Annotated in this window: 47 protein-coding genes and 1 pseudogene (1 of these 48 running past the window's edge); 29 read left to right on the top strand and 19 right to left on the bottom strand. The window is 40.1% G+C overall.

All coding sequences use genetic code 11. The annotated features are described in order from the left end of the window. Positions 1 to 362, bottom strand: a pseudogene (locus tag RMY31_RS21210) (DUF416 family protein); it reaches 415 nt to the left of the window's first position. A 412-nt stretch (positions 363 to 774) separates the two neighbouring features. On the opposite strand from RMY31_RS21210, the gene RMY31_RS21205 reads away from it, so the two are divergent. After that, positions 775 to 1101, top strand: coding sequence for a hypothetical protein (locus RMY31_RS21205; RefSeq protein WP_322660233.1), 327 nt, complete (start codon positions 775 to 777; stop codon positions 1099 to 1101). Between the two features lie 72 nt (positions 1102 to 1173). On the opposite strand, the gene dhaK is transcribed toward RMY31_RS21205, so the two are convergent. Next, positions 1174 to 2247, bottom strand: a complete 1074-nt coding sequence (dhaK, locus tag RMY31_RS21200) for a dihydroxyacetone kinase subunit DhaK (protein WP_322660235.1) — start codon at positions 2245 to 2247, stop codon at positions 1174 to 1176. A 102-nt stretch (positions 2248 to 2349) separates the two neighbouring features. Beyond that, positions 2350 to 2571 (bottom strand): hypothetical protein, encoded by a 222-nt coding sequence (locus RMY31_RS21195; RefSeq protein ID WP_322660237.1) that lies wholly within the window; start codon positions 2569 to 2571, stop codon positions 2350 to 2352. A gap of 300 nt (positions 2572 to 2871) precedes the next feature. On the opposite strand from RMY31_RS21195, the gene RMY31_RS21190 reads away from it, so the two are divergent. Next, a complete protein-coding gene (locus RMY31_RS21190; protein WP_322660239.1) occupies positions 2872 to 4053 on the top strand; it encodes a M20 family metallopeptidase in 1182 nt (393 codons plus the stop codon). Between the two features lie 57 nt (positions 4054 to 4110). Here the strand turns inward: RMY31_RS21190 and RMY31_RS21185 are convergent, their stop codons facing one another. Together RMY31_RS21185 and psb34 are read right to left on the bottom strand one after the other, a co-directional pair. Continuing rightward, on the bottom strand, positions 4111 to 4308 hold the full coding sequence (locus RMY31_RS21185) for a hypothetical protein (RefSeq protein WP_322660241.1): 198 nt from the start codon (positions 4306 to 4308) through the stop codon (positions 4111 to 4113). Positions 4309 to 4445: 137 nt separating this feature from the next. Continuing rightward, a complete protein-coding gene (gene psb34, locus RMY31_RS21180; protein ID WP_322660243.1) occupies positions 4446 to 4616 on the bottom strand; it encodes a photosystem II assembly protein Psb34 in 171 nt (56 codons plus the stop codon). A gap of 356 nt (positions 4617 to 4972) precedes the next feature. Here psb34 and RMY31_RS21175 point away from each other — a divergent pair, with 356 nt between their 5' ends. Continuing rightward, positions 4973 to 5101, top strand: a complete 129-nt coding sequence (locus tag RMY31_RS21175; protein ID WP_322660245.1) for a hypothetical protein — start codon at positions 4973 to 4975, stop codon at positions 5099 to 5101. Positions 5102 to 5372: 271 nt separating this feature from the next. Here RMY31_RS21175 and RMY31_RS21170 read toward each other — a convergent pair whose 3' ends face one another. The 3 genes from RMY31_RS21170 to RMY31_RS21160 all read right to left on the bottom strand — a co-directional run bounded on the left by RMY31_RS21170 (position 5373) and on the right by RMY31_RS21160 (position 10019). Next, a complete protein-coding gene (locus RMY31_RS21170; protein WP_322660247.1) occupies positions 5373 to 7046 on the bottom strand; it encodes a sodium:solute symporter family protein in 1674 nt (557 codons plus the stop codon). Between the two features lie 9 nt (positions 7047 to 7055). After that, positions 7056 to 7310: a DUF4212 domain-containing protein gene (locus RMY31_RS21165; protein ID WP_322660323.1), complete on the bottom strand. Its 255-nt coding sequence runs from the start codon at positions 7308 to 7310 to the stop codon at positions 7056 to 7058. Between the two features lie 480 nt (positions 7311 to 7790). Further along, positions 7791 to 10019 (bottom strand): EAL domain-containing protein, encoded by a 2229-nt coding sequence (locus RMY31_RS21160; RefSeq protein ID WP_322660249.1) that lies wholly within the window; start codon positions 10017 to 10019, stop codon positions 7791 to 7793. Between the two features lie 1159 nt (positions 10020 to 11178). Here RMY31_RS21160 and RMY31_RS21155 point away from each other — a divergent pair. Further along, positions 11179 to 12003, top strand: a complete 825-nt coding sequence (locus tag RMY31_RS21155) for an SDR family oxidoreductase (RefSeq protein ID WP_322660251.1) — start codon at positions 11179 to 11181, stop codon at positions 12001 to 12003. A 150-nt stretch (positions 12004 to 12153) separates the two neighbouring features. Here the strand turns inward: RMY31_RS21155 and RMY31_RS21150 are convergent, their stop codons facing one another. Next, a complete protein-coding gene (locus RMY31_RS21150) occupies positions 12154 to 12930 on the bottom strand; it encodes a hypothetical protein (RefSeq protein ID WP_322660253.1) in 777 nt (258 codons plus the stop codon). Between the two features lie 305 nt (positions 12931 to 13235). On the opposite strand from RMY31_RS21150, the gene RMY31_RS21145 reads away from it, so the two are divergent. The 13 genes from RMY31_RS21145 to RMY31_RS21085 all read left to right on the top strand — a co-directional run bounded on the left by RMY31_RS21145 (position 13236) and on the right by RMY31_RS21085 (position 29374). After that, positions 13236 to 13373 (top strand): hypothetical protein, encoded by a 138-nt coding sequence (locus RMY31_RS21145; protein ID WP_409878155.1) that lies wholly within the window; start codon positions 13236 to 13238, stop codon positions 13371 to 13373. Positions 13374 to 13969: 596 nt separating this feature from the next. Then, a complete protein-coding gene (locus tag RMY31_RS21140) occupies positions 13970 to 16210 on the top strand; it encodes a polysaccharide biosynthesis tyrosine autokinase (protein ID WP_322660257.1) in 2241 nt (746 codons plus the stop codon). A 225-nt stretch (positions 16211 to 16435) separates the two neighbouring features. Continuing rightward, entirely contained in the window at positions 16436 to 17389 is a 954-nt protein-coding gene (locus tag RMY31_RS21135) for a glycosyltransferase family 2 protein (protein ID WP_322660259.1), read from the top strand. A gap of 207 nt (positions 17390 to 17596) precedes the next feature. Continuing rightward, positions 17597 to 18919, top strand: a complete 1323-nt coding sequence (locus RMY31_RS21130; RefSeq protein WP_322660261.1) for a flippase — start codon at positions 17597 to 17599, stop codon at positions 18917 to 18919. Positions 18920 to 18982: 63 nt separating this feature from the next. Next, on the top strand, positions 18983 to 19909 hold the full coding sequence (locus RMY31_RS21125; protein WP_322660263.1) for a glycosyltransferase family 2 protein: 927 nt from the start codon (positions 18983 to 18985) through the stop codon (positions 19907 to 19909). Positions 19910 to 19938: 29 nt separating this feature from the next. Continuing rightward, complete coding sequence (locus RMY31_RS21120; RefSeq protein ID WP_322660265.1) at positions 19939 to 21237, top strand: O-antigen ligase; 1299 nt, start codon at positions 19939 to 19941, stop codon at positions 21235 to 21237. Then, positions 21218 to 22489: a glycosyltransferase family 4 protein gene (locus RMY31_RS21115; protein WP_322660266.1), complete on the top strand. Its 1272-nt coding sequence runs from the start codon at positions 21218 to 21220 to the stop codon at positions 22487 to 22489. Before RMY31_RS21120 ends, RMY31_RS21115 begins: the two co-directional genes overlap by 20 nt. Positions 22490 to 22506: 17 nt before the next feature. Continuing rightward, on the top strand, positions 22507 to 23523 hold the full coding sequence (locus RMY31_RS21110; RefSeq protein ID WP_322660268.1) for a hypothetical protein: 1017 nt from the start codon (positions 22507 to 22509) through the stop codon (positions 23521 to 23523). Positions 23524 to 23562: 39 nt separating this feature from the next. Then, a complete protein-coding gene (locus RMY31_RS21105) occupies positions 23563 to 24543 on the top strand; it encodes a glycosyltransferase (protein WP_322660270.1) in 981 nt (326 codons plus the stop codon). Between the two features lie 63 nt (positions 24544 to 24606). Then, entirely contained in the window at positions 24607 to 25500 is an 894-nt protein-coding gene (locus tag RMY31_RS21100) for a glycosyltransferase family 2 protein (protein ID WP_322660272.1), read from the top strand. 10 nt (positions 25501 to 25510) lie between these two features. Further along, entirely contained in the window at positions 25511 to 26737 is a 1227-nt protein-coding gene (locus RMY31_RS21095; RefSeq protein WP_322660274.1) for a glycosyltransferase family 4 protein, read from the top strand. A 41-nt stretch (positions 26738 to 26778) separates the two neighbouring features. Next, the gene (locus tag RMY31_RS21090; RefSeq protein WP_322660277.1) at positions 26779 to 27552 is read left to right on the top strand and encodes a WecB/TagA/CpsF family glycosyltransferase; all 774 of its coding nucleotides are present in this window, start codon (positions 26779 to 26781) and stop codon (positions 27550 to 27552) included. 391 nt (positions 27553 to 27943) lie between these two features. Beyond that, complete coding sequence (locus RMY31_RS21085) at positions 27944 to 29374, top strand: sugar transferase (RefSeq protein ID WP_322660279.1); 1431 nt, start codon at positions 27944 to 27946, stop codon at positions 29372 to 29374. Positions 29375 to 29749: 375 nt separating this feature from the next. Here the strand turns inward: RMY31_RS21085 and RMY31_RS21080 are convergent, their stop codons facing one another. Both RMY31_RS21080 and gloB read right to left on the bottom strand, forming a co-directional pair. Beyond that, positions 29750 to 30898 (bottom strand): endo-1,4-beta-xylanase, encoded by a 1149-nt coding sequence (locus RMY31_RS21080; protein WP_322660282.1) that lies wholly within the window; start codon positions 30896 to 30898, stop codon positions 29750 to 29752. A gap of 16 nt (positions 30899 to 30914) precedes the next feature. After that, the gene (gene gloB, locus RMY31_RS21075; RefSeq protein WP_322660284.1) at positions 30915 to 31688 is read right to left on the bottom strand and encodes a hydroxyacylglutathione hydrolase; all 774 of its coding nucleotides are present in this window, start codon (positions 31686 to 31688) and stop codon (positions 30915 to 30917) included. 569 nt (positions 31689 to 32257) lie between these two features. On the opposite strand from gloB, the gene RMY31_RS21070 reads away from it, so the two are divergent. From RMY31_RS21070 to RMY31_RS21040, 7 genes are all read left to right on the top strand, one after another. Beyond that, on the top strand, positions 32258 to 33100 hold the full coding sequence (locus RMY31_RS21070; protein ID WP_322660286.1) for a putative nucleotide-diphospho-sugar transferase: 843 nt from the start codon (positions 32258 to 32260) through the stop codon (positions 33098 to 33100). Between the two features lie 24 nt (positions 33101 to 33124). Beyond that, positions 33125 to 34291, top strand: a complete 1167-nt coding sequence (locus RMY31_RS21065) for a glycosyltransferase family 4 protein (RefSeq protein ID WP_322660288.1) — start codon at positions 33125 to 33127, stop codon at positions 34289 to 34291. 198 nt (positions 34292 to 34489) lie between these two features. Beyond that, complete coding sequence (locus RMY31_RS21060; RefSeq protein WP_322660290.1) at positions 34490 to 36754, top strand: ABC transporter ATP-binding protein; 2265 nt, start codon at positions 34490 to 34492, stop codon at positions 36752 to 36754. Next, positions 36741 to 37952: a glycosyltransferase gene (locus RMY31_RS21055; protein WP_322660292.1), complete on the top strand. Its 1212-nt coding sequence runs from the start codon at positions 36741 to 36743 to the stop codon at positions 37950 to 37952. Before RMY31_RS21060 ends, RMY31_RS21055 begins: the two co-directional genes overlap by 14 nt. Positions 37953 to 38035: 83 nt before the next feature. Next, positions 38036 to 38995, top strand: a complete 960-nt coding sequence (locus RMY31_RS21050) for a glycosyltransferase family 10 domain-containing protein (protein ID WP_322660294.1) — start codon at positions 38036 to 38038, stop codon at positions 38993 to 38995. A 4-nt stretch (positions 38996 to 38999) separates the two neighbouring features. Next, complete coding sequence (locus RMY31_RS21045) at positions 39000 to 40001, top strand: Npun_R2821/Npun_R2822 family protein (protein WP_322660296.1); 1002 nt, start codon at positions 39000 to 39002, stop codon at positions 39999 to 40001. 7 nt (positions 40002 to 40008) lie between these two features. After that, positions 40009 to 40947, top strand: coding sequence for an Npun_R2821/Npun_R2822 family protein (locus tag RMY31_RS21040; protein WP_322660298.1), 939 nt, complete (start codon positions 40009 to 40011; stop codon positions 40945 to 40947). Positions 40948 to 41069: 122 nt separating this feature from the next. On the opposite strand, the gene RMY31_RS21035 is transcribed toward RMY31_RS21040, so the two are convergent. The 4 genes from RMY31_RS21035 to RMY31_RS21020 form a co-directional block, all read right to left on the bottom strand. Next, positions 41070 to 41951: a hypothetical protein gene (locus RMY31_RS21035; protein ID WP_322660300.1), complete on the bottom strand. Its 882-nt coding sequence runs from the start codon at positions 41949 to 41951 to the stop codon at positions 41070 to 41072. Between the two features lie 183 nt (positions 41952 to 42134). Continuing rightward, the gene (locus tag RMY31_RS21030; RefSeq protein ID WP_322660302.1) at positions 42135 to 42509 is read right to left on the bottom strand and encodes a hypothetical protein; all 375 of its coding nucleotides are present in this window, start codon (positions 42507 to 42509) and stop codon (positions 42135 to 42137) included. 328 nt (positions 42510 to 42837) lie between these two features. Then, a complete protein-coding gene (locus RMY31_RS21025) occupies positions 42838 to 44556 on the bottom strand; it encodes an AarF/ABC1/UbiB kinase family protein (RefSeq protein WP_322660326.1) in 1719 nt (572 codons plus the stop codon). A 228-nt stretch (positions 44557 to 44784) separates the two neighbouring features. Beyond that, positions 44785 to 44955, bottom strand: coding sequence for a hypothetical protein (locus RMY31_RS21020; RefSeq protein ID WP_409878154.1), 171 nt, complete (start codon positions 44953 to 44955; stop codon positions 44785 to 44787). A gap of 59 nt (positions 44956 to 45014) precedes the next feature. Between RMY31_RS21020 and rplI the strand changes: the two genes are divergently transcribed. Both rplI and dnaB read left to right on the top strand, forming a co-directional pair. After that, positions 45015 to 45473: a 50S ribosomal protein L9 gene (rplI, locus tag RMY31_RS21015; RefSeq protein WP_322660306.1), complete on the top strand. Its 459-nt coding sequence runs from the start codon at positions 45015 to 45017 to the stop codon at positions 45471 to 45473. A 126-nt stretch (positions 45474 to 45599) separates the two neighbouring features. Continuing rightward, positions 45600 to 46955, top strand: a complete 1356-nt coding sequence (dnaB, locus tag RMY31_RS21010) for a replicative DNA helicase (RefSeq protein ID WP_322660308.1) — start codon at positions 45600 to 45602, stop codon at positions 46953 to 46955. Between the two features lie 440 nt (positions 46956 to 47395). Here the strand turns inward: dnaB and RMY31_RS21005 are convergent, their stop codons facing one another. Further along, the gene (locus RMY31_RS21005; protein WP_322660310.1) at positions 47396 to 48667 is read right to left on the bottom strand and encodes a glycosyltransferase family 1 protein; all 1272 of its coding nucleotides are present in this window, start codon (positions 48665 to 48667) and stop codon (positions 47396 to 47398) included. Between the two features lie 946 nt (positions 48668 to 49613). Between RMY31_RS21005 and RMY31_RS21000 the strand changes: the two genes are divergently transcribed. Beyond that, positions 49614 to 50483 carry a pentapeptide repeat-containing protein gene (locus tag RMY31_RS21000; RefSeq protein ID WP_322660312.1) on the top strand — a complete coding sequence of 290 codons (870 nt, stop codon included), beginning with the start codon at positions 49614 to 49616 and terminating at the stop codon, positions 50481 to 50483. Positions 50484 to 50596: 113 nt separating this feature from the next. Here the strand turns inward: RMY31_RS21000 and RMY31_RS20995 are convergent, their stop codons facing one another. Further along, positions 50597 to 53923, bottom strand: a complete 3327-nt coding sequence (locus RMY31_RS20995; RefSeq protein ID WP_322660314.1) for a PAS domain S-box protein — start codon at positions 53921 to 53923, stop codon at positions 50597 to 50599. Positions 53924 to 54351: 428 nt separating this feature from the next. Then, positions 54352 to 54582: a hypothetical protein gene (locus RMY31_RS20990; protein WP_322660316.1), complete on the bottom strand. Its 231-nt coding sequence runs from the start codon at positions 54580 to 54582 to the stop codon at positions 54352 to 54354. 285 nt (positions 54583 to 54867) lie between these two features. On the opposite strand from RMY31_RS20990, the gene ilvD reads away from it, so the two are divergent. Then, a complete protein-coding gene (gene ilvD, locus RMY31_RS20985; protein WP_322660318.1) occupies positions 54868 to 56559 on the top strand; it encodes a dihydroxy-acid dehydratase in 1692 nt (563 codons plus the stop codon). 235 nt (positions 56560 to 56794) lie between these two features. On the opposite strand, the gene RMY31_RS20980 is transcribed toward ilvD, so the two are convergent. Further along, positions 56795 to 57163: a hypothetical protein gene (locus tag RMY31_RS20980; protein WP_322660320.1), complete on the bottom strand. Its 369-nt coding sequence runs from the start codon at positions 57161 to 57163 to the stop codon at positions 56795 to 56797. Positions 57164 to 57222: 59 nt separating this feature from the next. On the opposite strand from RMY31_RS20980, the gene RMY31_RS20975 reads away from it, so the two are divergent. Then, complete coding sequence (locus RMY31_RS20975; protein ID WP_409878153.1) at positions 57223 to 57351, top strand: hypothetical protein; 129 nt, start codon at positions 57223 to 57225, stop codon at positions 57349 to 57351. The last annotated feature ends 320 nt before the right edge of the window (positions 57352 to 57671 follow it).

Genomic DNA, 57671 nt, shown 5'->3' with positions numbered 1-57671 from the left:
ATTTGTTGCGGAATTTGTTCAAGACAAAGTTCTATAGTCTCACAGACAATCCACGCGCCTCTCTGTCCTTCAGGAGTTTCTTCATTGTCATAGTCATAGGGATATTCTTCGCAATTAGACAATAACTGACGAAATCTTGCTGCATCGATTTTTTTACCTGCCAAAAATTCCCATATCTCGTCAAGTGCTTCTCTTATGGGATCTTGCTCATTCCAGCCTTGTTCTTTTATTTCTCGCAAGAAAATGCCATAGTTCGGAAACAATCTTTCGCAACAAGCTGCCGCAAAAGCAACTCGATGCATAGGTGAAAGAGCTTCTAATTCTCGCTCCAATATATCGAATTCACCGTACTTTAGATTCATTTTTATAGTGAAGTTATATTGTTAGCAGTTGCTGTGTCAATTATATGCTTGTCTATATTGATGTCTAAGTTTTTCAAAACTGTGGCAAAAACATTTGCAGCGAACAGAAATTGCCATACAGACGTTTGATTATGAATTAGATGAAAGTGGGTGTAGGAGGGTAAGGGTTTAGGGGTGTATGTGAAAGCCAGATTTTCATGCCTTGTGATGAAATTTTTTCATTGGCGCTACCTTCTGCCTACTGCCTCACCTCGGCTTCGCTCGGCGACCACCTGCCCTAATCGCAGTGTCCTTTACGGTAAAGATAGCCATCATGGCTTTATTTACAAACTCATTTTTATATATCATCGATTCAGATGAGGGTGCGATCGTCGATAGCAGATTGAAAGTTTAATAGTGAGAGACTAAAAACGTGAAATATTTCTTTCTTTCTGAAGGATGGACTGTTGGCAGAGTGTGGGCATCTGATGGATTGTGGCAGATAACCGCATGGCGACGGCAACCAGATATTCAACGCCTGAATATTTGTTTAGTGGAAAGCAATGAATTGCTATGGCTTTATCGAGTTGAAGAAGCTATTTTGACCGTGGAAGTAAAACCAACAACATCATCTGTCGCTAGCGATACAATCGGTCAAGTAGTGCTGAAGCGTTTGATGAGTGCTGAACAAGTAATTGAACGCCTAGGTACGGCCGAAACAAGGTGTCATTTGCAAAATTTACAATCGGTGGTTCAGTAGGAGAATAGGGGAATGGGGAGACGCGGGGACGTGGCGAAAAGTAGAGACGCGATTAATCGCGTCTCTACAACATCAAATTCCCCAGCGTAAACTCGCCGTTTTCACGGGTGTGTCCCATAACTGAATCATCTCGTCATCTAGTTTCAGCAAGGTTATCGAACATCCTTGCATTTCTAGAGAAGTGATGTAGGAACCAATCAGGTTTCGCACAATTTGTAGTCCTTGCTGTTCGCAGATTTTGGCTAATTTGCGATAGACAAGATAAAGTTCAGAAACAGGAGTGCCACCCATACCGTTGACGAAAGCTAGCAAGCGATCGCCTTTTTCAAAAGGTGGATCTGTTAGTTCCAAATCTACCCATTCTCCTTGATTTTCATCCCACTCTCTAACTACACGGTGATAGGGTGCATCATCAATGATTGTTCGCCCTAAAATCTCAGTAATCTCATCTACCGATTTGACAGCAATACGTTCCCTACCTGGTTCGCCGTGAATGCCAATACCGATTTCTAGTTCGCGCTCGCTTAATTCAAATGTTGGTGTTCCTTTCGCTGGTACAGTGCAAGAAGTCAAAGCTATTCCCATACTCCGCCCATACAAATTTACCTGACGGCACAAATTTGCTATTTGTAGCAAATCATACCCTCGATCGGCTGCCGCACCACAAATTTTTTCCGCAAGTACTGTTGTTCCCACACCCCGCCTTCCTTGGGTATAAAGGCTATCCTTCACAGCTACATCGTCATCAATCAAAATATTCAGCACTCGGATGCCTTCACTACGGGCTAACTCCGTTGCCATCTCAAAGTTCATTACATCGCCACTGTAATTTTTGACGATATAAAGAATACCAGCACCACCATCTACCTGCTTGGCAGCTGCCAGCATTTGGTCAGGAGTAGGTGAAGTGAAAACCTCTCCCGGACAGGCAGCATCCAGCATTCCTCTACCCACAAAGCCAGCGTGCATCGGTTCGTGACCGCTGCCCCCACCAGAAATAATTGCTACTTTACCCTGTACGGGTGCGTCGGCTCGATAAACAAAAGTCGGGTCATAATTCACTTTAATTAGATCGGTATAAGCTGCTGCCATACCCTCTAGACTTTCCCGTACAAAGTCTTCCGGCTTATTAATCAGCTTTTTCATAATTCGTAATGGCGCTCGTGACGCTCGATGACTCGCTAACGTAATTCGTAATTTGTAAGTCGTAATTAAGACACAAAAATTTTTCCCTTCTGCCTTCCTCACTCAATCATCTTTAAAAATCTCTTCTAGTGTTAGTGCTTTACCAGCTAACTCAGAAGCAAAATCCTTGAGTTTAAAAAGAGTCTCAAATTGGCAACGCTCAAGTTGGCCTTTTTTAGCAGATGACAAGGTTCTTTTATCTAACCCTGTCATGTCTTTAGCTTTTTGAATTGATATGTTCTTTTCTTCTGTCCAATAAGGAGAAAGGTCAACGTATTTCGGCATTTTAGAACTCAATAATTTACTCGTCTTAATCTATCTTTGGCGCGTTGGTGTGTCAAATAAAGTGAAATTTTACAGATTTTCTTTAACTAATATACCATCGATGTATTAACACATCAAAACTTTGAAGGTTGCAATCGTTCGTATAAAAAAGGCGATCGCAATAGTTTTGGTAAGAATCCGCGATCGCCTTCATATAACCGCTTGTCTTGCATCGTTACGTTCTCTTGCTGTAGAGCAAGAGCATTTTCTTTGTTAACACTTTCTTATCATGGAACAAAGCCCGTAAACTGAAAATGAGCAATGCTGACCCGTATTAAGGATTTAGCTACACAACTAGCGCCTCGCTTAATCGAGATTCGTCGCCACATTCACTCTCACCCAGAACTCAGCGGTCAAGAGTATCAAACAGCTGCCTTCGTTGCAGGTGTCTTGTCTTCCAGTGGCCTTCACGTGCAAGAGGGAATTGGTAAAACTGGTGTTATTGGAGAACTGCGAAATACTGGCAAAGATGACCGCTTATTGGCAATTCGCACTGACATGGATGCTTTGCCAATTCAAGAACGCACAGGGTTGGAATTTACCTCCCGTGCTGAAGGGATTATGCACGCCTGCGGACATGATGTCCACACCACAGTTGGATTAGGAACAGCAATGATACTGTCCCAGATAGCAGAGGAGTTAGGTGGTAAGGTGCGGTTTTTATTTCAGCCAGCCGAGGAAATTGCTCAAGGGGCAAATTGGATGGTAAGAGATGGGGCAATAGAAAATGTCTCGGCTGTATTAGGGATTCATGTTTTCCCTTCTATACCGGCAGGGTCTATTGGCGTGCGTTATGGTGCTTTGACAGCAGCGGCCGATGATTTAGAGATTCTCATTATCGGAGAATCTGGGCACGGGGCACGTCCTCATGAGGCGGTTGATGCAATTTGGATTGCCTCGCAAGTCATTACTGCACTACAACAGGCGATTAGTCGCACCCAGAACCCTTTGCGTCCTGTGGTATTGAGCATCGGCAAGATTAGTGGTGGTAGAGCGCCGAATGTGATTGCTGATAAGGTGCAGTTGTTAGGAACTGTGCGATCGCTTCACCCAGAAACCCGTGCCCATCTGCCGAACTGGATTGAAAACATTGTGGCTAATGTTTGCCATGCCTATGGGGCGCATTATCAAGTCAATTATCGGCAAGGTGTCCCCAGCGTGCAAAATGATTATACTCTAACGCAATTATTACAATCATCAGCAGAAGAAGCTTGGAGTAGCGATCGCGTCCAAGTCTTACCCGAACCTTCTCTTGGTGCTGAAGATTTTTCTGTGTATTTGGAACATGTCCCTGGTTCCATGTTTCGCTTAGGTGTAGGCTACAAAGATAGAATTATTAATCACTCATTACATCATCCCGAATTTGAAGTCGATGAATCTGCAATTATCACTGGGGTTGTGACTATGGCATATACAGCTTATAAATATTTCCAGCAACCATAAACCCTTAAAATATCGGGCTTTTTATTGAAACTAATTGAGTAGCAAGGCGCTTGCTACTCAAAAATCAGGACACTCGGAATCTACCACCCGAACGTGGTAGTAATGCCTTAAAACTGTGGTGACTTCATCCCCAATCCACAACGCTACTCGGTCGGGAGTAATACCAAAAGCGATCGCCCAGGTAGCAAACGTGTAACGTTTTAAGTAGGGCTTGAGATAGGGGAGTTTGCCCAGTACTTCCAATTCTCTAACCACACTAGGGTAGAAATATTTGCGATCGCTTTCCTTGCCACATTCCCTACCGTAGCAGCAAAAAACCTCGGTGAAACTAACCGAGGCGAGAGAGAGAAGTACGAATGACGATGAGATACCGATACCGAAGCCAAAAAGTTTTAGCTAACGCTTAAAGCAACCAAAACTAAAGTAGTGACAATTAAACTAGCAAAAACACCCTGTACAACATACTTACGTTGTTGCCAAATAGCAGGGTACTCAGCGTAATACATCTGGGGTTCAGTTGCGTAGTTGTTGAGAACGCCGTCTTCATTAACAGTGGTGTACATAGCTTTTTTTCCTTTATTTGTTAACTTATGTAACTAAATTTAACAATATTGTTACAAATAGTCAATAGCACTTGACAAAGAATAATAGATAGCCATGATAAAAACTACTTATCAAAAATGGGGGAGCAAGTATGTCGCTTACCCAAAAATTTTTCTAAACGTTGGATTTTCTGTATATATTTCAAACTTTGTAATAAAAATTACTTATTTTTACAGTATTTACACTTAAAAAAATATTTTTACTATTTTTCTGAAAAATTAAATATAAACACTTGTCGATAAGTAAAGGAAGAGCCATTATAGACACACACATGACCACCTACTCCAAATGATTCATAAATATTGAGGTAACAAAAATGACTTTAGATTGGAGTGAGCTTTTGCAAGTTGTCCTAATTGCTGCTGTTGCTAGTGCAGTCTTATCTTCTGGAATTTACTGGACACTACCTAGACATAAAAAGCTGGAGTCTAATTCCCTGCCATAGCATTACATTTAAAGAAGGCAAAAGGCAGTCCCTAGTCCCTAGTTCCTTTTCCATGCATGATGGTGAGGCAGCCCGGTCTTGGGGAGCCAGTCCGTTGCGTGAGTTCCCCAATGAGTGACTGCCGAATCCTAAAGGGGTGAAATTTTTTCATTGGGACTACCTTTGTTGTTAATAGAGACGTTTCACTGAAACGCCTCTAGATCAAATCGTTAATGCCTAGCTTTACCAAAACTGCCGAATGCCCCATCCCTCTATAGGAGAGATAAAAATGTCAAGAATGTGCCTGTTGCACTTCTTCAATGTTCGGGCTGCGTAGGTCTTCCACCAGTGCTTGGACTTCTGCGGAAGGAGGTGGGGTTAGGCGAGAAACTACTAGGGTAACTACTAAGTTGATTAACATCCCCAAAGTGCCAATTCCTTCAGGAGAAACACCAAAAAACCAGGGTTGCATACCCGCAAATTTAACGCCGACAATGTAGATGATTGTAAAAGTTAAACCCGTCAACATGCCAGCGATCGCCCCTTGGGCATTGGTGCGCTTGTCGAAAATCCCCAGGAAAATCACGGGGAAGAAGCTAGCAGCAGCTAAACCGAAGGCAAAAGCCACCACCTGACTAACAAATCCCGGCGGATTCACTCCAAAGTATCCGGCTAAAACGAGGGATAGTCCGATCATGACGCGCCCGACAAATACCCGTTTTTGTTCTGAAGCACTTGAATCTACTATGCGGTAGTAGACATCGTGGGCCACAGAACTGGAGATTACCAACAACAAACCCGATGCTGTAGATAAGGCAGCTGCCAACCCGCCAGCTGCTACTAAGCCAATTACCCAAGGAGCAAGTTTAGCTACCTCTGGGGTGGAAAGCACGATGATGTCTGGGTCAATCTTAATTTCATTGGTGTCTTTATTGGGAAGCAACTGTAGACGGCCATCTTTATTTTTGTCATCGAAGGCCAGCAGTCCTGTTTTTTCCCACTTAGTTGCCCAGTCTAACTGCTGTACTTCTGCTACCGTACGATTATGCAGGGAATCAATCAGGTTATAGCGGGCAAACATAGAGAGAGCAGGAGCAGTAGTATAAAGAATGGCAATAAATAACAATGCCCAACCAGCAGAAAAACGGGCTGCACGTACACTCGGTACTGTGTAAAACCTAACGATGATATGAGGCAAGCCAGCAGTGCCTACCATCAGGGCAATAGTGGTGAACAACACATCCAGCATCGGCTTGTTCACAAATGGCTGAGTATACTCTTTAAACCCTAGGTCAACCTGGATTTGATTGAGTTTAGTCGCAACATCACTAAAGGTAAATGCTAGTTGAGGAATGGGGTTGCCCGTAAGTAGCCAAGCGATCGCTACAGCTGGAATTAAGTAAGCAAAAATCAATACACAGTACTGTGCAACTTGCGTCCAAGTGATGCCTTTCATGCCGCCCAACACTGCAAAGAAGCCCACGATCAACATACCAATGATGACACCTGTATTGATGTCTACTTGCAAAAAGCGGCTAAAAACAATGCCGACACCCCGCATTTGCCCAGCAACGTAGGTGAGAGAGATGAAAATAGCAGCAACTACTGCCACCAAGCGAGCGACATTTGAGTTGTAGCGATCGCCCACAAAATCCGGTACTGTATACTTACCAAATTTCCGTAGGTAGGGAGCTAAAAGCAATGCTAATAGCACATACCCACCAGTCCAACCCATTAGATAAATAGAACCGTCGTAGCCCAAAAAAGAAATCAGCCCTGCCATGGAAATAAACGAGGCTGCGGACATCCAGTCAGCAGCGGTAGCAGCACCATTAGCAATTGAGGGTATTCCCTGACCTGCTATGAAGAAATCCTTACTGTCTTTGACTCGCGATCGCCAACCAATGTAAATGTAGAGGAGGAAGGAGATTCCAACCAACAAAATCGTCCAAAGTTCAACTGACACGGTTTTTCCTCACTTCCTGATATTATACTTGCGGTCTAGCTTGTCCATTTGGAAGGCATAAATGAAAATCAATGCCACAAATATGAGGATTGATCCTTGCTGTGCCATCCAAAAACCGAAGGGTACGCCGAAAAAACGTATCGCATTCAACGGTTGAACCAACAAGATACTGAAAACTATGGAAACCAGTGCCCAGACAATTAAAAGATTGCGAATTAAAGCAGTATTAGCACGCCAATAAGAGCGAAGCTGATGTTCATCCATTGTTGTATATCGTAAGTGCATCAAGATAATATCAAGAAGACGTTATTCTCCTGTATAAATTCTTGTATTATTTTCCCCATTACTTAGTAACATTTATGAAACTATAAGCCATAAAAATAACTTATAATAATCCGATTTCATTCCTGAAATTACTTGCGTAGCCAATAAACAGTCAAGAAGGGAGGTAGAGGTGTAACTAGCTTCGCAAAAATCAAAGAGAGTCCTATATATATAATATTTCGTGAATACTGATTGAGGAAACCATGCCAAGGTTTGCATTCTCAAATAAATGCTATCTTATGCCAACTGAAAAACCACAGTTGTATGTAGACCAAATGAGGTTGATTTATTTGTGCTTTGCCTACTCCTCAACTGAAGATCCCTTATTTTCAGGCTTATAAACTATTAAAGTTGAAGCTAATGGCTTTATTTATAAAGTATTGAATTTGAATAATTACTCCGACGAATTCAATATTTATGCTAAACAAGAGATGTAGCATCAGCATCTTTACACTCCATTTGCACAGCACAATTTCTTCCTTGTGCTTTTGCTTGGTAAAGTCCTTGGTCGGCAGCAGCAATTAAGGTTGCGGGAGATGATTGGCTATGAGGAATGATGGTTGCCACACCAAGACTTAGCGTGATGAACTCACAGACCTGAGAATTTGGATGAGGCAGTTGCAATGCCATAACATTGGCCTGGATCTCTGTTGCAACTGCGATCGCCCCTTCAATATCAGTATTCGGCAAAATGACTGCAAACTCTTCTCCACCATACCGAGCAACTAAATCAGCAGGGCGTTTAAGTGCCTGAGAAATTGCCTTGGCAACGTGTCTGAGTGCATCATCTCCTGCCAGATGTCCATGAGTATCGTTGTAAAGCTTAAAGAAATCGACATCACACAAAATCAAAGACAGCGAGGCTTGCTCCCGTGCCAATCGTTGCCATTCTGCATTGAACGTGTCATCAAAGCAGCGGCGATTTGCTACTTGGGTTAGACCATCCGAAGAGGCAAGGCGCTGTAATTCTTGGTTTGCTTGTTGTAATTGGTGGTAAAGTTCTGATTGCTGAATGGCGATCGCAGCTTGACTTGCTAACTGGTTAAACAAGTTAATTTCCGATTGCTGCCACTCTCTAATGTAACTACATTGGTGAGCAATTAATAGCCCCCACAAACGCTCTTGCTGCAAAATAGGCACAACAAGGTTTCCTCGGATTTCCAAACTCCGGAGGAGGTCAACATGACACGGTGATAGTCCCGCAGTTTCAATGTCTGCGATCGCTCTACTATTGCCTTGTTGGTAATAACTGGCACGCGTGGATTGAAAGCACGTGTCCATGACGTGAAATCCCAAAATGGACATGCACCCTTCTGCTAGGGATTCTACAGCAACTAACCCACTCCAGTCTGGCTGGAACTGATAGATAACTACTCGATCTACTTCAAACAGTTGTCGCACCTCATCTGCCGTGGTTTGCAAAATCTCGTTTAACTCCAACGATTGGCGAATGCGCTGTGTCACAGCCGCGACAATTCGCTCTGACTCGGTTTGGTGTTGGACACGCTGCTCAACCTGCTGAGAATGTGCCGATGCTACAGTTAAGGCGATCGGATCGAAGTTAGGGGTTGCAGTCACAGGAACGGCAGTGGGTTTGGCAATTAGATATCCTTGAGCAAACGTTGCGCCTCTTTCTCGCAGCCAGTTCAGTTCCTCTATGCACTCAATTCCTTCAGCGACGGTCTGAATGTTTAACTTTTGAGTAATCTCTAGAAGCTTCTCAGTAATTGAGGCTTTATACAGGTCTTGATGAACATTCCGAATTAACTCCATGTCCAACTTGATAAAGTCTGGACGTAACTGATGCAGCAAGTTCAGGCTGGAATAGCCTGAACCGAGGTCATCAAGGGCAACTAAAAACCCAGTATCCCTGTAATATTGCAGTACGGCTTTGAGGTGGGCTAAATCTTGAGGATTATCTGACTCCACGACTTCAAAAACAACCCGCTCATGCTCAATGCCTGCTCGATCGATTGCCTCTACCGTACTGTGTAGGCAAGAAACGGGGTCATAAAGCGCTGTTGGTGCAAAATTGATGAAAATGTGCCCGCTCACTTGATGGCGACTGACTTCTGTAATCGCGCTGAGGCGAGCAACTCGGTCGAGTTGTGGTAGAAGCCCGGCTTCGGTTGCTAATTCTAGGATCGATCCCGGCAGCACTAAATTGCCTTGTTCATCCAGCCCTCGCAAGAGCAATTCATATCCATAAATCTGGGATGTATCCTTAATTGAGACGATGGGTTGGAAGTGAATAGTGAATCGTTCTGTTGCTAGCATTTCAACCAGCCAGTCTGACTGATTAAATTTAATAAAGCGCTGCAATGAAGCAATGTCACTAAAATCTTGGAGTTGGGGTTGGATAGCACCTCGAATAAAAAGGACTTGCGTCTCTTTTAATTCTCTCGGTGCAAGGATTTGAGCTAAGTTACGGGCAATTTCTTGAGCCTGTCCGGGTCTACAGTTCAAACTCAGACCCGGCCGTTCGTCCATTAGTTCATACTCAATGGCGAACTGCTCTAGGCGGGAGCTAACTTTTGTCAAAGTATGGGAAATGGGGAACCAGAGAAAGAGCCTGCCTGCTTCCCCAGTCCGGCAACGCACAATATTGCGACAAGCACAAGTCTTGGAGGTAGGACACGTTTGGCTCATAGGTAACCGCCTTATTCAATCCTATTTATCTTAGTGTTCCCACCAGTCTTCCTGTAAGAAATGAACTACACTTTAACTAGATAAAGATTTCATGAGTTAGATAACTTAGCTAATTGGGTTACTCACTAGTAATGTGGAGTAAGGGTATCTGAGGAAGCTGGGGAATCAAAGAATTTTAATTTTTTTCAAAAAGTTTCAATCATAATTTAAAATTTAGCAATACCAAAAAATACTACTTTCTATAACTTTACCCAACTATAAATTTGTCATCTATGTCAAGCATAACTAGGCTTGTCTTAAATGTTTTTACACATTTATTCATCTTTGTTTAAGTAAATAACTAGTTTTGTGGCATATTTAGCTCTCATACCAATTCTGTATTAACTGAACCGCATTAGACGCGCAGCGGTCAGCCAGCGCGGTGAGTCAGCCCCCGTCTTGACGATGCAGTGAAGCGCGAGTCTTCTGTCAAAGGGAGCCAATGCGGTGAGACACTCCGTTGCGGAGGTTCCCCGTTGAAGGGTCTGGCGTGGTTTCTCCCATAAGCGACTGGCGTTAGCGAAGTTCCCCTAGTGGACGCACCAGAAGGAGCGTCGTCACACAAAGGGTAGAGCGCCAAAAACACCAATAAATAAGAAATTAAGTAGGTCGGCGTGAATATTTATCATTAAGATAAGGCAGAGGGCAGATGGCAGAAGGGAAGAGAGTTTTAGTTAAGTTTACTTTTCGTAATATAGTTTTGTTTATTTGCACCGTTCTACTTAAGAGAGTTTGGCGCAGCGTTACAAATAAACGGTATCAAGAATCAGATTTAGTGTCTAATAACTTAAGTGTTATAGTTGAAAATTTTCTGATTTACAGAAGGCTACATTTACAATTTTATCGAAAGTACCGAGTTGCGACGATAGTATCATTGGTGCGATCGCACTTACTATTTCAAGTTTAAGTATTACAACTTTTACATTCAAAAATAGCAATATTATTACAACAAAAGAGAATTTAAAATGTTAAAAACGAACTATAAAAACTAAATTTAATATTATCTTTATTACTATTAATTTTTTTGCTTAATAAATTAGAAATAAACTTGTTTTATGGTTGACACAAAATATTTTCATAGCTAGACTTTTGAAGTCCTCCACTGTTAAAAAGTCGTAAAATGAGTAATTTTTCCGGCAAAGTGGCCCTAGTGACGGGTGGTGCTTCTGGCTTGGGGCAAGGTTTGTGTGAGGAGCTTTCGCGACGCGGTGCTAGAGTCGTACTTACTGATATCAATATAGAGGCTGCCCTCAAGCTGGCAAAGCGCTTGCAGCAAGCAGGGGGAAATGTGGAAGCTGCCAGCTTAGATGTAACAAGCCCAGAGCGCGTTGCAGAGGTTATCACTAGTGTTGTAAATCACTACGGGCGGCTCGACTATGTATTCAATAACGCTGGCGTTGGAGTAGGAGGCGAATTTCAGGAACTCGATCCAACTACGTGGCGGCGCACTGTAGATATCAATCTGCTCGGTGTTGTCTATGTAATGTACACAGCCTATCAACAGATGATGCTCCAGCGTAGCGGTCACATCGTGAATATCGCTTCCATGTATGGCTTGATGCCTGGTGTATTGTGTTCGCCTTACGTAGCAACTAAACATGCCTTAACTGGTCTAACTCAGTCGGTGGCATCCGAAGCTAAAAACCATGGAATCAAGCTGACAGTCGTATGTCCAGGTTATATTGATACCAATCTTTTCAAAAGCGGTGCCTATGGTAAAAGTGTCAATGCAGAACAGATTAAGAGTCGCATTCCCCTAAAGTTTATTGATGTGCCGACAGCTGTCAAAAACATACTGCGTGGGGTGGAAGGGGGACAATTAATCGTAGCATTTCCTAGATATGTGCATATATTTTGGTGGATATATCGCCTGAGTCCTCAGTTGTCGTTACTGATTAATAATTTCATTATGCGTAAACAGCGCCAGCGTTACGGCTCTCTGTAGGATGCAATAGCGATTCTCTTGAAATTGATTACTATAAAACCAATAGCCTGCTTAGGCGCAGAAAAGTCTGAGCGGAGGAACCCTCCGCTCAGAACTTTGGAGCTTTGTTTGTGTAGCCGCATTCAGTCTGACAGAATGATTTCTGTTTCTTCAGACCAAATAACTGGTATTTGGCACAATCGGAAAGAAGGCATACTCATACCATGCAGTCCAGATAAAACTGCGAATCCACCGCGATCGCTTTTGTTGGCTCAATTCATATTCAAATGCGCCATCAGATGGATCGATTGAAGATAAGTGAGAATTGCAACCGCAACCATGTTGATAAGTAAAACCGTACTTAGAAGCAATACTTTGCACCTTCATTTGGATAGCAAACACCTTACCAGCATGTAAGATGGCATCCCAGGAACGCTTATGTTCGATGTCACGCTTGTCAAATCTAAGAGCGCGTTCTTCAAACACATGATCTCGATAAATGGGAGCTAAATGCACGTGGTAGAAACTCGCAGGCAATTCATAACCAAACTCACGAAAAAGCTCAATGCCAATGCGAGCTACTTGTACCTCATTGGCGTACTCAGCCCCTTTTGACTCAAACTCATGCAAAACTTCCTCAAAATTCGGATAGTGGTGAATTATCAAGTCATACCCGTAGAATTCTAGGGTTTCCCATGCTAGATGTCCAAATAGCTGGGAAAATGAAGGTTTGAGGTGAGCTAACTCAGAGCATTCGCTAAACAGGTCAACATCACCCTGTTTTAATTTGTACAAGAACAACTGTGCCATCTCAACATAACTTTGTCGATTGCATCCGACATTTGCCGTTCCCGTAGCAATGTCTTGCCATACAGGAGGCAGTTGAGAAACAGGAAGCGCATTTTCCCCTGCAATGACTGTGACATCGGGAACTTCAAGAAGCTGCATATGCAATATCCATTACGACTTTAAACAGCAATTTACCGCAAGCATTACTTATTCCGTTGTATCAACAGAATAAAAAAATGTTTTACAGACTGTCTTTTGACAGATTTCGATTGAGTGTTTATCCTTACTGGAAATATTTATAAACAGTTAGTAATAACTCGTGCTGTCGTGGCTGATACATAAGGAGTTTCGGGGACTTTAGCTGCAAGACTCGAAAATTGCTACTTAGGCGCTATTCAAAAACAGCCAAAAGTCTTGTTATTTCGACTTTAATTAAGTTGCCACTGGTTTTAATTAAGCCCATTATGACAACCTTAGAAATCGGCGATCGCCTGCGTTGCCGAGTCGAATGGTGTAACACATTCCCGACAGAGGCGGAAGGTAAACCTTTGCATCGATCGGGTGAGGACAGCTACTCGCTGATATCCTCCCACTGTCTGTAGGGCCATCTCCCAAATAATCGCTTACTCCTAACTCCTAATTAATAGAGTCCTAACTAATGGCTTCCTCGCAATTATGCTCCAGGTTTACCTTAAACACATATATTTAAGCCAATGGTACTTTCCACCTGTCCTATTCTCCCGCAGTTTTTTGAAAAATAAAACTGTATACCTATATATGAATTTTTGGTAAAGTTACACGCTTAAGTGTTCTTACATACTATGATATGAATCGTTAGGTTGATCGTAATCTAACTATATATAAATACTTGTATAAAACTGAATTAACTAAAAAAATGAAACCCTATTGAATCAGGAAAAAATTTTGATTTACTGGATTTTTACCGTTGGGAGAATATGAAGTGACATAAGTTAAAGTCACAATCGCTCAAAGTATATTATGTTCTGTGCATGGGTTTAAACCGGATAGGATAGTATGAGTTAAAAATGTTCATTAGCGAACTTTAACTTTTGGACAACCTCAATAAAGAGGTATTAGCTGACAGTGAACGCAAATATTACTATCCCGAAGTCGATTATAGTGCTATCGATGGGAAATACTGATAAAAATCTGCTGTCAACAGTCTTTTTATATTTGTATGACGATGGAATCTTTACCAAACGTTGAAGAAGTAAACATTCAGAAATATTTAGAGGTTTTACAACGGCGTTGGCTAACTGTAATCGGAATTTTTAGCATAGCCGTTACCCTTGGATGCTTGTATGCATTTTCACTAAAGCCCTCATATAAGGCAGAAGGAAGTTTGATGATTAAAACCAATCGCACTTCCTCACTCACAGGGTTACCAGAAGACATAGGACGTTTGGAAGCTTTGAATGTGAACGACAATCCCCTGGAAACTCAGGTGAAAATTGTTGGCTCAAATCCAGTACTGGAGAAAACAATTAAAGAACTCAACCTCACAGATAATCATGGAAAACTGTTATCTATTCGAGACTTGGCACAACAGCTAAAGGTAGAAGGAATCAAAGGTACCGATGTTGTGCAGCTTTCTTATCAAAGCAATAATCCTGAACTAGCTGCCAAAATCATCAACCAAGTAATTGACAATTATATCGACCTAAATATCAAGGCGAATCAGAACGAAGCATTTGCAGCCAAACAGGTTCTTGTCGCGGAACTACCTAAAGCCGAGGAAATTGTTAGCAGAGCGGAATCACAACTGCGGCTATTTAAAGAAAAGAATAAAGTTATTGTCCTGGATCAAGAAGCAAGTGCAGCAGTCGATACGATTTCCAAGTTAGACAACCAAATTTATCAAGCTCAAGCTCAACTTGATGATGTCAAAGGTCGCTTAGAACAGTTACGCGCTCAAGCTCAGGTAAATTCACAGCAAGGTGTAATCGCATCTGAATTGAGTCAAGCACCTGGAGTTCAAAAAGTGCTTGCCCAACTCCAAGAAGCTGAGAGTCAACTGGCACTAGAGCGGACTCGTTTTCAATCTGGACACCCTACAATTATTAACTTAGAAGAAAAAGTTACAGCTCTTAGGAGCTTACTAAAAGAGCGGACAGAACAAGTAGCAGGTGAAGCACAAGTAACAGAGGGAAGTTTACAAGTTGGACAACTACGGCAAAGCTTAATTGCAGATATTACTCGTGCAGAGGCACAGGGCGTCGGTCTAGAGAGACAAATTAACACACTCTTGCAACAGCGATATGCCTACGCCAGACGAGCAAATTATTTACCTAAGTTAGAGCAAACTCAGCGAGAACTCGAACGAAGACTGAAAGCAGCTCAAACGACTTACGAAACGCTTTTAAAGAAACGCCAAGAAATTGACATCGCACAAAATCAAAAGATTCCCAATGCGCGTGTTATTTCCTACGCCTTAATACCTGATAAACCAGAAGGTCCTCGCAAACTCCTGTTTATTGTTGGTGGGGGAGCAATTGGTTTTTTCTTAGGTATTATTGCTGCTTTTAGTTTAGACTTGATAGACCGCTCGGTGAAGACGGTCAAAGAAGCTAAAGAAGTCTTGAGATATACTGTTTTGGGAGTCATTCCGACATTAGGCAGAAATGGTAAAGAACATTCTTCCATAGCAGGACTTGATAGACCTATTCCTAAAATTATTGGCAGAGATATTCCTTACTTCCCTCTTGGTGACGCGTACCAAATACTGCAAGTCAACTTGAAGTTCCTCTGTTCTGACAAACCGCTCAAAAGCATTGTAGTTACAAGTTCTGTTCCCAAGGAAGGCAAGTCTGAAGTATCTGCAAATTTAGCTGTAACTATGGCTCAAGCAGGTCGTCGCGTATTGTTGGTAGATACAGATATGCGCCATCCCATACAGCATCATATCTGGGAACTAAAAAATACAGTTGGACTCAGTAATGTCATTATTGGTCAAGTTTCTTTAGATGAAGCGGTGCAAGAAGTGATGCCTAATCTGGAGGTTCTTACTTGCGGAACTTTACCTCCCAATCCAGTGGCAATGCTAGATTCTCAAAGCATGACAAAATTGATTAGTAGCTTTGGTAGAGATTACGACTTCATTATTTTTGATACGCCGCCTCTGTCAGGAATCCCAGATGCTGCTGTTTTAAGTAGCCTCACTGACGGTATCTTATTAGTCGTTCGTCCTGGAGTAGTTGACTTGGATCGTGCCAATTCGGCTAAAGACTTTTTGACTCAATCAGGTCAGAAAGTTTTAGGCATAGTTATAAATGGTGTGAATGTTAAAAGTGAGCCTGACAATTATTTTTACTACACCAAAAGACAACAACTCGAACAAAGTTCAGTATCTGGTGGTTTAAAAAAAATCGCCCCAAAATCATTAATTTCTCGCAAAGATAACGAGCGCGAAAATCATTAATATTAATTTTTGCGATTATTCCCATTTTACATTTTCAACATAATATCAATAGATGAATTATAGGAATAATCGCTCTAAGTATTGGTGTTTGAGTTTGATAAGTGTATTTTCCCAATAAGTGCTATCTGTGTTTACGAAACATGACAAAAAATATTTAGTCATGGTGATTTAGTACGTTCCATTGCCTTTTACTATACTTTTTGTTTCTTAACAAGGCACTTTCATATGAATACAAATAAAATCAAAACGTCTTGTTTAATTAATAATTACAATTATGCTGAATTTCTATCAGAGGCAGTTAATAGCGCCTTAAATCAAACAGTTAAATTTGATGAAATTATTATTGTTGATGATGCATCCACAGATAATTCTGCGGAAGTAATAGCTAAGTTTGCTCAAGAAAACAATGTTAAATATATATTAAAAGAAAAAAATCAAGGACAATTATCATCCTTTAACGAAGCTTTCCTAGCTGCAACTGGGGATATTATCTTTTTTTTAGATGCTGATGATATCTATGAACCTCAATATTTAGAAACAACTCTAAACTTTTACGACAGGCGTAATGAATGTGATTTTATATTCTGTGCATATAAAAAATTTGGCTCAGTAGAAGGAACATTTCAAAATTATGAAGTAGATTTAGATTTAGGTTATTCAGTAATTAGAACTTTATGTACTGGTGAATGGATTGGATCTATAACATCAACATTATCCATTCGTAAAGAAATAATCAAAAAAATTTTACCCATTCCAGATATAGAAGATTGGCGTGTTAGGGCTGATGACTGCCTAGTATGGGGAGCTTCTTTGGTAGGAGCAAAAAAGTTTTATATATCTAAACCTTTAGTAAGGTATAGAATACATCAAACTAATCAATATCATAATAAGAAATTTTTAGATACAGATAAAAATTATGAATATAAGAGATTTTGGAAACGCAATTCCTTATTTAATTACATCATGCAAAAAAATAATCTTAGTTTGCCGTCATTATTAGCTTTTACATGTTTGAACGAAATCAAAACAATACCATGTCTAAACATTCAAGATTTTATCTCTTATTTTAAAATAATTTTTTTATTTGAGCATAATTTTTATTGGAAAATTAAAGGGGTCATTTTGTTATTCAGCTATTTATTAAAAATTTTGATTACTGGGAAGTTCAAAATCTCATAATTATTAGACTTATTGCATAAATGGTAAACAAAGGTGTGATAAGTAGTTAGTGACATGTTAAAACTGACTTTTGCAAGAGGTCTATTAATTATTATGTATGGAAAAACCTAATTAATTTAGTTATTTTTGGAAATTTAGCAAGCTAGCAAAAGTTTACGTGATGAAGATTCATAGAGAAAAAGTATTAAATGCTGAAATTACAAAGCAATGCTGAGTAAATTGAAACTTCAAAACTTATCAAAATTTAAATCTCATTCTGGGCTGCATGCAATTATCGCTAATACAGGTTGGTTGTTTGCTGACCGTATTCTACGTATGGGTGCAAGCTTAGTTATAGGGGTATGGATAGCTCGTTATTTAGGAGTACAGCAGTATGGTCTATTTAACTATGCATTAGCCTTTGTCAGCTTATTTAGTCCAATTTTTACTCTGGGTTTGGACGATGTAGTAGTTCGTCATATTATCCGTAAATCATCAAACAAAGAAGAAATTTTAGGAACGACTTTTTGGTTAAAGTTACTGGGTGGAATTGTCTCTGTATTAGTAGCAATCGGTAGTGTGTTGTTCTTAGGTGAGCGTGAAAGTCTGAAGATATTACTAGTTGCAATTTTAGCAATCACAGGAATTTTTAGGGCTGCTGATACTATCGAGCTATGGTTTCAATCACAAGTACAGTCAAAATACACTGTAATCGCTAAAAACATAGCGTTTATACTAAATAGTTTGATCAAGATAGCACTGATTTTAACAAAAGCACCATTGTTAGCTTTTGCTTGGGTGACATTAGCAGAATTTGTGATGAGTGCTATTGGTTTAATGATTGTTTACCAAGTTAAAGGGTTTTCGTTTTGGTTATGGAGGTGGAGTTCTACTGTTGCCAAAACCCTTTTAAAAGAGAGTTTACCCTTAATTTTTTCAGGGTTCGCTATCCTGATTTTTATGAGAATCGATCAAATAATGTTAGGTCAAATGATAGGAGATAAAGAGGTAGGAATTTATTCTGCTGCTGTCCGTATTTCTGAAATTTGGTATTTTATTCCGGCAGCTATTGTCTCTTCTGTTGCTCCTTCAATTTATGCAGCTAAGGAAAAATCAGAAAGTGTTTACTATCAGCGGATAGGACAATTACTTCGTCTATTGATATGTATATCTCTGGCAATTGCCTTGCCAATGACGTTCTTGTCAAACACAATAATTATAGTGATGTTTGGAAGTGGATATGCAGAAGCTGGGTCAATATTAGCGGTTCATATCTGGACTTCTTTGTTTGTGTTTATGGGTCTTGCAACATCACCTTGGTTTATTGCTGAAGGGTTGAACCATGTTTCTTTAGGTAAGACTTTAAGTGGGGCTATATTCAATATTATTCTCAACTTATTGTTGATTCCTAAATATGCAGGCTTTGGTGCTGCGATCGCAACAATAATATCTCAAGCTATTGCGGCTTTTTTATCCAATGGATTTGATAAAAGAACCCAAAAATTATTTAAGATTCAGGTGCAGTCGCTTCTGCGTTTTTATAAATATTGATATCTAGCAATCGCTTTTACTCTAACCTTTCTATATTGATAAAAGTAGTCCAATCAATTCAATATGCAAACACCAGTAACTTTTATTATTTTTAAACGTCCACAAACAACAGAAAAAGTTTTTCAGGCCATTCGCCAAGCAAAACCAAGAAACCTTTTTGTAATTGCAGATGGCCCTCGGAATGACCACGAAGGTGAGGCAGAGAAGTGTGAAGCAACAAGGGCAATTATTGAAAGAGTAGACTGGGATTGCGAAGTTATCAAGAATTATTCAGATATTAACCTAGGCTGTGCGAAACGAGTATCTAGTGGCTTAAATTGGGTCTTTAGTAATGTCGAAGAGACAATTATTTTAGAAGACGATTGTATTCCTGATATCAGCTTTTTTAGATTTTCTGAGGAATTGCTGAAAAAATATAAAAACGATACTAGAGTATCTACTATTTCTGCTCAAAATGTTCAATCTGGACGTAGACGTACAAATTATAGTTATTATTTTTCTCGTTACAGTCACTGCTGGGGTTGGGCAACTTGGAGACGTGCTTGGCAACATTACGATTTAAGCATCAAACTTTGGAAAGAAGTGCAAGCCGAAAATCTTTTACAAGACATTCTTATAGACCCGAAAGCAGTGAATTATTGGCAAAGAACATTTCAGTCTGTTTATGACAATCCTACAGGCATCACTTGGGATTACCAATGGACATTCGCTTGCTGGATGCAGGGTAGTTTAAGTATTATTCCCAATGTAAATTTAGTTTCTAATGTTGGTGTTGGTGCTGATGCAACTCATTTTACTTCTAATCAAAAATTTTCTTTCATAAATATACCAACACAAACAATGGAATTTCCTTTAAAACATCCACCTTATATTCTACGTAATGTAGAAGCAGATATTGTTACACAAAAAACAGTTTATAAAGCTACTAAACTGGATATTTTCAAGGAGGAATTAAAGAAAAAATTGAATTATACAAAGGTCAAAAAATAGGAAATTAATAAATAAATTAGATATCAATAATGAATATAAAACTACGAGAAAAAATATTAACTATCTTACTATTACTTATTTCTGTAGGGGCATTAACAATACAACCTGCACAAGAAATTTCTCTGTCTCCTATAGGAGGCGATAAGCTAGATACTTTATTCAATGCAATTTCATATTTAATCCTGTTTTTTTTCATACTTTCCTATTGGAAAGGTTTTTTATATGTTATGACTAGAAGTCCATTACAGTTTGTTTTACTAGCATTAGTGATATTTTCTCTTTTGTGGTCAGAAGACCTTAGGTCTGGTCTTACCTATGCAAAAGGCTTAATCAGAATATATTTACTTGCAATATATTTAGCAATGCGTTATTCCCTTAGGGAACAAATGAGGCTAATAGCTTGGGCACTTGGTATAGCCGCATCATTATCTATGTTATTTTCTGCATTAATGCCAGGTTATATTCACCAAGCACCTGAATTAGCAGGTATGTGGAGCGGAATTTATGGTCATAAAAATGAATTAGGATACATGATGGCTTGGAGTGCAGGAGTTTTTTTACACCTTGCTCTTAGTAGCAATCGATATCGCTGGTTGATGTGGACACTATGTGGAATATCTATAAGCTTAATTATCCTCTCACGTTCAACAACATCTTTGACGATCTTATTGACAATGTTATTACTTTTACCTTTCTACAGATTTTTTAAAAAGACTAACTATAAATTACAATTTATTATGATTAATTTAGCTTTAATGTTACTCATAAGTTTTTCAATATTACTTATGAATAATGTTGAAGCTTTAGTAGGTGCTTCTGGTAAAGACCTTACTTTTAATGGACGTTCTGACCTCTGGGAAGCAGTAATTTATAAGGTTTGGGAAAGGCCTTTGCTAGGCTATGGATATTATGGATTTTGGACTAGTCCTGCCGCATCTAATCTGAGAGCTACTTATGAATGGGCTAGTAATGCTCACAATGGCTTTTTAGAACTACTGTTGGAATTAGGATTCTTGGGTTTTTTAATTTTTGCAGCAGGTTTTATCAGGTTTTTTGTTATGGCATTGACGCGAATTGTTTCAGTGGCAAAAAAGCCAGAAGATTATTGGCCAATGCAGATGCTAATCATCATTGTCATTGTAAATTTTTCAGAAGCCAGATTGTTAACTCCCAGTTGGAATTGGTTGATGTATGTCACAACTTACCTATCTTTGACTCTTGATTATCAACGAAATCATCAAACTAAACCTGATGGATTAGCTTTGATGACAATCGCAACTAATTTTAGCAATCAAGAGGTTAATAAAAATGAAAATTTTACATCTTAGTACACATGATATTGGTGGAGGTGCAGCGAGGGCTGCGTATCGCTTGCACACAGGTTTACAGAATACAGGACTACAGTCACAAATGCTAGTCCATGAAAAATATAGTAACGATAAAACAGTAATTGCACCTGAGATTAGACTATTTCAAGGCATCGCCAAAGCAAAGTTGACATTTGAAGCTTTACCGTTAAAGCTTTATCGTCAGAAGAAAAATACTCCATTCTTCATTCAATGGTTGCCAGATAGAGTTATTCATCAAGTTACTCAGATTAATCCAGACATAATCAATTTGCATTGGATTAGCGCAGGTTTCATGCAAATAGAGACCTTCGGTAAGCTGAAGCGTCCTCTAGTTTGGACTCTCCATGATATGTGGGCATTTACTGGAGGGTGTCACGTTACTGGAGAATGCGATCGCTACAAAGTTTCTTGTGGAGCTTGTCCTCAACTCAACAGTGGTAAAGAATGGGATTTATCCCGTTGGGTATGGCAACGCAAAGAACAAGCTTGGAAAAATTTGAATTTAACTTTAGTTTCACCAAGTCACTGGTTAGCGCAGTGCGCTCGTTCTAGTCCTTTATTTGAGAATTTGCAAATCGAGGTGATTCCCCACGGGTTGGATACTCAAAAATATCGACCTATCAATCAACATTTTGCACGCGAAGCACTCAATCTACCTCAAGATAAAAAGCTGATTCTCTTTGGAGCGATAGAAGCAACAAGCGATAGAAATAAAGGGTTTCATCTGTTGCAACCAGCTCTACAAGAATTAAGCCAGTCTGGCTGGAAGGATAACTTAGAGGTGGTGATTTTCGGTGCATCTCAACCCAAAAATCCACCTTTTTTGGGCTTCAAAACACACTATTTAGGGCACTTACACGATGATATATCTCTAGCAACTGTTTACTCAGCAGCTGATTTAATGCTTGTACCGTCTCTGCAAGAGTCTTTTGGACAGACAGCTTCTGAATCACTCGCTTGTAGTACTCCAATTGTGGCTTTTAATTCTACTGGTCTAAAAGATATTGTTGACCATCAACAAAACGGTTATTTGGCTAACCCTTATGAAGTTGAGGATTTAGCTAAAGGAATTACCTGGGTACTTGAAAATGAAGAGAGGCTGCAAAAACTGTCATTCTATGCTCGTGAGAAAGCAGAAAGAGAATTTACTCTAGAACTCCAAGCTCGTCGTTATTCAGCCTTGTTTCAGGAAATATTGAAGATAACAAATAAATCTTTACATAGTATTTGATTTAATAAATACCCGCTATGACAATACCTATAGCTTTTGTAATTTGTACAGAACCTGGTCGTTTAGAAGGCCAATCTTTAATGCTTGCAGAAAGTATTCGTCAGTTCTGCGGGGAATTAAAAGACACACCTATATATAGTTTTCATCCTAGAGTAGGTGAACCGATATCAAAGCATACACAACAAGCATTTGAAGAATTGCAGGTTACTCACCAACAAGTTCCCATCAATCAGGAATTCCATGAATATTATTTAGCCAACAAACCACTAGTTTGTGCCTATGCAGAACAAAATATTGATGCAGAAATATTAGTTTTTCTAGATAGCGATAAATGCTTTTTTGCTGAACCCAAAGAATTTTTGTTGCCAGCAAATTGTAACATCCGAATACATCCTGAGTATGGTCAAGGAGTTGGTTCTACAGGTCCTCAAGACCCTCAAGAATGGTACTGGCAAAAACTATACGCAGTGCTGGGGGTCAAGCGTGAGTTATTTGTTAACACACCAATTGGTAATAAACGAATCAGAGCCTATTGGAATTCTGGTTTGGTTGCTGTCAGAAGGAGCGCAGGTATATTTACTGCCTGGAAAGAAAACTTTGAGAAGGTAATGCATACAAACATTACTCCTCCTCAAGGGATTTACTTTGTGGAACAGTCAGTCTTATCTGTAACTTTATGCTCGCTGGAAGAAAATATTTCTCATTTTGATTCTGCATATAGTTACCCATTACCTTTACACAATCGCTTATCTAAAGAATCACGACTTAAAGCTTGGGATGACATAGTGTCGATACATTATTTCAATTTGTTTTTCTATAACGATTGGAATGCACAAATTAAAAACCTAAAAAACTTTAATCGAAATTCAGATAAATATCAATGGTTATGCGATGGAGTTGTCAGACATAAGATGCCGCGCACATCAGTGATGCACCGATATATGTTGACTGTGAGAAAAATAGAACAAAAGCTCCGCGTGTTTAAGTTGAATATTCAAGTGAGTAATTGGATAGAAAAAATTGCAAACTTTTAAATGATTAATATTATCTTTTAATTGAGGAAAAGCATTTAAATGTTATTTCACGGGTTTTATATCTTTAGTACTCGACCGCTGATTGTTTCCTTTCTTGGAAGCTATCCTTTTTTGGGGGGAGCGGTTTACGAGCAAGGCAAAATTACATATCGACCTCTACCTAAATGGTTTCGTCCTAAACACGTTTTAGAACATATCCCTGGGTGGTGTGGAACACCTAAGCAAATGTTGTTAAGAAAGATAAAGGCAACCTTACATGGCGTTGAGGGAAGAACGCATCACTTAATGGTAAATGCGTCAGATGAAGAAGAATTGCGAAAACGTTTTTTAATTCGCGGAGCGCACTTCAACCAAAATTTTTATATTAATGAATACTTGTATCAAGTTATCGATCAACCAAAGCTTTATGATGCAATATACACAGCACAACTCAATCAATCCAAGCGTCTTTGGCTGGCAAAAAACATAGAAAAATTGATGGTTGTATCTTATGGTGGTGACTTACATGAATTCTGTCCAGAATTGAAACACGCAGATTTCAACAAAGAGTTTATTGCACGTACAGAGTTAGCAAAGAAGTATAACCAGTCCTATGTCGGTTTGATTCTTTCAGCAGTCGAAGGAGCAAATCTAGCATCAAGCGAGTACCTACTGTGCGGAATTCCTGTTGTGAGTACTCCAAGTAAGGGTGGACGAGATGAATTCTTTACTCCTGAGAATTCTATTATTGTCCCTTCAGAAGCTGAGAAAGTCGCTGAAGCTGTGCAAACTTTAAAACAGTTAGCACCTGACCAAAAATATATTCGAGAACAAACGCTGAAAAAAATGAATCATTGGAGATTAGCTTATTGCACTTATATAGCTAATCTTATTGAACAAGAAGGTGGTAGAAAAATACAACCAGATGCAATGAGGGAAAAATACTTTGCTGCGCCTCATGGTATCCAATCTCGATATATCAAATTAGAAGACTTGCATAAATTTAATTGGAAAGATTTTCAGGAGCTTTTTTCTATATAAAAAAGTAAATAAAACTTTAATTTATGTTTAAACCAATTAGATTAATATAATAAAAGATATTCTATGAAGCAACCACAGTTAGCAGTAATAATGACTTGTTTTAACAGGCGTGAAACAACTCTAAATTGTCTGCACTCATTATATCAACAAACAAAGTCTTTTGATGTTTACTTAACCGATGATGGAAGTTCTGACGGTACTTCAAAGGCAGTGAAAGTTTTTTATCCACAAGTCCAGATTCTTCAAGGCAATGGAAATCTATTCTGGGTAGGAGGTATGAGACTAGCGTTTGCTGAAGCAATGCAAAAAGATTATGACTATTATCTCTGGTTGAATGACGACACAATACTAGAATCAAATACCTTGGAACGCCTATTGACGATTCATCAGAAATTATTAGAATCTGGTCGAGAAAATTCAATATTAGTTGGTACGACTCAAGATTTAATAACAAGAGAAGCTTCATACGGCGGCGCAATGAAATCTCGCAAATGGTACTCTAATAAATATGAATTTTTAGGCTCAACTGAGGTTATTCAAGAATGTGACACGATGTTTGGCAACTGCGTGCTAGTTCCTCGTGCGGTTGTAAAAAAAGTAGGGAATCTTGATGCAGCATTTATCCACAGTTTAGGAGACCTAGATTATGGTTTGAGAGCAAGAAAGAATGGTTGCTCGATATGGGTTGTACCTGGATATGTCGGAACCTGTAGTAAAAACTCAATCCGCAACAGTTGGGTAGATACAAAATTATCTGTTTTAGAACGCTTAAAAAAAGTAATTCAAGTCAAAGCATTTCCGCTCAAACCTTGGACTGCATTCTGTCGTCGGCACTCTGGGTTGTTCTGGGTAATTTATTGGTTTTTACCTTATTTACGAGCCATTATTGGTTACAAAAACTTGGCTGCATCTCCCACATTTGCAGAAAAAATTCCACAAAGTAGTTCGCAACCTTAAGGAGTCCAAAATGCAGCGACGGCTTGGTTTTTTAGTGGCAGCACCTCGGATTTCAACACATCCTGATGCAGAGATGTCTGGACCCCGTTCCCGAGTTTTAGGAATCCTAAAGGGCTTTAAAACACTTGAATGGAAAATCGAAACATTTATTGTAGGAGATAAAGTTTCAAAAAAATGGTCGGCGAATGGTTCTGGTGAATTAATCAGCAAAGGATTTTTCTACACGTTAGCAGTAGATTTTATGCGTCTCGGACTTGGTGTCATTAACTCTTGGAGAAGCTACCAAGAACTTAAAAATCAAGTTGATTGGGTGTATGAGTACGCTGCGACTTTGCAATGTCTGGGCTGGATATTCCAACGTCAGGGAACACCTTGGATTTTACAAGCTGAAGCATTACTTTTTTATGAAGCAAAAGCAGAACGAAAAGCATTGATCCTAGATAGATTAGCTCAATGGATGGAAATCAGAGCATATCAAAAATGCGATGTTTTAGCCTGTGTAAGTGAAACTTTAAAAGAAATTTTAGTACGGGATTTTGGTATTTCAAGTGAAAAAATTGTCTTGATACCAAACGGAGTTGATATTGACTTTATTAATCCTGAACTACATGTACCAAAGCGAATATTTTCAAGTTTTATTATAGGTTTTATAGGTAGTTTATATGCTTGGTCGGGTTTAGATTTATTACTAGAAACAATATCTGAATTACGAGCAGAAGGCTTAGATATTTCGCTGGTAGTAGTAGGCGATGGTGCAATGAAATCTGCTTGGGAAAAGCAGAGTCAAGAATTAGACATTTCGCCTTATGTAGCTTTTATAGGTCGAGTTTCTTGGCAAGAAGTACCCCAGTATATCGCTGGATTTGATGTTGGTTACTCTGGACAAGTTCAACTACAAATGGGAAAAATGTATCTGTCACCTATGAAACTTTATGAATATATGGCAATGGCTAAACCAGTTATAGCATCAGCTTTTGAAGATGCTAAGCGGTTGATTTGCGATCGCAAAACAGGTTTCCTATTTAAACCAGGTGATAAAGATGATTTAAAACGTACCTTATTGGAAGCTTATCAGAAAAGAGAAGCACTACCAGAAATGGGACAATTTGCTCGCATTGAGATAGTAAATCATCACAGTTGGGCTGCTAGAGTACAGAACTTAGTTGAAGATGCCGAACAAATATTGAAAAAACAGCGATGCCTTCGGCAACGTCTTCGACGAACGCATCCTCAGTAGTATTAAGCGTTTACTCATAAAATCTAATACTAAAAACATTTATGATACGGACTTCATCTTACAAACTTCTTGGTGTTCAAGTGGATGCACTCTCTATCCCCGAGTTGAATTTGTTGATTGAAGAATCTATTGAACAAAATCAGAAATGGATTATTGCTAATCACAACTTGCATAGTCTTTATCTATTCCATAACGATCCAAAAATGCAAGCTTTTTATGCCAAGGCAGAATATATCCATATTGATGGTATGCCTCTAGTGCTTATTGGAAAGCTGTTAGGTTTTCCCATTAAAAGAGAACAAAGAGTAACCTATGCTGACTGGGTATGGCCTCTGATGGCGGAAGTAGCTAATAAAGGCTGGCGTGTATTCTATCTAGGTTCAAAGCCAAGAGTTGTTGAACAAGGAGCAAGTATTTTGCGCCAGAAGTTTCCTGGTTTACAGATTGCTTGCGCGCATGGCTACTTTGACATGAGTCAAGATAGTCAAGAAAATCTTGCTACTCTAGCTGCCATTAATGCTTACAAACCTCATGTATTAATGGTAGGTATGGGTATGCCACGTCAAGAACATTGGATTTCCAAAAATCTTGAACGTATTCATACCAACGCTATTTTGACTAGTGGAGCCTGCATCGACTATGTAGCAGGAGCAATACCCACTCCTCCTCGCTGGATGGGAAAACTGGGGTTGGAATGGTTGTATCGGTTGTTTAGTGAACCAAGAAGACTTTGGAGGCGTTACTTACTTGAGCCTTGGTTTGTATGCACCTTATTGTTACGAGAAATTTGGAGTTCGTCAGAGCAAATAAAGTAAAGTATTGCTATTTGTAAAGCTGAATTATTAGTTAGGCAGTACTTTTATTGAATTCTGATACTCGTAAATATTGTTTCTTAAAGTCACATCAAAATAGATAAGTTTTTTGATTTAGCAAAAAGTTTAATTTTGTGTCAAAAATAGTTTTTAAAGCTTTCTATTAACTTGGATGTGAATATAGTTTGCGTAGCTCAAAACATTACATCTGGTATTTTTTGGTAATCAATTTTATTAAAATCATCTGTTATACCAATTCACTAAAATTATGAAACAGATGTAAACCCTGAAAGCCTTGCTGCATCTAAGTTTTTTAATTGCAAATTGCGAATTGCGAATTGTGAATTGGTATTAGCTCCAGATTTTATTATTAACATTAGGAGGTCTTCTAATTATGGTTTCCAGCAATATTTCGATAGAGAGTTTAAAACCTGACTTACGTTCTGCTAAAAGTGTAAGGATACAGAGAGGATTATTTATCAGACTAATGCGTGTAGTAATACTTATGTTTCTAGACGCAATATTTATAAGCTTTGCATGGAAGTTAGCAGTTTTATATGGTACATCGTTTAAGTTTTTGTCGCTACAAAATTTATCGTTTATGCTGCTAAATATGAGCTTGACAATTGCTATATTTTACACAACAAGCCTTTATAAAGCAGGTATTTATCGTCGGAACTACTTAGGTATCATTAAAGCAATTTCTTTGTCATCTCTACTTTTATTATTTATAGACTTTCTCTATAAACAAAATAGCTATTTTTCATATTCCACTTTTCTTCTATATTGGTTGTTGTCTGTAGTCTTCGTCTGTGCTTTTCGTTCTTTATTTAATTTTTTCACTAACTTTGTACGTCACAAAGGTGCAATACGTCATCGAATTTTTATCATTGCTGACGAGCAAGAAAAAGAACCTTATTATATCAGATTGCTTGAAAGGCAAAATTACTTTGCAATTCAAGGTTATGCGAACTCTAAATGTCTAGATTTGGCTAACAGAGAAACAACTTTTGAATATCTTCGCAGTCAAAACATAGATGAAGTTTTTGTTTCTTGGGATACCATCAAAAATCGTTTGTTCCTTTGCTGGTATTTCTATAATGCTGGCATTACCCTTCGGATGCTGCCAACAATGAGTGAATTTTCTCTTCCTAAATCTACTTTTGACATGATTGGAGAAGTTTTTTATCCAACCATTCCTGCGCCAATAATTGTTGGTAGTGATTTTTGGATGAAGCGATTTTTTGATCTTTGTTTTTCCAGTATTTTAATTTTCCTGCTTTTCCCTGTATATTTGTTGATTGCTCTGATAATTAAGTTAGATTCTCCAGGCCCGATATTTTTCAGACAAAAACGTATTGGGTTACATGGTAAAGAATTTCAGATTTGGAAATTCCGGACAATGGTTACAAATGCCGAAAAAATTCAAGCCTCTTTAGAAGCAAAAAATGAAATGAAAGATGGTGTTTTTTTTAAAATGAAAGATGACCCTCGCATTACAAGAGTTGGCAAATTCTTGCGCCTTTACAGTTTGGATGAATTGCCGCAACTGTTTAATGTTTTCGTTGGAGAAATGAGTCTTGTCGGCCCTCGACCTTTACCTATCCGCGATGTCAAGAAGTTTAAAACAAATCATTTTATTCGCCAAGAAGTTCTGCCTGGTATAACTGGCTTGTGGCAGGTTTCCGGACGTTCAAATATTGATAATTTTCAAGACGCATTCAAATTAGATATGGATTACATTGAAAATTGGTCGATATGGCTCGATTTAAAAATTTTGTTGCAAACTTTTAAGGTTGTTTTGCAAAAGACAGGTGCCCATTAATTACAGTCTACTCCAAACCAAAAAGGTTACGCAAATCATGCTACAATTAGCAGTTTGGTTTGAGCGACATTATTAAACTATAAAAATGACTTGAGTGAAGTCATCTACGTGCTGCTTCCCCTAAATTGCTGAACTTGGTGTCAACAGTGTAACTTAGCACTATCCAATCGCTATTGAAAATGTCTTGATGGGTTTATCTGATATTACACCTGTCTTAGTGATTCAAAATGGATTTTATTACTATTAATAGGCTACTGTTCAGGAGATTAGAACTGCGATCGCAGTTTTAATCTCCTGGTACTCTGCAATATAACCCTGAAAATACGAGTATTCAAACCAACCTTTAAAAAGTCACAATTAGCGTCATTTTCTACATCATGAAGGAGGTGCTTGCTGTAAAGCCTGAGCAATGGCATTGCGGGCAAGTTTAGGTTGCAGCTTCTCATCGAAGGGAAGCGGACGCAGAAACTTCTGGAACTCTGGATTATCCTTGTATTTTTGTGGCATCCATTGAGGATAACGTATCCAGGTGTGACGATCGGTAATCCCCCATGTAATCACGGTATCAACTCCACCTGCAAAGCACAGCTCAAGAAATCGCTTGTAACCATCCGCTATCATTTGATCGAGCTTTTCGATACTATCAGGAAATGGCGTATCAATAATAACATCTAATTCAGTGATTACTGGTTTAACTTCCAAGTCTTTTAGCCGTTTTAAGACGCTACTAAATCCTTTCTCGTCAAAAGGATAATTCTTAGAAAACCATAAATGCGATTGCAGACCTGCCCAGTCAAGTTTAACTCCATTATTTTTCAGGTATTCCACCATTTTTAAATAATGGTCTGACTTCCATGTAGCGCCTTCAATACCAAAATCATTGAGACAAAATTTTTTATTTCTATCAACTTCAGCCGCAATTACAAACAAATCTCGAATCAATTCTGGTTTTACTCCTCTACGCAAACCATAGCGGTTGTCAGTTCCATCCGGAGTATCAGCGATAATTTCATTGGCAATATCCCAAGATTTTAAAACCGGACTCTTGCGATAATGCCCCATAACACCAGTAACATGGCGTTCGAGCATTTTAAGAGTAGGGGGGTAAGGAACCCAGTCTGGTTTTGACAAGTGCCAAAAAAGAGTATGACCATGCATTGTCATATTATGCTTTTGGCAGAAATTGGCGATCGCATCTGCTAATTCAAACGTAAAATATCCTGGCTCTGGTTCAGTGCCGCTCCATTTTAATTCACCATTCGGTGTTGCGATCGAACATTCGCGGGCAATTAATTTAGCGTAATCCGGCTCTTTTTGCAAAGCGTCACTAGAAATTGCTGTCCCATAGCGCTTTCCTTTTGCGGCAGCTAATTGCCGAAGGGGAGAATTCACACTTGCACTTATATAATTTGCCATAGCAGCATTCATGCTATGCTTATCTTTTTGTAAAAACCCCATCGTCAATAAAGTAGAAAGGGTTGTATATCCTGCTCTTTTTAAGAATTTTCTACGATAATTTTTCATTGTGACTGCTTTATAACTAAAATTTATCTTTCATTCCCCGTATACGGGCAAATGTTTGCACTGGCTCGCTACTCTTGGCAGATGATTGTAATGATGGTTGCTCCCAGCGTAAAAAGGGATTGGTGCGCTTCTCGATACCCAGCAAGGAGGGAACGGTGGCTTCTCCTCGGCTACGGTAAACTTTCACTTCATCAAAGCGTTTTTGTAAGTCGGTATTTTCACTATCTACAGTGAGGGCAAATTGCAAATTTTTTAAGGTATATTCGTGGGCGCACCAGACATGGGTATCATCTGGTAGAGAGCGCAGTTTATTTAGGGAACTTACCATTTGAGTAGGTGTACCTTCAAACAGGCGACCGCAACCACCAGCAAACAGGGTATCGCCACAGAATAATTCGCCTGGTTCGCCGAATATGGCGGGAGGAAAGTAGTAAGCGATGTGAGCGCGGGTATGTCCAGGTACGAAAATAACATCACCTGTGCGATCGCCAAATTCAACGCGATCGCCTTGTTGCAAAAACACCTGCTGTCCGGGAATTCTCCCACGATCCTCGGCTCCACCGTAAACTATCACTTTCGGGAAGTGTTGTATTAACTCCTTGTTGCCACCTACATGGTCATTGTGGTGGTGGGTATTAAAAATTGCAACTAACTCTGCTTTTAATTGTGCAAGTTTCTTTAATACTGGTTCAGCCTCGGCTGGATCGACAACAGCGGCAATATTGTGTTTGCTATCGTGCAGCAAGAATATGTAATTGTCTGAGAGTGCCTCAAGACGGATTATCCGCATTTTCTTTGCCTCCCTTACAAGTTGTTTGGTATTTATTTGCATCCTCTACTCTGGTAAGTAACCGGATTACTTACATCAAGTTATGTCAAATATTGATATTTCGTCTATTATAACTGTCAAAAAGCATTAGCCATGATAATATACAACCGTACTTGTACTTAAAATACACTAAAACTTGCTAAAAACAATCTTGATTTATCAGTAAAATTTCTCTGGGAAGTCAAGGAAATCCGAAGTTAAATTTATTGTGTTATTTTTTAATTAAAAAAATAGCTAAATTCAGCATTATAACGAGTTAATAAATTGTTCTTAACGGCTCTTTTTAATTATTAAAAATCAACAAATATAGACATAATTATTTGCATATTTCAGTAAAAATAATGAGCGATAGTACTTATATCTATATTAGCGTCCATAGTGAGTTAGAAAATGAAATTAAACGTATTATAGATAAAATTCTCTCATTGTTATAATTTCAAACAAGAGAAACATCATTTTCATTATTTATCTTGTATCTAGAGTTTTTAGGAATAAGAGAATTAAACTAGAAAATATTATAAAAATAGTTTATGACAGCACAAACCAGAGGATTTATTACGATTTTGACAGGACTTTACTCTTTTCAAGATTGTATCCATTTTTTAGCAGCGATCAGGAAATTTCATCAGGAACCGATTATTATTTTAATTGACCACGTTCCCAAAATCCTCTATCCTTTTCTCAAAGTATTTAAAAATGTAATTTTAAAACCTGCACCAGCCGATCAAAATACTGTCTTAGCATCGCGACAGGCTAAACTAGCTCTATATGCGGCTTCTGAATTTGATAAAACGATATACTTAGATTCTGATATTTGCTTATTATCCAATATTAATGATGTATTTGAATATTTGGAAGACTATGATTTTTTATTAACTGAAGATGTGCAACCTAGTATTCCTAAAGCGACAAATTTATTACGGGGAAAGCAACAGGATATGTTGTCAGATGTGTTGCCAATTCTGCAATCTGTAGGTTTGCCACTGCGGGAAGATAGCGTGCAGTATAACGGCGGTTTTATGGCTTTTCGTAAAACAGAAATAACCAAGATATTTTTTGACGAATTCAAACATTATTTTGAGATTGTCAAAAATAATCAAGATAAATTACTTTTAAAAGATCAAGGGGCTTTTGCTTCTGCGATCGCTTCGGTAAAACCAAAGATGAAAATACTATCACCCGCTTACAATTATCTCAGTAAGTGGAAGGATACTTACAAGATTACCGAAGAAATTAAAGTGTTACATTGTACTTATCCTTACAGACCTCAGTACGCCAAAAATATTACTCGTTCCTTGTACACAAGAATATTTGACAAATTTGCTAAAGTATTTTTACCTAATCAAGTAACAAATCCCTGGCGCACGAAATGATTTATAAGTAGGAAACTGGCGATCATGAAAGAGAAAGTTAAGGTATCGCTACTCGTCTGGAATTTATCTACCAATGATGGTTTCATTCGTGCATCTTTGTTACAAACAGCCCTGAATCAGTTGGGTTATGAAGTAGAAATACTGGGTTTTCTATTTGGCAAAGAATTGTATAAAGCGATTCCTCCTGAAACGAAAATACATACTGTAGAAGGCGCAAATTATCCAAATTTTATTCAGTCTATTAGAAAAATTTTAAAAGCTATTGATGGAGATATTATCTATGCAATTAAACCTCAACCAGCTAGTTTTGGTGTAGCGCTTCTCAAGAAACTCTACAGCAAAAAACCAGTAATTCTAGATATAGACGACTGGGAACTTAGTTGGCATGGTGGGGATAAATGGCATTATCGTCCTCAACTCAAACAACTAGCTAAAGATTTACTAAAAAAAGATGGCGCGCTGAGATTACCTCATCATCCGTTGTATTTGAAATTAATGGAAAATTTGGTGAGTCAAGCTGATGCAGTGACGGTGCATACTAGCTTTTTGCAGCAGCGTTTTGGCGGTATATCTGTTCCTAATGGCAAGGATACTTGTTTATTCGATCCTGCTCGATATAATCCTGAAGAAAGTAGAAGTCGCTATGGTTTATCAGAATATCGAGTTTTGATGTTTCCCGGTGCGCCAAGACCTTATAAAGGTTTAGAAGATGTTCTGATTGCACTAGATAAAATTAATCAGCCAGACTTAAAACTGGTGATTGTTGGTGGCAGTCCCTATGATAATTATGACGAGCAACTTCAACAACAGTGGGGACGCTGGATTATTAAACTTCCTAATTATCCATCTGATGTCATGCCTGATGTAGTCGCTGCGGCTCATATTATTGTTGTTCCACAGCGAGATACCCCTGAAACTCGCGCTCAATTTCCTCTCAAGTTGACAGATGGAATGGCAATGGCTAAACCTGTATTATCGACGCGTGTAGGAGATATTCCTGAAATTTTAGGTGACACTGGTTATTTAGTTGAACCTGCTTGTCCAGAACAAATTGCCGAGCAAATTCAATTAATATTTCAGAATTTGGATTTAGCAAATGTAAGAGGTATTAAAGCAAGGCAAAGATGTATCGAAAAATATAGTATAGAGGCGATGGCTTCTACTCTCAACTCGGTAATTACTCGGTTGTAAGCTATTTGTTTTGATGATAGCAACTAGGGAATTAAAATAACAGAAAACTTTCGGCAACGATCTGAAGTATTTGATAGTTATGCTTTCATCAAAATAAAAAACATGATTATTTATTCTTATCTATTTCAAGACGGTCTAATATAGCTATAAATTGATGATTAATGCTAATAATATAATGAATTGCCATCCAAATACCCAATGTCTACCAGAAAACTACTATTAAGATTTGCAAAACCCTATCCAGGTTTGATTCTTCTGACGATAGCGTTGGGATTTTCTGGAGCTTTATTTAATGGTGTCAGTACGGCTCTAATTGTGCCGGTAATTTTAAAAATTGTGGGACAAGAGGTAGATTTAACCAAAGCCCCTGGCATTCTTAAAGGAATTATGGCTCCTTTTGAGGAAATTCCAGACAGTTACCGCATAGTGGTAATGGCTGGGGCAATTATATTCACAATTTCCTTAAAAAACTTAGCTACATATACTAGCGCGTTAGCATCGAGTTCTTTAACCCGAAGGCTAACAGCAGATATGCGAGAAGCAGGACTAAAGTTATTACTAGAAATAGATATAGATTATTACGCCAAGATGAAAGTTGGTGATTTAATCAACCGTCTTGGAGGAGAAATTGGTCGGGCAGCAACTGCAATCGGGAATACGGTAAAGCTAGTAATTCTCGGAATTACAATTTTAGTTTTTGTTGGTTTGTTGCTATCAATTTCTTGGCAATTAACTATAGCAGCGACGTTTTTGTTGTCTTTGGTGACAGTAGTAAATCAGTATGCCATTGCTCGTTCTAAAAGATTTGGCAAGCAGCTCAGTGAGATGTCTAAAGCATATTCAATTGCAATGCTGGAACTGCTGAATGGCATTAGACTGGTCAAGGCAACGGGAAATGAAGAAAGAGAATATCAAAAAATTCATCAGTTAATTCGCGCTAGGGAAAAAGCAGATTTCCAATCTCAGGTGAATTCCGAAGCGATCGCACCTTTGAGTGAGGTGATGGGAATTACAGCCTTACTGTTGATTGTTTTTCTGAGTAAAACTTTCTTTGCCAACCAAGTTGCTTCCCTTTCAACTGTACTACTTACGTATTTATTGATATTACTGCGACTGCTACCCTTAGTGTCTCAGTTAAATACTATTCGCAGTACCTTTGCCAGTACCTCTGCCAGTGTGGCAATGGTGACAGAGTTTTTAAATCGGGATGATAAACCATTGATGTCCAAGGGTGAGATTCCCTACACAAAATTAGAGGAAGGAGTGCATTTTGATTTTCTTTCCTTTACTTACCCCGGTCATGAGAAGTTGGTACTCAAGGATGTGGACTTATATTTACCCCGTGGTACGACTCTGGCTTTAGTCGGTGGTTCTGGTGCCGGAAAATCAACCCTTGCAGACCTCTTACCGAGATTTTATGACCCTCTATCTGGCCGCATTACTATCGACGGGAAGGATTTGCGCGACTTCGATATCGCATCTTTACGTAGCAAGATGGGAATCGTCAGTCAAGACACTTTTTTGTTTAACGATACGGTGGGGAATAACATCGCCTACGGGCGACCCGAGGCTACCAAGGATGAAATTCTCGCAGCAGCCAAGCGGGCAAATGCCTATGAGTTTATCAGCAAATTACCTCAAGGATTTGACACTCTCATCGGCGATCGCGGCGTGATGTTGTCTGGCGGACAAAGACAACGATTAGCGATCGCGCGTGCATTGTTACAAAATCCAGAAATTCTGATTCTTGACGAAGCCACCAGTGCATTAGATACTGTTTCTGAACGCTTGGTACAGGCTGCACTCGATGACCTCAGCCGCGATCGCACAACTTTAGTAATTGCTCACCGCCTTTCTACCGTACAAAAAGCCGACCAAATTGCTGTGTTAGATCAAGGGCGTGTCGTAGAAGTAGGAACCCATGAAGAACTTTTACAAAAAGGTGGTTACTACTCGCGCCTCTACTCAATGCAATTTAGCGATCGCGCAGAAGCTGCTAACAAACAACATCAAAGCTTAGTCCGCATCTCTCACGAAATTCGGACGCAGCTTAACTCAATGCTTGGTTTCCTGCTTCTCTTACTAGATGATATGGTAGAAGATTCTCAAGAACGGCAGGAATTAATTGAACAATCTCATACATCAGCCTTAAGAATTCTCACCACCATTGATGTTTTTGATGATATTTTCAGCCTCCAACTAAAAGGCAAATTTCTGTCATTTACCCAAGAGAATAATAGTATCGCAACTAAATACAAAACTTTCACTCATATCTCTGAAGAGTTCCGCGATCGCCTGAATATGATATCGGGAATTCTGCGCTCTTTAACTGATACTGTAGCCGACACACCTGAAGACAATAATCAATTAATCGCCAAAGCCTATGATTCTGCCATAAATTTGCTTGATAAATTAAAAGAGTTCGAGAACAATATTCAATTAGAAACTAATGAAAAATGCTAGTTTAAAAAAAGACTATATTTTCTTTATTCAATCAGAATTACCCAAACCAGAAGCTCACTTAGTACAGTCTACAAATGCCGCCAATGGAGCCGCTAATTTGGGTTATTCAACCGTTTTAGTCTATCCCTATAAAGGATTAGAAACTATTAATCCAGTTAATTTAGCTCGTCCCTTTCAACCGAGGCAAGCACCAGAAAACCTCGTCAAATACTATAACTTGCATCACAAATTAAAAGTCGCTCCCTTACCCATGCCTTGGCCTATCGATTATTTCGATAATAAATTTACTAACTCTAATACCATCGCCGCTAAATATTATTTTCCATTGCATATATTTCCCACTACTAAACTTGTCCACAGTCGCAACTGGAATTTAGTAAAAGCCGCAATTAAAAATGGCATTCCAGCAGTTTACGAACATCACCACCACGAAGATAAAAAATTTGAACCAGAAATCGTCAAAAGTCCGCTATTTCAAATTGCTGTCACAGTTGTAGATACTATCCGCGAAAGCATGATTAACAATGGGATGCCACCAGAAAAAACGATCAGACTACACAATGGTTTCAATTGCTTGTTTATGCTGAGACAGCCAGAAAAAGCAGCAGTATGGCGCGAGAAACTCCTAAAAAATGCACAATCTCATTTAGTAGTATATGCAGGAGCGCTACAACAATTTAAAGGCATTGATATCCTAATTGAAGTTGCAAAAGAAATGCCAAACGTGCAATTTGCTTGTGCAGGTGGTAAGCCAAAAGAAGTAGAACATTATCAACAAATAGCAAAAGAAAAACAAGTCAACAATATTATATTTCTGGGCTACATCTTGCACGATGAGTTAGCTTCTTTACTGCAAGCAGCAGATATTTTAGCTCATCCTCATTGTTCTGGACAAGCAGCAACCTTCACATCTCCCCTGAAATTATTTGACTACTTCGCCTCTGGAACTCCCATTGTGGCCACAGAAATTCCCTCATTAAAAGAGTTTAACAATACACAGGCGATCGCAGCTTGGTGCGAACCAGATAACCCCATTAAATTCGCTGAATCTCTCAAACGAGTTTTAGAAAAATATCCCAGAAAAATAGACGGCTATTCAGAAATCATCGAATTTGTGAAACAATTTTCCTGGGAAAATCGAGCCGCAAAAATTCTTAGCTACGTCGATGAATCTCTACGTCCTCCACTTATCGCATAAATTACTACACTAGCCTTACATACTTCATTAAATCTTTTCTTCGTGTCCTTTGAGTCCTTTGCGGTTCGTTTAAAAAAAACCTTATGAATATAAAAACCATTGGTATGATTAGCAGCTATCGCGGACTCGAAAACAGAGGTGATTGGCTGTGGCAACAAACCCCCCATCAATTTGGTAAATGGGGCAATATACAAATTCAAGCACTCGCATCAAAACCAGACTTTTTATTGATGTATCAATATGACTTTCCCAAACCACCCGAACAGAAATCCTGGTTAGACAAATTTCGTAAAAAACAACAAAAATCAGAACTTAACATCAACACTCTTCTACGCGGTGTCAGCAAAGAAAGAATAATTTATCTCTTAAGAGAACCACCCCTAGACGAAGTTGCAGAAAACCATAAAAAAACCTACCAAGAAGCTCAAAAATATTGCGGCTACATTTCTGGCCCTGAAGACTTTGCCCCGATTCCTGACTATATGCCTGCTATTTGGTATCACAGCAACTCCTTTCGGGAATTAAATGAAATGCCACCCCCAGTAAAAGTTTCTCCATGCAGTTGGATTACTTCTGGAATTAGCCGGACAGCAAAACATCGCCAACGTTTAAGCTTTTTACAATCCTTACAATCTAGTGAAATCAAGTTTGATTTGTATGGACGTGACTTACCTGTATGGGCAAAAACATTAGGAGAACTAAGTAACAAATGGTATGGCATGGCTCCATATTATTACAATCTGTCAATTGAAAACTATGCCGATAATAATTGGTATGTTAGCGAAAAACTTTGGGATGCTTTACTAGCATGGTGCTTGCCGATTTACTACGGCGGCCCTGCTGCCGATAAATTATTACCACCTGGTAGTTTTTTAAGATTGCCAAGCTTAGATGAAAAAGGAATTGCCTACATTCAAGAAGTGACTGCTACTCCTGATACTTGGTATGCCGCTAAAGATGCCATAGCTGAAGCTCGTCAGATAATTTTACATAAATTAAATCTGCTCAATTGGCTATCAGAATTTGTTGATAAAAATGGATAAAACTATGACAAATGGAATTTATACACTAGCTAATGATTACGTTTATAACCAACTCGTCGCATTACTAAATAGTATAGAAGTTAATGCTGGTAATGTGCCAGTATGCGTGATTGCTTATAACGATAATGTGGAGAAAATTCGGGACGAAATAGCAACGAGAAAAAATGTTACTTTATTCGATAATCCAGATATTTTTGCTCGATGGGAAGAATTTTCATATAAAGTTTGGCAATCACATCCTTCTGCTATTCAAGCTTGGCAAGAACAAGGAATTAAGAAGTTTTACAGAGTTGGCGAAAATCGCCGTTACTGTGCTTTTGATGCTGAAAGTCAATTTGAAAAGTTTATTTACCTGGACGCTGATACTTTAGTGTTGCAGCCACTAGAGTTTGTTTTTCAGCAGTTAGATAAACATGATTTTGTCGTGTATGACTTTCAGTATAAAGACCCCGGTCATATATACAATTTATCATCGCCAAAACTCTTAGAAATATTTAGTCAAGAGCGTATTGACTCAGAAATTTTCTGTTCTGGTTTCTATGCCTCCAAGCGAGGAATATTTCCGCCAGAACAAAGAGAGGGGTTGCTATCTCAACTAAATAATGGAGAATCAGATGTTTTATATATGTCTGCTCCTAATCAGTCTGTGCTTAATTATATGAGGATGAGAGCCAATGTCTCTTTCTACAACTTTGCTCTCAATTTACCCGCTAATGAAGCAACTGGTTGTTGTGTGACTTCTCCACACTTTGAAAATCAAGATTATATTCTCTATGATAAGGGAAACAGACTAACCTATCTGCATTACATTGGTTTATCCTCCAAACTTTTTAATCAAGTATGTGATGGAGAAAATATTGATTTTCCTTACAGAGATATTTTCTTGCATTATCGCTATCTGCACGAACCAGAAAAACGCCCACAGTTCACAACTAAACCGAAAGCTTACAATGCTTCTCCGAGTTTAGGCACAAGGATTTTAAAAAAATTAGGATTAACAGGTTGAGGTTGATATGACTCGTGGTATTTATATTATTGCCAATGACAAGGTGACGGATCATGCGATCGCACTACTAAATAGTATCCGATTACACGATCGAGATACACCAATTATCTTGATTCCTTATGATGACAACTATCATGCCATAGCGGATATACTCAACAAATATTATGGCGTAAAAACATACGCAGACTTAGAATTTATCGACCGTCTTGCTTCGAAATTACATGAAACTTTTGGAGGACAATTTTTTGCTCGTCCGAATCAGTTTCGCAAACAGGCTTGTTGGTTTGGCCCATTTGATGAGTTTTTGTATATTGATACCGATATTGTTGTCTTTGAAAAGATTATCGATAATCTTAACTACCTAGCTGAATCTGATTTTATTTGTTGTGATTATCAACATCTAGGTGGTATCAAGAATGTTTTCAGTCCCAAAATTTTAGAAGATAAAGTTTTTACTGAGGGTGAAATAAAGGATATTTTCAACGGTGGTTTTTGGGGTTCAAAGAAAAACTTAATCTCGGAAAATGATTTGTATCAAACTTTTGCCGAGTGTGCTGCCAATCCAGAATATTTTGATTTCTCTGAAAAAACTTCTGACCAACCAATTATCAATTATATGTTGCTCAAGCGGATTCCGCGCCGCTTTAATATTGTTCGCAGAGAAGGTAAAGCCCCTGGAAATTGGGCGGGAAGTCCCCATTTTCAACAACATGAACATATATTATTTGATACTGCCGTTAATCAACCTCTGCAATACCTTCATTGGGCAGGTATTCGCATTCAACCAGGTTGCCCCTACTGGGAAGTTTGGGAACACTACCGTAATCTTAATCCTGCCTTACCTGCGGCAGCTATTCCTGCACCTGCAAAAAAAAGTGCGTGGTGGCAGCTAGGTACAGTTAAAAATCAATTGCGTAAAATTAAAAATGAGATAATTTCCAGCTGATTATCTTTAAATTAGCTTCTTTGATAACAAGGGGTAATACTAATTCTATGATTACTCCTTTACACCATAAAATTACCCATCTCTCTCTTCAATAACCAATAATAAAATTCCTCTAAATTAATTTATTGATAATAAAAAACAAAATTACGCAATGTAATAATTCTTAAACGCAGTGAATTATATAAATATTTAATATTATTACTAATTTTAAATGCAACTTTTTGCAAAATAGACTGTTTGGGGTATTCCAGCATTTTTTGCTGCTCAAAATATACTGCCATATCCTGAATATTCGATTGTCCATTTTTGATTCTAATTAATTCAGTTCTATCCTTGAAAAAGGAAATTCCCTCCATCTCACTCCATCTAACTTGCAAGCCAGCCTTAGCAGCAGCTAAACCGATTGCATTTCCTTCGCCGTCATGAACTCCGTTTAATTCAAAATAAGGTGCTATTCTTTCCCAATGCTTGAGGAATTCAAGTTCTTTTCCAGAGTCTTTTGTAACGGCAAATAAATACTCATAAATAAATTTTACTTCTTGATTTTCTAGATATAAATTTAATTTTTGTGCTGCTTTATCAGTCACTAAAAACTTTTTATAAAGTTTGCCATCAGCAGTTCCAGCAAAAACTTTGGCATACTTTTTCCGCATAATGTCACAAGACCTAGCTACTATTCCTGGAGCTTGCAACCATTTCATATCTTGCGGTACTGGTGCTACAATTCGCATATCTGCATCAATGTATATGCAGGAGTGAAACAGAGATAATGCTTTGGCAAGTACAAATCTTTTATCGTGGTAAAGTTTCACACTGTTTTGTATATGCTTAAAAGCTAAAACATTAGACTGTTTGCTAAATTCTTGAGGGCGATCGCTTAAAATTACAAAGTAAGTACTAGGCGAATATTTTTCTATATCTTTCGCTAATAATAATGCCAAATTTCGATAGTTTTTACCAAATGCTAGGGTGCAAAAGCAGAATTTTCTTTCTTCTGAAACCATGATTATCATCTCTTAAGCATAGATACAGGGGGGCGATCCAGTATTTATAGGTAAGTGTAGCTCGATCAAAAATTGAGATTTGTGAAATTTACGTAAAAAAACGGATACTCACCGCCAGAATAGCATTTTATGCTGAGCGGTGAGTAACAATGTTAGTTATTTTGCTGATAAATTTTACTATATCTACTGCAAAGAGTCTAAATCTAGCGATCGCATTCCTTGGCGTTCTGCAAAAGTCAGCATACTTCCTAACTGCAACCACACCAGTAAGCAAGTCAGAAGACTAATTGGTAAACCCACTGCTAAAGCCAAGAAGGACGGAAAGCCAAATATCGCTAAACCTGAAGAGAGAAATAGACAAACACCAATAGTTATTCCCAAAAATGGTACAAACAATTGTCTCAGTGATGAATTAGATTTAGGGCTTTCCGTGCTATTTTTTTGCCATTTCTGCACAATTAATTTCAGCGTCCCAGATAATGCCACGCCAGAAGTTAATGCTATGAAAAAACCGATAACTAATAGCAAGTAGGGCGGTTGTAAAGGGTAATAGTACATGAAATCTCCGAATTGATATTAAAAGGAAAAATGTAAGAATTCAGGAGGAGCCAGCGCTGTGCGGAGGTTCCCGACGCTCGGAAAGCGTAGCGTCTCCCCTTGGGAGAAGACTCGCTACCGCTTCGCTATCCGTTGAAGCGACTGGCGTGGGGCAGTCCGCTCAAGTCAGGAAACCCGCCCACGCGGCTGCCTCCCCGTTGTAGCAACTGCCGTCAACTGGCGTTCAGAAGTCAGAATAGTTAAATAATTAAAGAACATTTGATCGATCGATGCACCCATCATATTGGATTTCTTTGACAACTTACTTCTAACTCCTGCCTGCTGCCTTCTAATTACTGTGTGACTTTCCACCAAAATAAACAAAGGATGTAGCTTTTGGTAGGATAGCCGCCGCCCCTTCTCTAGATAACTCTGTTAACATCTCAATCGCTACGTTAAACAAGCGATTTGGCTGTAAGTCATCTTTAACTAAATTCCACAAACGTTGCACTTCTTCAGTGTGGAGGCGGTCATCTTCGGTGAGTGCTAGCACCAACTGTCGCCGCAGAAATTTGCCTTCATCAGACAGCAGATATTGCAACCCCATCTGGGCTGTTGGTAACACATCAAAGTTATTATCAGTACGAGCGATCGCAATCAAATTTTCTAACCGCTGCCACTGAAATCTACCATCTTTGAACAACACATTCAGCAATCGCCGTCTTAATTCGGGCGATTCACCCGTCAGCAAGCGCCGTGCTATGTATGGATAACCCACCTCAACAATTTTGAAATTCGGGTTGAGGCTAAGGGCAATACCTTCCTGTGTTACCAGTGAACGAATAATTAAAGCAAACTTTGCTGGGACTCGGAAGGGATATTCATACATCAATTCCGAAAACTCATCGGTAATTGTTTTGAAGTTAAAGTCTCCAACGTTCTTACCAATAGCGTTCCCCAGCACTGCTTCTAAGGCAGGGACAATGGGGCAAATATTTGTGTCTGGAGTCAAAAACCCTAATTTTACAAAGTCTTCGGCTAAGTCGGTGTAGTCTTTGTTAACCAGATGTACTAGCGCATCTACTAAATTTTCTTTGGTGGTTTCCTCTAACTGATCCATCATGCCGAAGTCAATATAAGCCATACGACCATCGGGCATCGCAAACAAGTTGCCAGGATGCGGGTCAGCGTGGAAGAAACCATGTTCCAACAATTGTTGCAAACCTGAAGTCACACCAATTTGGACAATCGCTTCTGGGTCTAAACCTGCTTGGCGGATACGTTTAGTATCTGTCAGCTTGAAACCGTTAATCCATTCCAGAGTTAAAACACGGGTATTGGTGTAGCGCCAGTAAATACTTGGAACTTTCACTTGCGGGTCGTTGCGGAAATTGTTCGCAAATTTTTCTGCGTTGCGACCTTCGTTAATGTAATCAATTTCCTCAAATAACTTTGTGCCAAACTCGTCCACAATCAAAGTCAGGTCGTGACCAAGATTGAGAGGCAACCAAGGCGCTAGCCAACTCGCTGCCCAACGCATCAAATAGAGATCCAGTGTCAGAACTGGGCGTAAGTTGGGGCGTTGCACTTTCACCGCTACTTCTTCGCCGCTCAGCAGACGACCGCGGTAGACTTGACCCAAGCTAGCAGCAGCCACTGGAGTTGGTGAAAGTTCGCTAAAGACCTGGTGAATTGGTCTGTCTAGTTCAGTTTCAATAGTTTGATAGGCGATCGCATTATCAAACGGTGGCAACTGATCTTGCAGTTTCACCAGTTCCTCTAAGAAATCTTTACGTATCAAATCAGGTCTAGTAGACAGCGCTTGACCCACTTTAATGAAAGTAGGGCCTAAACGGGTGAGCAGTTCTCGTAGCTGGGTAGCGCGTTTGCCCTTATTCTGCTCAACTTGATTTTGCCATTCATCCCACTTCAGACAAAGGATAAATCTACCAAAAGACCAGATAATTCTCAACAAGCGTCCCCAAGCAAGCCAGGGACGATATCGATAGTGACGAGCGATCGCGTCCGGATTGTAGCGGTTTAGCTGAGCAGATTGATACTGACCCACGCCTTTGTTTGCCTCTTCCACTGGGAAATTTACACTGTTGTTTGTATCCCGACTTGCAAATTCTTTGCAAATCTAGGGTGTTGATAGTTTTATAAAAACTATTAAATTTTATTTTTTTGGATAGTAGTTGCGGCAAGCTTGGCTTACCTTACTACCCAGGCTTTTTTATCTTTTTCTTAATTATACTTTATAAAAGTACAACTATTATCTGCATTCAGTTGTCAGTTGTTATTCTTGCTTCCCCTGCTTTCCCTGCTTTCCCTGCTTTCCCTGCTTCCCCTGCTCCCCCCGCTCCCTCATATTTTTATTGGGGCTAATAGTTGCGATCGCCCCCTGCCTTTCGCTAGGATCTGTAAGCTTTAGGGTATAGGCAAAGCTACTTGGGATAGAGCTACACATATGTAAGCTATCCTGCCCAAACCTAAGTTAATGAGATTTTACAGGAAAAACGAAAAACAATGGCGAAACGCGTGCAGTTAGTATTAAATCAAGATGTCAGTAAGCTGGGAAAATCCGGCGACTTGGTGGAAGTAGCTCCCGGCTATGCTCGTAATTATTTGATTCCTCAGAAGTTGGCAACTCATGCCACTCCTGGTATTCTCAAGCAAGTAGAACGCCGCCGCGAGCAAGAGCGTCAACGGCAGTTAGAACTCAAGCAACAAGCTTTAGAACAAAAAGCAGCTTTAGAAAAAGTTGGAAGTTTGAAAATTGCCAAGCAAGTTGGTGAAAACGAAGCAATTTTCGGTACTGTCACCAATCAAGAAGTCGCCGATGCAATTCAGGCAGCTACTAGTCAAGAAGTCGATCGGCGTGGTATTACCATCCCCGATATTGGCAAACTCGGTACTTATAAAGCCGAAATTAAGCTACATTCGGAAGTGACCGCACAAATCGATATTGAAGTCGTAGCTAATTAATCGCGTAATTGTTAATTAAAAATTAAAAATGCAAAATTCCAAAATTGGATTCTTCATTTTTAATTTTTAATTTTTAATTGGAGCGAAGCAGCTAGCAAACCCCCGCTCTCAAATCTCAAATCGCTTATGGCTGAAGAACTAAGTTTTCAAGGTGATGGTAGCGATCGCCTACCACCCCAAAATATTGAAGCGGAAGAAGCGATTTTGGGGGGAATTTTACTAGATCCAGAAGCGATCGGTCGAGTTAGCGATCGCCTTGTTCCTGAAGCTTTTTATATTAGCGCTCATAAAGATATTTATCAAGCGGCGCTGCGCCTCCACGCTCAAGGCAAACCCACAGACCTACTCTCGGTTACAAGTTGGCTGGCTGATAACGATATCCTAGCCCGCATTGGTGGCAGAAATAAATTAGCAACCTTAGTAGATCGCACAGTGTCAGCCGTTAATATCGATGCCTTAGCAGGGTTGGTAATGGAAAAACACCTGCGGCGGCAGTTAATTAAGGCTGGTAATGAAATTGTGCATCTCGGTTACGAGACAGAATCTGAGTTACCCAAAGTCCTGGATCGGGCAGAACAGAAAGTCTTCAGCGTTACTCAAGAGCGTCCGCAATCAGGTTTAGTTCATATTTCTGATACCCTGATTAATAATTTCCAGGATATTGAAGATCGAAATCAAGGCATTGCTTTACCCGGTATTCCCTGCGGATTTTACGATTTAGATGCCATGACCAGTGGCTTTCAGCGTTCTGATTTGATTATTGTCGCTGGCAGGCCTTCAATGGGAAAAACGGCTTTCTGTCTTAACCTTGCTCATAATATCGCCGCTTCTTATAAATTACCTGTTGCTGTTTTCAGTTTGGAAATGTCCAAAGAGCAGTTGACGCAGCGTCTATTAGCTAGCGAGGCGCAAATTGAAAGTGGTTATCTGCGGAGTGGTCGTCTCAGTCAAACACAGTGGGAACCTTTAAGTCGTGCTATTGGTATCCTCTCTGAGATGCCAATTTATATTGATGATACGCCGAATATTACAGTTACACAAATGCGTAGTCAGGCAAGGCGACTGCAAGCAGAACAGGGAATGGAATTGGGATTGGTGGTAATAGATTATTTGCAATTGATGGAAGGAGCAGGCGATAATCGCGTACAGGAATTGTCAAAAATTACGCGTCAACTCAAAGGTCTAGCCCGTGAATTATCTGTACCAGTGATTGCTTTATCTCAGTTGAGTCGAGGTGTGGAAGCACGCACCAATAAGCGACCGATGTTATCGGATTTGAGAGAATCCGGTTCGATTGAACAAGATGCGGATTTGGTAATCATGTTGTACCGGGATGAGTATTACAATCCTGACAGCCCGGATCGCGGCATTGCAGAAGCTATAGTAGCTAAACACCGCAACGGCCCTACAGGTATCGTAAAACTTTTGTTCGACCCGCAATTTACAAAGTTTAAGAATTTAGCTAGATCGGGTAATTATTAATATCAAACTAGTAACGCTGCGGAGAATTCAAAACTAAAAATGCCTTATTTATAGGCTGTTGATGAACTTTAACAAGGCAGAAGTACGAAGGCAGAGGGCAGAAGGAAATCCCCAGAAATAAATTTAGGGGATTTAATAGGGACACCTTGTCTTGAAAAATCCTTTTACTTTTTTGCATAAATGAATTTAGGAGCCAGTTGCGTGGGCGGGTTCCCCGACTTGAGCAAACTGGCGTGGACAATATACCCTTTTGGCACGCAAAAATTGTATTTTCTTCCTTCTGCCTCCTGCCTTCTGCCCTCTACCTTTCTTCGGTAATAAATATTAAAAAACGCTTGTAGTATCAAAGTTAAAACTATGTTGCTACAAGCGTTTTAGGTTTAATGCTGCACCTATTTGTCATTCCGTTGGTTCTGGGTGCTTTGGTAAAGATAATTACATTAGGCACTAACAGCAGATGCAGGAACTTTCACTGATTGTTGCAGCAGATCGATATAGAGTTCGCTTAGTTGTGAAGCAACACCATCCCAGCTGAACTTAGTTCTCACACGGTGTCTAGCCGCCTCACCTAATCGATCTCTCCAAGTCGGGTTAGAGAGAATTTGATCGATTGCTTGAGCAAAAGCGACTTCATCTTTTGCTGGGGCAAGTAATCCAGTTTCTCCAGGCACAACAGTAAATTGAAGACCGCCCACATCACTAGCCACTACTGGGGTTCCGCTTGCCATAGCTTCAATCGCCACTAACCCAAAGGGTTCGTAGTGACTGGGAACTACACAGACATCCGCTGCGGCGTAGTAAGTCGGCAGTATCTCATGATTAAGGTTGCCAGGAAAACTAGTAAATGAACTCATTCCTAGTTCGTTAACAATGCTTTCGATGCGATCGCGTTCCAAGCCGTCACTTTGACCTGGGCGACTACCACCGCCAATAATTAGTTTCAAAGGAGTTTTGCCACGCAGTTGCGACTGACTTACAGCCCGCACCAGAGTTTCAATACCCTTGCGCTGGTCAAATCTTCCCACATAAAAAATTAGTTTTGTTTCGGGGTCTATTCCTAACTGTTGTCTGGCTTCTTGCCGATCGACTGAACCAAATCGTTCAATATCGGTGCCACAAGGAATAATATCAATATTGCCCTTAGAAGACACAAGCGATCGCATGTGTTCTTTTTCTTGGGGACTGGTTGCTACAATTCTCTCGGCTGTTTCTAAAACAGCTTTTTCAACTGCTAAACGTGTCTTGGAAATCAGGGGAATCGTGGATATTGACTTATATTTTACTGCTCCTAGAGAGTGGTAGGTATGAACTTGCTTAGTACCTTGGATTTTCTTGAGTTCCATTCCCACCCAGCTGGAGATCCAGTAGTTTGTGTGTACCAGTTGGTATTGAATGCCTGATTGTTTCTGGAATTTTAAAAATTGCTGAACAAACTCTGGTGCATACCCGAAAATATTATCTCTAGGCACAAACTCAGTAGGGCCAGCAGTTAACCTAATTGTGCGACAGTTATCTCCATGCTCGACTACTGTAGCTTGTTCAGCATTCGCCCTGCGAGTGAACATATCTACTTTCCAACCTTGTTTGGCTAGGGCTTCACCTACTTGGCGCACGTAAACATTTTGTCCCCCAGCTTCTTCTTTACCAATTTCAATTGCCGGATCGCCGTGGACGGAAATCAGAGCAACGTGCTTTTGAATTGCAGATTTCATAAATGCGTTAAAGGGCTAGAATTAAATAAATTAAATGTGGGATGCAGCAGAAGTTAACACCATCGGCTACCTCAATGCAGCCCAAAAACCATTAACATTAATTTAAATCATCTGATAGTTTCTGAAATCTGTTGCAGGAATGAGTTTGACTTGCAAAAGTTTCATTCTAGAGAACTATATTTTGCATATAAAGCATTTTTTTTTATTTTGTACCTCTAGCCATAGGAGAGGTTATTAGCCTGTTGATATTCCTGTTTGGACCTTGAAAGTGTCTGTTTGAGGAACGAAATAAACTCCAAAAAACCTTGCTATTGTTGGGTTTGACTCCGTTCAACTAAACATCAAATTATTTTTTCCTCTACAGAATGACAGAAAATGGATAGACAAAACAGAGTGAAATAATGAAATTATCCTTTGTTTTCCATCAAGCATATATCACTTAATTATTAATTTGTCAGTATTGTTATCAACAATTTCTATTTTAAAGATTGTGATAAACATCTCTTATCTATCCCTAGGCATACCTCAGAAAGCATGACTTTCAATATTTGGAAATTTTCTTGGGCAAAGCTCTGCTTGTTGTCTGTACTACATATTTCCTAAGTATGAATGCAGTTTCTCTCATAGGTCTGATGGAATACATGAGAAATTTCATTATCTTTATAATTAGCGGTATGTCTGTACCTGTAATTTTGTCAATTTATAAACGTTCTTTTCCAAAACAGATAGAGAGCAGCGTACAGAGGTGAAGAGAGATTAATTTACAGCTTTGAAGAGTATGAATTTCTGTAACCACAAATACCGCTCAGAATTGGGTAAAAGAGGATGAGATAAGTCAATATAAAATGTTAGCTAATCATTGCAAAAGTTTTTGATTCTGACATAACAGATTTGTTATAGTCTGAGCTTAAAAAGCTCTGTATCTGAGAAGGAGGAAAACAAACCAATGAAAATTCTAGCTGATGCCGATTTAGTCTTAGAATTTCTTCTTAACCGCGGCACTTTTGCAGAAGATGCTCATAAATTATTAACGGAAATTGCAAAATTCCCGGAAGTTGAAGTGTATGTGACAGACAAGTGTTTAAAACGAGCGCACTTAGAATTATTGGATCGGAGAAACGACCAAACTAGCGAACATATAGTCAACAGCATAGTAGATATGCTGGATGGTCGTATTATCGAAATTGATAACAGTATCAAAGAAAAGGCACGTAACTATTCCTTGAGAGATTTTGATTCTGCTGAGGAAGTAGCTTGTGCTATCGAAATGCAACTGAATACAATCGTTACCCAAAATCCCCAAAATTTTGATGGCTCTACTTTAGCCATTTGGTCTGTAGGAAACTTACTAAATATTGTCCAATTAGAAAAAAATTTAGATCGATGCTATTCACCTTGTAGAGGAGCATCTTCAGCATTTGAACCCAACCAAACCCAAGGAGCTAGTCTGAGTGCTGCCAAACTACGTGAAGCTGGTTTATATGGTACTGATTTGCATGGTGTAGATCTGCAAGGTGTAGATCTGAGTGGTGTTAATTTGTATGCTACCAACTTATACGATGCTAACTTATGTGATGCTGACTTGACTGGGGCTAATTTATGTGATGCTGACCTAAGTAGTGCAAACCTCAGCGGTACGAACCTCAGCGGTGCAAACCTCAGCGGTGCCGATCTTACTAGTGCTGACATTAGTGGTGTCAACCTCAGCGATGCCATAGTTAAAAAAGCCCAGTTTGGAGGAAATTCAGGACTTACCGATGAGTTGGAACTTGACTTGAAACAGCGAGGGGCAGTTTTTGAGGATTGCTGGGGATGAGGGAGACACGGGGACGCAGACAAAGAGAATAACTCGTAACTCTTGTACGGACGCGATTAATGGCCCGGCGCGTTGCTCTGGTCAAGAGAGTTGTAACGAATTGTGTTGCGCCTCTACTCAGCACTCAGCACTTTGAGTCTGACTAGATCTACGATCGCAGCGACTAATTCAGATGGTACAATTGGTTTGGTAAGATGTTGCTGAAATCCAGCAAAGAGTGCCTGTTGTTGGTCGATTTCTCCAGCATAAGCAGTCAGAGCGATCGCTGGGATTTTTCCTCCTTGTTCTGGCGATCTGCGTCTTACTTGATTTATCAGCATGTAGCCATCGATATCTGGCATACCAATATCGCTCACAAGCACATCAAATTGGCATCGATCGAGCGCTGCTAATGCTTCTGCGGCGGATGCAGCAACCGTGACTTCTGCCCCAGCTTGCTCAAGAATTACAAGCGTTAGCTCTCTAATTGCCGCTTCATCATCAACGACTAAAAGCTTTAGTCCTATTAAGCATGAAGAGTCATAGGTCAAGGGTAGAGAAGGGTTTTCATCAGGGATACTTCCCTCATCTAGCAGCAGTGGTAGCTCAACTGTAAAAGTCGCTCCCTGTCCCTCGCCCGGACTTTCTGCCTTCGCTGTTCCTCCATGCAATTCTGTCAAATACTGGACAATTGCTAGTCCCAATCCCAAACCACCGAATTTACGAGTTATTTTGCTATCTTCTTGGCGAAAGTAGTCAAAGATATACGGCAGAAACTCTGGGGTAATACCTTTTCCATTATCTTTGACTTGAATTTGGGCCTTCATACCCACTCGTTCCAACCAGATTTCTATCCGTCCTCCTGCTGGCGTGAACTTGACGGCATTGGAAAGCAGATTCCAAACAATCTGCTGGAGACGACTAGAATCACCAGCAACCTGTACCAATTTGGAAGACAAAGAGAAAGAAGACGCGGTGATGGGGAGACGGCGAGACGCGGAGAGGTTAGAAAATGTGGAATTGGGGAGATGCGGTGAGGAAGTTAAATTCTTGGCAATTTCCCTCAAGTCAGAACTTCCAAACCCGGAGGGTGACGTGGAGAGAGAAAATGTCCCCGTGTCCCCCTGTCCCCGCGTCCCCGCGTCCTCTTCCCTCACCTCAAACCGCAGTTCAATACCCTTCGCTTCAGCTGCTAGCTGCACCGTTTCCAAAGCAGCTGCGATCGCACTCACCAAATTCACAGGAGAAACATTGAAAACCATCTTGCCTCGTAAAATTCGTGAGACATCCAGCAGGTCTTCAATTAATTGAGTTTGTAACTTGGCGTTGCGCTCAATGGTTTCTAGCGCCCGCTGTGTAGTTTGCTCGTCAAACTTACGAGTTTGCAGGAGTTTCGTCCATCCGAGGATAGGACTGAGGGGCGATCGCAATTCATGAGAGAGAACAGCAAGAAACTCGTCTTTAATACGATTGGCGGCTTCGGCTTCTTCGCGGGCGGCTCGTTCCCGCGCCAATAGTTGTTCTCGCTCTTGTTGCACTTGTTTGTCGTCTGTCATGTCAACAAAAGCTGCTATTACTCCTCGAACATCACCAGTATCATTGCGTAAAGGGGTTGCCTTGCCATAGATGAATCGAATTGTTCCATCCTCAAAAACAAGTTCCATCTCATCTGTGACTTCCTGACCGGTTCTGGCAGCTCGTTGCATGGGTAAGTCGTGAGGTGGAATTTCTTGGCCGTTTTTTTGCCGCTTAAACTTGAGTGGATCGGAACTATGCGCTGGTGTTGCTGTGATGACTGAACCTGGAGTTTGCCGTACTAAGTTGTAAGCGGCTTGATTGGCTGTTATGTGATGGCAATTTGGATCGTGGGCTATCCAAAGCGCCACAGGAGTGATTTGCATGAAGGCTGCCAATTCCTCCGCTTTGGAACGGGCGATCGCTTCGCTTTGCCGTAAAGCTTCCTCAGCTCGTTTGCGATCGTCAATATCTGTGGAAGTGCCATACCAGTGAGTAATCTCACCCTGCTCATTTTTAATTGGTACTGCGCGCACTAAAAACCAGCGATAGACACCATCAGATGCCCGCTTCAGGCGACACTCTACTTGATAAGGTACTCCTGTGGTTTGAGAAATTATCCATTGCTCCCAAATCCTGCGAGCATCATCGGGATGATATATCTGGGTGATTTGGGCGCGATCGTCGGTTTGTTCGAGGGTCAGTCCGCTGTAGTCGCGCCACTGTTGATTGACGTATTGCTTTTCACCATTGGCATTAGCCACCCACACAATTTGCGGCATAGCATCGGCAAGCTGACGAAATTGTTCTTCACTTTGACGCAATGCTGCTCCGGCTCGCTTTTGTTCGGTTAAATCTAAAACAAAGCTGACACCTCGCCCTTGGGAGTTCTCCAGCAAAACGCCCCCCACCAAAACTGGAACGCGGGAACCATCTTTGCGAATAAATTCTTTTTCGTAGGGAGTATATTCTCTAGTTTTTGCAAATTCCTCGCTTGCTCGCTCGTCCAACCAGCGCCACTCTGGTGGAGTCATATCTTTCCATTGTAATTTTCCCGCTTGCAAGTCTTCTTGGGTATAGCCAACCATTTGCAAAAATGCTGCATTGGCATCGGTAATGTTGCCCTGAAAATCCCAAGCAACAAAGCCAAGTAAATTAGACTCCACCAAACAATTAAATCGAGCTTCACTTTCCCTTAATGCTGCTTGAGTTTTTCTGTAGTCCGTGATTTCAAGGGACATTCCCGCAAGCAGCTTGTGTCCTACACTACTGTGTAAAGGAAACTTGAACGACATGAAGTAGCGATCGCCATCATCTTGCGGTTCAATCTCCAACACTTCTAAAACCTGACCTGTAGTCAGTACTCTTGTATCGTTAGCGCGCAATTGCTGAGCTAGTTCAGCCGGACATAAGTCAAAATCTGTCTTGCCTACCCAATCGTATAACTCACGATTAAACAGCCGTTCTGCTAAGGGGTTGACATACAAATATCGTCCCGCCTCGTCTTTAATAAATGCTGTGACTGGGCTATGCTTCATAAAGCTCTCAAACAGTTCCTGACTGTCGTGGAGTTTCTGTGCTATTTGCTCAGCCTGCTGTTTGGCGCGACGATAACGGCTGCTTAACCCGCAAATCATCAATGCTACCCCTATCAGCACAATTAGTCTTACCCAATAATTGAGAGTTGTAGGGTCTAAGGAGTTAGGCAGTGGCAGCCACAATAAGATTGTAGCGATCGCTGCCAAAGCTGTAGCAAATATTCCAGGCCCCAGTCCCCCAGATAGAGAACTAATCATCACCGCTGGATAGAACAGAGCAAAAACAGTGGGTGCAAGTAAGGGCTGAAGAAGCAATGTTATCAGTAGGGCAATAGCATCTGTTACCAAAGCAGTTCCATAAGCCAGGATCTGAGTACGGAGAGCTTTTGAAATTCTTCGGCGTGCCATTTAATGCCTTTTAGGGAGGAGTATGCTTAAGATTGCGATTGTGGGTAATTCAGGTTTTGAATGCCGATTGTGATTTTAAATTCACCAGCTTACCTCAACTCCTCCCAAAATATACAACAATTTTTAGATTGCGTATTTTAAATATTAAGTCATTAAATCATAAAAACGGCAATGTATATTTCAAGGAGGAATTTACCGATTTAGAAATTTATCTTTACAAATCAGTTCGACATTCAACTAGCTGTTTCATGAAATAACATTTAGGTATTTTCGACATGGCGATCGCTATATTTCCTATCACGTTCGCCTGAAGACTTATCATTAGGGTCGAGGCGGGGACAAGAGAGAGATTTAAATAATAAGTGATTTCCCGGACTTAATATTATAATTGTTGACTATAAACAACTTCAAGCAGTTGTTTTGATTTGTTAGAGTTCCCATATTACGTTGTATTTACAGCATTTTTCAAAAGTGAAAGGCAAGAGGTGAAGCAGTGCGGTAGCGACGTTAGGAGCTTCACCCGAAGGGTCTTGGGGGTTTCCACGCCAGTTGCTACGCTGCGGGTTCTGCAAAGGAGTACAAGTCGGCAAAGCCGCCCAACGCACTGCCTCCCCATGAGCAACTGCTGTTAGCGCCGCGAAGCGCGAGTCCTCTGCCAATGGGAGACGCTACGCTTTCCGAGTGTCACAAGCGTCGGCACGAGCTTCACCCGAAGTGCAGGAAGAGAGTTAGAAGTTTCAGGCTCATACCATTTCCCAAAAATAATGATACAAATCCAAAGCCAGGAGCCTAGACTAAATGGGACTTTCTTAATTACGAATTACGAATTACGAATTGGTATCAGACGTGCAAACTCTCCACTCCCTACTCCTGTGCTGCGTATGCATGAGAAAATCAGATAACACAATCGCAACAGTTGCGATGATGGCACGGAAGGAAAAAAGATGTCGGAGAATTTGAGAAGCCAGGTTGTCACGCAAGGAGTGCAGCGATCGCCGAATAGAGCTATGCTGCGTGCAGTTGGTTTTAAAGATGAAGATTTTAATAAAGCCATTGTGGGCATTGCCAATGGCTACAGCACGATTACTCCCTGTAATATGGGGATTAATCAACTGGCACAAAGAGCAGAAGTTGGCATCAAAAATGCTGGGGCGATGCCGCAAGTGTTCGGCACAATTACCATTAGTGATGGTATTTCCATGGGAACTGAAGGGATGAAATATTCCCTAGTGTCACGGGAAGTTATTGCTGATTCGATTGAAACTGCCTGTACTGGACAAAGCATGGATGGGGTGCTGGCCATTGGTGGTTGTGATAAGAATATGCCAGGGGCAATGCTGGCGATCGCTCGCATGAATATCCCTGCTATCTTTGTTTACGGTGGCACGATTAAACCCGGTCACTATAACGGACGCGACTTAACTGTTGTCAGTTCTTTTGAAGCGGTAGGTCAATACAGCGCTGGCAAGATTGACGATAAAGAACTATTAGAAGTTGAAAGTCGGGCTTGTCCTGGTGCTGGTTCCTGTGGTGGTATGTACACGGCTAATACCATGTCTTCGGCTTTCGAGGCGATGGGGATGAGTTTGCCCTATTCCTCGACCATGGCAGCAGAAGATGCTGAAAAAGCTGATAGTACGGAAAAATCGGCTTTTGTCCTAGTCGAAGCCATTCGCCATCAAATCTTGCCCCGCCAAATTATCACCCGCAAATCTATAGAAAATGCCATATCTGTAATTATGGCTGTGGGTGGTTCGACAAATGCAGTATTGCATCTATTAGCGATCGCTCGTGCAGCAGATGTAGAGTTAACTCTGGACGACTTTGAAACTATCCGCGGTCGCGTTCCAGTTTTGTGCGATTTAAAACCAAGTGGTAGATATGTTGCTACGGACTTGCACAAAGCTGGTGGCATTCCCCAAGTGATGAAAATGCTCCTTGTGCATGATTTACTACATGGAGATAGCCTCACCATTACAGGGCAAACGATTGCTGAAGTCTTAGCAGACATCCCAGAAGAACCATCCACTAACCAAGATGTGATTCGTTCTTGGAATAACCCGATGTATGCCCAAGGTCACTTAGCCATCCTCAGAGGGAATTTGGCAACAGAAGGCGCTGTCGCTAAAATTACTGGAGTCAAAAAGCCAGTAATTACCGGCCCCGCCCGCGTGTTTGAATCGGAAGAAGCTTCTTTAGATGCAATTTTGGCGGGTAAAATCAAAGCTGGTGATATTCTTGTCATCCGCTATGAAGGGCCAAAAGGTGGCCCTGGAATGCGGGAAATGTTGGCTCCCACCTCAGCAATTATCGGTGCTGGTTTAGGTGATTCTGTAGGATTAATTACCGACGGACGCTTTTCTGGCGGTACTTACGGTATGGTAGTTGGTCACGTTGCCCCAGAAGCGGCAGTTGGGGGTGCGATCGCTCTAGTGGGAGAAGGCGATAGTATTACCATTGATGCCCCTGCACGCCTATTGCATTTAAACGTATCTGACGAAGAATTAACCCGTCGTCGTGCCAACTGGCAACCTCCCGCACCGCGTTACACCAAAGGCGTATTGGCAAAATATGCCAAATTGGTATCTTCTAGCAGTATCGGTGCAGTGACGGATTTAGACTTATTTAATGATTAGTTGTTAGCTAAGAAGTTTTGGCAAATTGCCCTGAGAGTATAAGTAACTGGCTCTATTTATAGAGCCAGCTTTTCTTGGAAATTTTAAATTGGTGTAGTTTGAAAGCATTACCACAGTTACTGATACTGTTGGCGAACTTAACAATTCACCGGAAAGAAGATAGGAAGGACGGCGAAAGGAAAAAGATTCAAAGCTCGCTCCCATGTAATACATGGGAGACGGATTTATCCATGTATTACTTGGAGGTTGTTGATGTAGTTACCAATTCGATTAATCGTCTTAAAGCTTTTTGAGCAGACTTATAGCTAGAAGCTTGTTTGCCTAGCTTTAGCTGTGCTAAAACCTGTTCGGCTAAAACTGTCAGTTGTTCAACATGAAGATTTGTTTGAGGCTGTTTTAGAACGGGAGCAATAGGAAATGTCAAATTATTCTCCCTGACAACCTGTTCGAGTAAATCAGCCCTAGTGATTCCAAGACATTCTGCGGCAATGCCTAATGCTTTCCAGGTAGCATCCGTTAGTCTCACTGAAACCTGTGATGAGGATGGTTGCTTGGTTACAAGGCGTACCTCATGCCAAGACACGAACATCAAGATTTGCAGCACTCGCTATCACTTAAAGACTTTCTTGATTCAAATACACTTGTAACTTATCCTAACCACAGATGACAAAATTTACCCCACCCACCGCATATTATAGCGATCGCTCCCTCTTCAACTCTTCCTCCGCGTCCTCTGCGCCTCTGTGGTTCGATTCTTATGCTCATTGGCAAATTACCAAACACCAAATTTGAGCCTTTGATCCTCAACCGCCAGCCTTAAAGGCGCAAATTTCCGCATCAAAGGCGCAATTTTCCGCATAAAAGGTGCAATCGTCAGCCTCAAAGGCGCAACAGTGCCCTAAAACAACTCCAAGAGAGAAAAAATAATCAAAACGCGATCGCAACCAGTAAATACTCAGGCAGAATTTAGTTAACCTGAGTTCGGGATAAGGAAAGAGACAGGTAGTAAGCTGAAAATAGCGTTAAATCCAGCAACCTGCCCTATGTTCAGTTTAGATGCTTTGTTTTGCCATGTAGATGATTTCTGTAAAGCATTTGAAACCCAATGGTAC

The organism is Dendronalium sp. ChiSLP03b (assembly GCF_034531165.2).
In the GTDB taxonomy this organism is placed as follows: domain Bacteria; phylum Cyanobacteriota; class Cyanobacteriia; order Cyanobacteriales; family Nostocaceae; genus Dendronalium; species Dendronalium minutum.
This window is presented reverse-complemented; position numbering and strand designations above follow the sequence as displayed.

Bases quoted from the DNA above. Each gene is read 5' to 3' on its own strand.
- dhaK (WP_322660235.1), bottom strand. From the start codon at position 2,247: ATGAAAAAGCTGATTAATAAGCCGGAAGACTTTGTACGGGAAAGTCTA.
- RMY31_RS21195 (WP_322660237.1), bottom strand. From the start codon at position 2,571: ATGCCGAAATACGTTGACCTTTCTCCTTATTGGACAGAAGAAAAGAAC.
- RMY31_RS21190 (WP_322660239.1), top strand. From the start codon at position 2,872: ATGCTGACCCGTATTAAGGATTTAGCTACACAACTAGCGCCTCGCTTA.
- psb34 (WP_322660243.1), bottom strand. From the start codon at position 4,616: ATGTACACCACTGTTAATGAAGACGGCGTTCTCAACAACTACGCAACT.
- RMY31_RS21175 (WP_322660245.1), top strand. From the start codon at position 4,973: ATGACTTTAGATTGGAGTGAGCTTTTGCAAGTTGTCCTAATTGCTGCT.
- RMY31_RS21165 (WP_322660323.1), bottom strand. From the start codon at position 7,310: ATGGATGAACATCAGCTTCGCTCTTATTGGCGTGCTAATACTGCTTTA.
- RMY31_RS21160 (WP_322660249.1), bottom strand. From the start codon at position 10,019: ATGAGCCAAACGTGTCCTACCTCCAAGACTTGTGCTTGTCGCAATATT.
- RMY31_RS21155 (WP_322660251.1), top strand. From the start codon at position 11,179: ATGAGTAATTTTTCCGGCAAAGTGGCCCTAGTGACGGGTGGTGCTTCT.
- RMY31_RS21150 (WP_322660253.1), bottom strand. From the start codon at position 12,930: ATGCAGCTTCTTGAAGTTCCCGATGTCACAGTCATTGCAGGGGAAAAT.
- RMY31_RS21145 (WP_409878155.1), top strand. From the start codon at position 13,236: ATGACAACCTTAGAAATCGGCGATCGCCTGCGTTGCCGAGTCGAATGG.
- RMY31_RS21140 (WP_322660257.1), top strand. From the start codon at position 13,970: ATGACGATGGAATCTTTACCAAACGTTGAAGAAGTAAACATTCAGAAA.
- RMY31_RS21135 (WP_322660259.1), top strand. From the start codon at position 16,436: ATGAATACAAATAAAATCAAAACGTCTTGTTTAATTAATAATTACAAT.
- RMY31_RS21130 (WP_322660261.1), top strand. From the start codon at position 17,597: ATGCTGAGTAAATTGAAACTTCAAAACTTATCAAAATTTAAATCTCAT.
- RMY31_RS21125 (WP_322660263.1), top strand. From the start codon at position 18,983: ATGCAAACACCAGTAACTTTTATTATTTTTAAACGTCCACAAACAACA.
- RMY31_RS21120 (WP_322660265.1), top strand. From the start codon at position 19,939: ATGAATATAAAACTACGAGAAAAAATATTAACTATCTTACTATTACTT.
- RMY31_RS21115 (WP_322660266.1), top strand. From the start codon at position 21,218: ATGAAAATTTTACATCTTAGTACACATGATATTGGTGGAGGTGCAGCG.
- RMY31_RS21110 (WP_322660268.1), top strand. From the start codon at position 22,507: ATGACAATACCTATAGCTTTTGTAATTTGTACAGAACCTGGTCGTTTA.
- RMY31_RS21105 (WP_322660270.1), top strand. From the start codon at position 23,563: ATGTTATTTCACGGGTTTTATATCTTTAGTACTCGACCGCTGATTGTT.
- RMY31_RS21100 (WP_322660272.1), top strand. From the start codon at position 24,607: ATGAAGCAACCACAGTTAGCAGTAATAATGACTTGTTTTAACAGGCGT.
- RMY31_RS21095 (WP_322660274.1), top strand. From the start codon at position 25,511: ATGCAGCGACGGCTTGGTTTTTTAGTGGCAGCACCTCGGATTTCAACA.
- RMY31_RS21090 (WP_322660277.1), top strand. From the start codon at position 26,779: ATGATACGGACTTCATCTTACAAACTTCTTGGTGTTCAAGTGGATGCA.
- RMY31_RS21085 (WP_322660279.1), top strand. From the start codon at position 27,944: ATGGTTTCCAGCAATATTTCGATAGAGAGTTTAAAACCTGACTTACGT.
- RMY31_RS21080 (WP_322660282.1), bottom strand. From the start codon at position 30,898: ATGAAAAATTATCGTAGAAAATTCTTAAAAAGAGCAGGATATACAACC.
- gloB (WP_322660284.1), bottom strand. From the start codon at position 31,688: ATGCGGATAATCCGTCTTGAGGCACTCTCAGACAATTACATATTCTTG.
- RMY31_RS21070 (WP_322660286.1), top strand. From the start codon at position 32,258: ATGACAGCACAAACCAGAGGATTTATTACGATTTTGACAGGACTTTAC.
- RMY31_RS21065 (WP_322660288.1), top strand. From the start codon at position 33,125: ATGAAAGAGAAAGTTAAGGTATCGCTACTCGTCTGGAATTTATCTACC.
- RMY31_RS21060 (WP_322660290.1), top strand. From the start codon at position 34,490: ATGTCTACCAGAAAACTACTATTAAGATTTGCAAAACCCTATCCAGGT.
- RMY31_RS21055 (WP_322660292.1), top strand. From the start codon at position 36,741: ATGAAAAATGCTAGTTTAAAAAAAGACTATATTTTCTTTATTCAATCA.
- RMY31_RS21050 (WP_322660294.1), top strand. From the start codon at position 38,036: ATGAATATAAAAACCATTGGTATGATTAGCAGCTATCGCGGACTCGAA.
- RMY31_RS21045 (WP_322660296.1), top strand. From the start codon at position 39,000: ATGACAAATGGAATTTATACACTAGCTAATGATTACGTTTATAACCAA.
- RMY31_RS21040 (WP_322660298.1), top strand. From the start codon at position 40,009: ATGACTCGTGGTATTTATATTATTGCCAATGACAAGGTGACGGATCAT.
- RMY31_RS21035 (WP_322660300.1), bottom strand. From the start codon at position 41,951: ATGGTTTCAGAAGAAAGAAAATTCTGCTTTTGCACCCTAGCATTTGGT.
- RMY31_RS21030 (WP_322660302.1), bottom strand. From the start codon at position 42,509: ATGTACTATTACCCTTTACAACCGCCCTACTTGCTATTAGTTATCGGT.
- RMY31_RS21020 (WP_409878154.1), bottom strand. From the start codon at position 44,955: ATGTGTAGCTCTATCCCAAGTAGCTTTGCCTATACCCTAAAGCTTACA.
- rplI (WP_322660306.1), top strand. From the start codon at position 45,015: ATGGCGAAACGCGTGCAGTTAGTATTAAATCAAGATGTCAGTAAGCTG.
- dnaB (WP_322660308.1), top strand. From the start codon at position 45,600: ATGGCTGAAGAACTAAGTTTTCAAGGTGATGGTAGCGATCGCCTACCA.
- RMY31_RS21005 (WP_322660310.1), bottom strand. From the start codon at position 48,667: ATGAAATCTGCAATTCAAAAGCACGTTGCTCTGATTTCCGTCCACGGC.
- RMY31_RS21000 (WP_322660312.1), top strand. From the start codon at position 49,614: ATGAAAATTCTAGCTGATGCCGATTTAGTCTTAGAATTTCTTCTTAAC.
- RMY31_RS20995 (WP_322660314.1), bottom strand. From the start codon at position 53,923: ATGGCACGCCGAAGAATTTCAAAAGCTCTCCGTACTCAGATCCTGGCT.
- ilvD (WP_322660318.1), top strand. From the start codon at position 54,868: ATGTCGGAGAATTTGAGAAGCCAGGTTGTCACGCAAGGAGTGCAGCGA.
- RMY31_RS20975 (WP_409878153.1), top strand. From the start codon at position 57,223: ATGACAAAATTTACCCCACCCACCGCATATTATAGCGATCGCTCCCTC.